This window comes from Duganella sp. Dugasp78 (assembly GCF_059491455.1).
The window spans coordinates 6,823,351-6,881,021 of the sequence record NZ_CP168506.1 but is presented as its reverse complement, the minus strand read 5'-3'; the positions used below and the strand labels follow the sequence as shown (position 1 = coordinate 6,881,021).

Below are 57,671 nucleotides of genomic sequence, written 5' to 3'. Positions count from 1 at the left end.
GCCCATGCCGGCAATGGCGATGCGCTTGCCGCGCAGCACCGCTTGTTCTGCCTGGGTAAGCCAGCCGATGTTGCGGGCAAACGCCTGTTGGTATGAAAAGGTGTGTGACATGTGTCTCCCGAGAATGGCCGACAAGGCGGCTCAGCGGAGTTAGACACAGGCGCGAGGCGGGAAGTTCCCGCAAAAAAGAAAAAAGCCTGCCTGTCCGGACAGAACGCGCTCAAGATCGCGTGCTGTCCGGACCGGCAGGCTTGGGGGCTCAGCAGCAGCCGCCGCGCTTGCCGGCGCCGCCGTAGCGGGCTTCCTGGCGTTCGCGGAAGAACTCCTCGTAGCTCATCATCGGCTCGCCGGGATGGGTGGCTTCCCGGTGCGAGACGTAGGTATCGTATTCAGGCAGGCCCATCATCAGACGCATGCTTTGTCCGAGATAGCGGCCGGCCTTGGCGATTTCTCCCAGCATCACTGCACCTGCGGCGCCAGCACCAGCGGGCTTTCCTTGGCGGTCGGCTGGGCCGAGGCGCGCGCCGCCAGCACCGTGCGGATGCCGAACACCAGCACGCTAAGCACGACCAGCATGAAGAAGCCGGCCAGCGACGCGTCCAGGTAATCGTTGAAGATCACCTGCTGCATCTGCGCCACCGACTTGGCCGGCGCCAGCAGCTTGCCCTCGTCGAAGGCGGCCTGGTACTTGGCGGCGTGCGCCAGGAAGCCGATCTTCGGATTGGCGTCGAAGATCTTCTGGAAGCCTGCCGTCAGCGTGCACAGCAGCAGCCACACGGTCGGCAGCACGGTGACCCAGGCGAAGCGGGCGCGCTTCATCTTGAACAGCACGCAGGTGCCGAGGATCAGCGCGATCGCCGCCAGCATCTGGTTGGCGATGCCGAACAGCGGCCACAGGGTGTTGATGCCGCCCAGCGGATCGACCACGCCCTGATACAGGAAGTAGCCCCAGGCCGCCACACACAGGCCGGTCGCGGTCAGGTTGGCAAACACGTTCTCGGTCTGCTTCATGGCCGGCACGAAGGCGCCCAGCAAGTCCTGCAGCATGAAGCGGCCGGCGCGGGTGCCGGCGTCGACCGCCGTCAGGATGAACAGCGCCTCGAACAGGATGGCGAAGTGGTACCAGAAGGCCATCATCAGCTTGCCGCCGATGACGCCCGACAGGATCTGGGCCATGCCCACCGCCAGGGTCGGGGCGCCGCCGGCGCGCGAGATGATGGAATGCTCGCCGACATCCCTGGCGGTCTGGGTCAGCATGTCCGGCGTGATGTAAAAGCCCATCTGCGAGACCGCGTGCGCGGCGGACTCGGCCGTGGTGCCCAGCAGCGCGGCCGGGCTGTTCATGGCGAAGTAGACGCCCGGCTCGATGGTCGAGGCGGCCACCAGCGCCATGATGGCGACGAACGATTCCATCAGCATCGCGCCGTAGCCGATGAAGCGGGCGTGGGTCTCGTTCTCGATCATCTTGGGCGTGGTGCCCGACGAGATCAGCGCGTGGAAGCCGGACACGGCGCCGCAGGCGATGGTGATGAACAGGAACGGGAACAGCGAACCGGCCCAGACCGGACCGGTGCCGTCGATGAACTTGGTCATGGCCGGCATTTTCAGGTAGGGCGCGACCACCACGATGCCCAGCGCCAGGCCGACGATGGTGCCGATCTTGAGGAAGGTCGACAGGTAGTCGCGCGGCGCCAGCAGCAGCCACACCGGCAGCACCGAGGCGATGAAGCCGTAGCCGATCAGCATCCAGGTCAGCTCGGTGCCGGTGAAGGTGAACATCGGCGCCAGGGCCGGGTTCTCCTGCACGTATTGGCCGCCGAAGATGGCCGCCATCAGCAGGATGAAGCCGATGATGGACACCTCGCCGATGCGGCCGACGCGGATGTAGCGGGTGTAGACGCCCATGAACAGCGCGATCGGGATGGTGGCCATCACGGTGAAGCTGCCCCACGGCGAGCCGGTCAGCGCCTTCACCACGATCAGCGCCAGCACCGCCAGGATGATGACCATGATCATGAATGTGCCCAGCAGCGCGATCATGCCGGGGATCTGGCCCAGCTCCGACTTGATCAGGTCGCCCAGCGAGCGGCCGTCGCGGCGCATCGAGATAAACAGCACGATGAAGTCCTGCACGGCGCCGGCAAACACCACGCCGGCCAGGATCCACAGCATGCCGGGCAGATAGCCCATCTGCGCGGCCAGCACCGGGCCGACCAGCGGGCCGGCGCCGGCGATGGCGGCGAAGTGGTGGCCGAACAGCACGTACTTATTGGTCGGCACGTGGTCGAGGCCATCGTTGAGCTTGTGGGCCGGGGTCATGCGGCGGGCGTCCAGGCCCAGCACCTTGTCGGCGATGAACAGGCTGTAGAAGCGGTAGGCGATCAGGTAGACGCAGACGGCGGCGATGACGATCCAGATGGCGCTGACGGCCTCGCCGCGCTTGAGCGCGATGACGCCGAGCGCGGCGGCGCCGCACAGGGCGAGCGCGGCCCAGCCGAGCCGGCTGGCCAGCGTGGGTGGCGCGGTGTGGTGCAATGTTTTCATGCTTCCTCCAAGGTTTTGGGCGCTGCTTTAAGGCGGGGGTCAAGTCTGACATTCGGACACGGCCTCTGCCGTAGCTGAGCGTACGGCAGAGGCCGTGTCCGAATGTCAGACTTGACCCCCGCGCAGCTTATGACCAGTATTCAGGAAGCTGATATCCGCCGCAAGCGCACCATTACGCACTATGGCTCGGTACAACTACGTAGTAGCCGCAGGCGGCGGGAGCGTAGAATCGCGCTACAGAACAAATCGGGGCGAACCTCATGAAGTTGCGGCAAAAAGTCATATTCCTGGCCATCACGCCGCTGATCCTGGCGCTGATCGCCATCGCGCTGGCGGTGCGCCACCAGTCGGTGCTGCTGGCCCAGCAGCAGCGCGAGACCATCCAGCAAGCCTACCTGAGCAGCAAGGAGGCCGAGCTGAAGCACTATGTGGCGCTGGCCTCGCACGCCATTGCCCATCTGTACGAGTCCGGCCGCGACGACCAGGCCACCCGCGACGAGGCCAAGCGCATCCTGTCCTCGCTCAGCTACGGCGACGACGGCTATTTCTTCGTCTACGATATGCAGGGCAACACGCTGATGCATCCGCGCCAGCCGGAGCTGGTGGGCCGCAACCTGTACCAGCTGCGCGACGAGCAGGGCCAGCCGACCATCCAGAACCTGCTGCGGCGCGCGCGCGCCGGCGGCGGACTGGAGCGCTACAGGTGGGTCAAGCCGTCCACCCACAAATCCGGCGCCAAGCTCGGCTACGTGATCCCGATGCCGAAATGGGGCTGGATGCTGGGCACTGGTATCTATCTGGACGACGTCGACCAGGCGCTGGCCAAGGTCGATGTCCAGCAGTCCGGCAACATCCACAACACCATGCTGTGGATCGCGGCGATCGCCATCGCGGCCTCGGTGGCGGTGGCCAGTTCCGGGCTGGCGCTCAACATCAGCGAGCTGCGCGTGGCCGACGCCAAGCTCAAGGTGCTGGCCCAGCGCGTGGTGGAATCGCAGGAGGAGGAGCGGGCGCGGCTCTCGCGCGACCTGCACGACGGCATCAGCCAGTGGCTGGTGTCGATCAAGCTGCAGATCGAGGCCGGCATCATCCGCCTGACCTCCGGGCTGGCGTCCGGCAAGGTGGAGCAGCAGCAGGCGGCGCAGGCCGCGTTCGAGCACGCCGCGGACCAGCTCAACAACGTGATGGGCGAGGTGCGCCGCATCTCGCACAATCTGCGCCCGGCCATCCTCGACGACCTGGGCCTGGCGGCGGCGCTGCACCACCTGGCCCAGGAGTACACGCTCAGCAGCGCAACCCCGGTACACTTCGAGGCGGAGGGGTGCACCGACGACTTGCCGGACGTCGCCAACACCGTGCTGTTCCGTGTGGCGCAGGAAGCCTTGACCAATATCGAGCGCCACGCCGGCGCCAGCCGCATCGAGATCCGCCTGACCGGCGAGCACGGCGGTGTCACGCTGCGCATCCGCGACGACGGCGCCGGCTTCGACGCCGAGGGCATCGCGCTGCATCCCAAGCACGGCATCGGCCTGCGCAATATGATGGAGCGCATGGACGCCATCGGCGGCCGCTTCGACATCGCTTCCTCCGGCGAGGGCACGGTGGTGACCGCCTTTGCCGGCAATGGCTAACAAAGATACAGCACAGTTTATAAAGATAAAGACATGACAGCCACAATCAAAATCCTGCTGGTCGACGACCATCCCCTGGTGCGCGACGGCCTGCGCGCGCGGCTGGAGGCGATGCCGCAATTCCAGGTGGTGGCCGAGGCCGGCGGCGCGGCCGAGGCGCTCGAGCAGGCCGCCCAGTGCGACGTCGACCTGGTGCTCATGGACATCAACATGCGCGGCACCAACGGCATCGAAGCCACGGCCCAGTTCAAGCAGGCGTTTCCGCGCATCGCGGTGCTGATCCTGTCGATGCACGACAAGCTGGAATACGTGTCGCAGGCGATCCAGGCCGGCGCGCGCGGCTATGTGCTCAAGGACGCGCCCGGCAAGGACATCGTGGTGGCGATCGAGACCGTCATGTCCGGCGGCATCTACTACAGCGCCGCGCTGGCGCGCCAGCTGGCCCAGCCGCACACCCAGGACAACCAGCTGACCTCGCGCGAGCACGAGGTGCTGCGCCACATCGCCAACGGCGAATCGAACAAGCAGATCGCCCGCGCGCTCGACCTCAGCGTGCGCACCGTGGAAACCCACCGCCTCAACATCAAGCGCAAGCTGGGCATCGAGGGGCAGGCCGAGCTGATCCGGTTTGCGGTGCAGCACGTGCAGTAGGCGGGGCGGCCAGCGCCATCCTGTTGTAAATACAGAGTATGGCTTCTAATTCCATTAAGCAATTTTTAACAGTGCGTGTTTGTGCGGCAATATCTGCTATATTCCTGCACCGCCTACGTATTTGCAATCGTATAAAAGAAAACGTTTCGCGCGCGATAATTGGTCTTATACTGGTCGTATTGATAATAACAATACTGCAGGAAGGTAATTGATTGTCTAATGTCAATACTTGATCTAAGATTGCGTGCACAACCTTCAATGAGATATTGATGTCTGCGCCTGAAACTAGCATGTTTCCACTGGTGGAATTACAAGCGGTGTCCAACGCTCACAACGAGTGGGTGGCACTGACTTTTGAATTATCCGCGGACTCGGGCGACGCCTTCCAGGCGGCGCTGACCTTGCTCAAGACGCCCGACGTGTTCGCCGCGCTGGCGCCGCTCGACTGCATCCTGCCGGTGGCCCATCCGGCGCAACTGGAACTGTCCCAACTGGCCGAGCTGCCGCCCAACCGCGTGATCCTGCGCGTGCCGGCCGAGGCCTGCGCCGAGATCCCGGTGCAAAAGAAACTGTCCTCGTATGCCGACGCCGGCTACCGCATCATGGTCGAAGGCGTGGCCGGCATGGGCGCCACCCTGTGCGGCGCCAAGTCGCTGATGGTCGACGCCGCGCTGACCATGCCGCCGGTGCTGGCGCTGGTGGCCCAGCCGGGCCCGCACCTGGCCACCGGCATGCACAGCGAACAGCGCATCGCCGAATGCGCCGAGGCCGGCTTCAGCTGGTTTGCCGGCGACTTCGCCCTGCATCCGCCGCAAGACATGAACGCCGGCGACGGCACCTCGCGCAAGCGCCTGCTGGCGCTGCTGGGCCTGCTGGCGCGCGACGCCGACTCGCGCGAGCTGGAAGTGCTGCTCAAGCAGGATCCGGCGCTGTCCTACCATTTGCTCAAGCTGGTGAACTCGGCCGCGTTCGCGCTCAGTTCGCCGATCCACAGCTTCAGCCAGGCCATCAACGTGCTGGGCCGGCGCCAGCTGCAGCGCTGGTTGCAGCTGCTGCTGTACGCGCGCCAGCAGGAGGACGGCATGTCCAACCCGCTGCTGCCGCTGGCGGCGGTGCGCGCCGCGCAGATGGAAGGCTTGAGCAAGGCGCTCGGCTGGGAGCGCGACCAGCAGGACATGGCTTTCGTGGCCGGCGTGTTCTCGCTGCTGGACGTCTTGCTGGGCATGCCGATGACGGAAATCGTCGCCGCGCTCAGCCTCGACCTGGACGTGGTGATGGCGCTGCTGGACCGCGCCGGCCCGCAGGGGGAACTGCTGGCGCTGGTGGAGCGCCACGACCGCGCCGGTCTGGAGCAGGCCGGCATCGACCACGAGACCTACTGGCAAGCGCAGCTGCAGGCTTACCACTGGGCGATCCAGGTGAGCAGGAATATCTAAGCCATGGTCGCGCACCCCCTCTCCGATTTCCTGAGCAACAGCGCGGCCTTGTGCGACGCGGTGTTGCGCTTGCGCGGAGCGGCGCTGGCCGAGGAGCTGGGGCGCATCGTGCGCAGCGTGATGAACAGTCCGCTGGGCGAATTCCTGCCGGCCGACACCCACGCCATGCTGCTCAAGCCGCCGGTGATCGAGGTGCTGGCCGCCAATGACGACGCGGTGCCCAGCCTGACCCAGGACATCCTGTTCGACGACGAATACTTCGGCCGCTTCGTGGTCTCCGGCCGCGCGCAGTACAGCTCGCTCGACCGCGAGCACCTGGCCAGCCTGGCCAACCTGGCCGGCAGCGTGCTGCAGGTGCACGCGCTGGCGCAGCGCTCCACCCACGCCTACGTGCAGGTGGAATCGCAGCTGCAGCACCAGGCGCAGATCCTCGACCACATCCATGAGTCGGTGCTGACGATGGACATGAACGGCTTCATCATCAGCTGGAACAAGGGCGCGGAGCGCCTGTTCGGCTACAGCTCGGTGGAAGCGGTGGGGCGCAACATCCTGTTCCTGTACCACGACGAGGACGAAAGCTTCGACGACACCTTCCTGGAGCAGGGCGGGCGGCTGATGGAAGTGCGGCGCAAGAAAAAGTCGGGCGAAGTATTCTGGGCCAGCCTGTCGCTCTCGCCGCTGCGCGACATCAACGACCGCGCCATCGGCCTGATCGCCTACCTGACCGACATCACCGAACGCAAGATGGCGGAAGAGCGCATCCACCACCTGGCCTACTACGACGCGCTGACCAACCTGCCCAACCGCTCGCTGCTGACCAAGCTGGTCGACCAGGCCCTGACGGTAGCCCAGCGCAGCAAGCTGCACGGCTGCGTGCTGTTCATCGACCTCAACCGCTTCAAGCTGATCAACGACACGCTGGGCCGCAAGATCGGCGACGAGCTGCTGTGCGAAGTGGCGCGCCGCTTCCGCGCCGTGCTGCGCGACCAGGACCTGGTAGCACGGCTGGGCGGCGACGAATTCGCGGTCGGCCTGTTCGACATCGGCCAGCATTTCGAGGCCAGCATGGTGGCGCAAAAGCTGCTGGGCACCTTGAACACGCCGATCCTGATTGACGGCCACGACCTGCGCGTGGGCGGCAGCATCGGCATCAGCGTCTACCCGCAGGACGGCGGCGACGCCGAGACCCTGCTGCGGCTGGCCGACATCGCCATGTACCGTGCCAAGCAGGAGGGTGGTGCGGAAGGCGACCACGTCGCCTTCTACAGCCAGGACATGAACCAGGGCATGCAGGAGCGCATGCGGATCGAATCGGGCCTGCGCCACGCGCTGGGTCACGGCGAGCTGCTGTTGCACTACCAGCCCAAGTTCAGCATCGACAGCGGCAAGATCATCGGCGCCGAAGCGCTGGTGCGCTGGCGCCATCCGGAGCGCGGCCTGGTGCCGCCGGCGGAGTTCATCCCATTGGCCGAGGCCACCGGGCTGGTGGTGCAGGTCGGCGAATGGGTGCTGGAAGCGGCTTGCGCGCAGGCCAAGGTGTGGAAGGACGCGGGGCTGCCGCCGATACGGCTGGCGGTCAATGTGTCGGCGCGCGAATTCACGTCGGCGTTGCCGGGGCGGGTGCAGGAGACGCTGGTGCGTTATGGCCTGGAGCCGACCTGGCTGGAATTGGAGATCACCGAGAGCACGCTGATGCACAATATCGACCGGGTGATCGGCATCATGGACCGCATCACGGCGCTGGGTGTGACCTTGTCGCTGGACGATTTCGGGACCGGGTATTCGAGCTTGTCATACCTGAAGCGCTTCCCGATCGACACCTTGAAGATCGATCGCTCGTTCACCATCGGCATACCGGCGGATGCCAATGATTGTGCGATTGCGAACACCATCATCAGTATCGCGCAGCAGCTCAAGCACAAGGTGATTGCCGAGGGCGTTGAGACGGTGGAGCAGCTGGCGTTCTTGAAGAATTCGGGTTGTGACGAGGTGCAGGGGTATCTGTTCTCGCGGCCGCTGGAGGCGGAAGCGTTCGAGCAGGCGCTGCGCGAGAACTGGACGCCGGGGCAGGCCAGCCGGGCTGCTTGAGGGGGCATCGACGGTTTTGGCACCCAAGCAGGGGTGAAATCTGTATAATGCTGCACACTTAGGAAGCGTGGCCGAGTGGTTGAAGGCACTAGTCTTGAAAACTAGCGACGGGTTAAACTGTTCGTGAGTTCGAATCTCACCGCTTCCGCCAAGAAACAAAGAAACCGCCCTCGTGGCGGTTTTTTGTTTCTTGGCGGAAGCGAGCAGAGCGCCTGCGCGCTCTGCGTGTGAGATTCGAAGGGCATGGCCCTGCAGGGCCATCCCGCTCCGAATCGTCCGATTGCTGCCGCGCCGCGGCAGCCTCGCGCGCCGAGGGCGCGCGTGCGTCGCCATTAACTTCCCAGCATAGTGGCCAGCGGCCCTCAAACCCTCCCAGTAGTAATTCTGCAACGCAACAAATGTCCGATTGCCGGAACTGACACCGTGCACTTCTGCGCTTCAATTCTTCCTTTCAATTTTGCTTTGATGGCCGCTTTGCCGAGCGCTTGGGGCCCTTCTGGGGAGCCGCTTACCTCGGGTATTGCGCACCCCGACTACTGGCTATTTGCTCAGGTTTCATAAGGAGGGACGGTGGGATTTCGTCAGTACGCTTTATGGTGTATTGTTGATACCAGGCATTCTAATTCCAACTTGGAAATTGTTAAATTAGATTTTTTCGCGATATTGAGTTTTATATTTTTATAGGAATAATATGTCTGATTTATTGCAGCGACATTTACAGCTTCAAGCGGAAAAGCAAAATAATTTAAAGCTACTTGAAAGTCAATGGAGTTTTGATAAGCAATTAATACCAAAGGTGTTGCAACAAGTAGCCCAACTTTTCCCCCATTATAGCCGTCACGATCAATCTCATAGTGAGCAAATACTTGTCAATATAGAGCGATTGCTTGGCGAACAACGTATTGGCATGCTAAGCGCGACAGATACGTGGTTATTATTGGAATCTGCATATTGGCATGATATAGGAATGGTAGTTCCTAACAAATCGCTTAAAGAAGCACTGGATAGCTCTGAATTTAGAGCTTACATAGAAAATATTGCTGGCGATATTTCTCATGAATTGCATAAATTCGCAAAGTATTTTGATGGGGATGATTTAACGAAGGTTTTTTCCGGAGCCGATAATCCATTGGATGCGGTAAGGAAATTCCGATTGCTTATGGCTGAATGGTTTCGCAGGCAACATCCGGATCGCTCGGAAAAATCAGTCAATGACCCATGGAACGAATTGGGTTTGAGCTCGCCGCGAACTGAATTGATACCTAAGCGGCTTTATCGGATACTTGGTCGAGTATGCGCACTACACGGCGCCTCATTTGAGGACGTTTTGGCACAACTCCCCCATAAAGAAGTGGGCATGTCGAACGACGATTGTCACCCTCGTTTCGTCGCCTGCTTACTTCGATTGGGTGACTTACTGGATATGGATGACAATAGATTTTGTCCTGTTATGCAGCAGATAGCTGGTGACCGCCCAGCATTAAGTAAAGCACACGAAGATAAGCACAGCAGCATTCGCCACTTTCGCCTAGACTCAGACCGCATAGAAATCTCCGCTATATGTGAATCTGTTGATGGATATTTGGAGCAGTGGCGTTGGCTAAATTATTTGAGAGACGAGATGCAGTCTCAAATGGGGCGGTGGCAGGATATTGCACCATCTGCGGCGTTAGGGCTTTTACCGACGCTAGGTGAGATAAAAGTTGATATTTCTGGAAGGCAACTTATTGCAAAACCCGGTGAGCGACCTGAATTCACTTTGAACTCTGAGCGAATAATGAAATTGCTTCAAGGTGAAAATTTATATCGAAAAACTGATTCCGTTCGTGAGTTATTGCAGAACTCAGTCGATGCCACATTGCTGCGTGTATGGCTGGAAAGTCAAAGGGAAGGTGATGCTATACCAAGTATTCCTCATGAGGCGGCGGAAAAATATTTCAAGAGATATCCTATTTCCATAATGATAGAAAAGCAAGAAGTAACAAATGAGGATCTTCTGGCAGATCAAATTAGATGGAAATTTGTTCTGCGTGACAAAGGAATTGGAATAAGTCAGGAAGATTTAAATTGCATCATGAATGTTGGTAGTTCTTCAAAAAACAATAAAAAGAAAGCTGATATGCGCGGAATGCCAGAATGGTTTAAACCTTCTGGTACATTTGGAATTGGCTTGCAAAGCGTGTTTATGTGGGCTGACGTTGTCTTGATAGAGACAAAAAATCTGCATACTCAAGAAAGCCTAAATATTTCTCTCCACAGTCCTTCTGGTGAAAAAAGAGGTTTGGTCACAATCGAATTGGCAGATAACTCTTTCTATCGCGACGTTGGAACAAAGATTAGCTTTATATGGACTGCCGAGCGGCATCCAAAGAGGTTTTCGATTTCATCAGATCAAGAACTGACCAGTGCTGCCTACCGTACTTATGACGATTTATTGGATGGGGAATTGCCTTTAGACGCTCTCAATATGTGTGATGCTGTTAAGAGTTTTTCTTCTGGCTCATTTATTGACATAGCCTGCGAGCTCAGGGTCCCAGGAAAAGCTCCATTTTCTTTTTCTTCTGAAAATGGGATAAAAGACTTCTCGGAACATTTTTATACTGAAACCAATAGTAAGTTCTGTGTTTTTGAAAAGGATAGACGTATAAATAGCTTGTATTTTAGAGGGCAAAGCGTTGAAGACGCAAAGATCGCTTCTTATTACCTATTTGATTATTCTATGGACTTGTATTCCGGGCAGGCGAGCGAGTATTTGACGTTCAGTAGAAATGGCGTTGCTAATGATGGTAGGAATGAAATTGAAAAATTAATCAGAAAAAATATTTTCCTATGGGCGAATAAAAATTCTGATAATATAAAATTTAAAGGCCTAATATCCTTATTGGCGGAATTTTGGAAAAATATTAATGATGAGGAACTGCCAGAAAACCAAGAACTTTGGAGCAAATTATCTCTAGCATTGGGGGATTTTTGGAAGAACTTATCGTGTTCGGCTTGGGCCGGTAGAGGTTTGTCAAAAGAATCGACATTTAAAAAGGAGTTGATTGATGGAAGTTATATTTATCTAGAGCGCGATTCAAAAGATATAAAATTCCACTTGAGCAGGACTGAAAGAGTGGTTTATGGATACTATCAGCACTTGGAAATTTATGAGTATTGTGCAAAAAGTTGGTGTGAAAATAAGTTGCACGGCATTCGGTATGTTGTGACTAATTTAGGAAGGAAATCTTCGCGAGAAAAATGTGTTCTAATGCAGTTGGTTACGATAACTGAAAATCAGTCCAGATTGCAAATTGACCGAGACGCGTTAATCCTAAGAATGGAAAATGTCGTAAAAAACGTGCAGAGACGAACTCGGTTGCTAATTCCCTTGTCCATATTTCCTAATTCGTTAGAATTGGAGGGGTTGATTTTACGTCCCTCCATAACCTCAACAAGGTTTTCTTACGTTCTCCCTTGGGTTCCCGATGTTCCTGTTCGGCATATATTATTGCCATTTGAGGTGAAGGCCAATAAAAGATTCGTTGTTAGTGTCGAATTGGAAAGGCTGGATGAGTTCTTACAGTTTGCTCATTCCAACCTGGAAAGAAAAACGGAGTTAGTCAGAGTGAGAGAGCTGTATGCAAGGTTAGTTAGTTACATAGATAATGAGCTGATGAAGGATTCTGATGTCTGGAAGGAGGCTCGAAAAACGACGAACCCAGCAATTATTCGTTGAAAGTGCTCATAGGCGGCTGATGGATCATCTGGAGTACTCCGAGAAATCCAGGCAACCATGCGAGAGCCATCAAGCGTGTGTGGACAACTGCACAAGGCGGAAGAGTGAAGCTGCGGGGGCTGGTCTGCGCGGCGATGCTGTCAAGGAGTAGGAAATGGAATTTACCTTTAAGCGCAACTATCAACTGTCCGGCGCGGATGGAAATCAGGATGAATTAATCGAGCGCTTGGGTGAGGGCGGGTGTGAGACGCACTGATTGGCATAGGCGTACCGGGCCGGATAGCGCTTGAATTTACGAGGGAAGCAAACTCCGCCTTTGACGCGCTGACCAGTGCACTGACCGACGTAAGGCAGACCATGCCATCTGCCAAACTCATCGAGGCAGCCCAGACCTGGTCGGTCTGACCGACATCAGGGACGCGGTTGGCGTGACGCGTCAAAACATGCGCAAACTAGCGGTGACTAATCTCTCGACTTTTCCCACGCCTGTTCATGCGGGGAACTTGTCCTTGTGGCATTTGGTCGATGTGCTCCATTGGCTGAGAAGAAAAGCGGCCTACAACATCGCTCCTGGCGCTCTTGAAGTAGCGGAGGTGGCGAAGCAAATTAATTTGGCTAAAGGCGCCAGGCAAATCGAGCCTGCGGTTGCGGACTCGATGCAGGCTTGGTTCTCCTAGCCAAGAAGTCTTGATCGAACGCTCGGACTTGCCCCAGCCATTCCGCTGCCAACCAAGACGCGCGAAAGCGCGCCGATAAGTTCAGGGGGCACTATGCCAGAAATAACAAAATCTCGGTATTTATATATAAGTGCCGCGTTTTTGTGTAATTTTCCGATGTGAGTCCAGATCATGCCAACCTGATTCTGATGCTTGCCCAGTCGAATGGCCTGCTGCCCACGCGCGATGTAGATGTGTGCCTGCGGGGCAGCGTCGCTACCGCAAAGATTGACCATGAACGTGTAACACCGCAGCCGCGCGATCACATCGTGACAAACTGCGCATTTCCCCGTCAAGCCAGATGATATTCTAGCCAAATGGCTACAAACATAACATTACCCCCGGCTCGCCTCACACCTCGCCTGCTCGTTATCAGCCGAGGCAGCGCTTGAAACTCGCGCCAGGAAGTCCTGATCGCGCGAAAGCGCGCCGATAAATTCAAACATTGAGCTCGCGACCAACCATGGATCGACTATTTACCACCATTGGCAGAATCAACAGCATCCTGCTGCTCGTCGTCCTTCTCGGCGCTGGCGCCTGCATCGGCTGGATGGCGTTGGCCAGCAATCGCTGGGAGCATCGCGGTGCCGTTGAAGTTCCTGAAGCCGACTCTGCTTCGAAGCAATCGGTGATGTTGAACTTTGACCGGATTGAAAGCATCACCGGTGCAAACGCACAGATGCTGCGGCTGACCACCCACGAAAAATCTCCGAAATTCTCGTCCGGCTATGGCGGAAGTGAAATTCGAAATGTCTTGTTCCTGACTGGGACCGCAAAGACCGCGCGATGGCTGTTCAAGGACCACAAGAACATCATTCTGAACGTATCACAACTTCAACCCAAGCCAGCCGACCCCGTGGAGAGAACCGAGCAGCCGACCAAAGCACTGTACTTCGAATACGTCACGGACGACACCAATGGAGACGGCAAACTTTCCTCGGACGATCACTCAAACGTGGCCCTGACCATGCAGGACGGTACTGGCTTTACCGAGGTTTTGCATAACGTGGATCGCGTCTTCTCGTTTGAAGTGCTCGACCCCATGCATCTCTCGGTCATATATCAAAAGGGCGCAACGGTACGGCACGCCAAGTACTTGCTGACGACACTAAAGCTGGAAGTTGATCAGGAAATCATAACGATACCGAGCAAACTTTAACGCTCCAGCCAAGGGGAAAATGCATGGGCGCTGACGACTTCAGTGCAATGCGGCGCGCACCAGCATGCCGCTGCGTGTTTCATGGTGCGCGTCCGCATGCCGATCAATCTTGCTGAGAACGACGCGCGGTAGGCTGATGTTGATGCGTTTTGGCTTGCTATCGAGTTCTTCAAGGTCGACTTGAACGGCTTCTCGCACGTTTTTCAGAGCGTTTTCTCCCCGCCCTGCTTCCGTTGGTCGTCGCGCGCGCGGGAGGCCTTGGTTTTTGTCGGCGGCGCTGGTGTCGCTATGGGGGCTTCGTCGATGACCGCGACGAAGCCGGTGCCCTGGGCTTGCAGCACCTGCTTCAGCTCGATCTCCGGCTTGTCGTCGGCCACCCGGTTCAATTCCTGCTCCAGCGCGGCCAGCGTCGCGCCGACGATGAATCTGTACCTGGACATTTTTGCTCTCCCTCATTCGGTTGGTCAGCAATGCGCGCAAGGGTCCCTTTGCGTCTTGCAGCAAGTGTCGATGACCTCGTAGTGACACAGGACGAACGCCCGCACGATCTGGTGGTCCAGGTCTTCGAAGGTCAGCGTCGCCGTGTGGTGGTGGTGCCCGTGGCCGATCGGCCCGATCTCCACCTGGCCGACGCCGTGGTACAGGTCAGGCCAGTCCGCGCTGTGGACGCAGTTCAGCTCCACTTCATCGCAGCCCTCTTGCTCCCGGTCGCCGTGCCGTAAGGTGATCTCCACCAGGCGGCCGTCGGCGATGTCGTCGTGCGCACAGGGACAAGCGCCGATGGGCGGACAGCCATGGGCCTGCTCATCGGTCTCGAACAGCAGCGCCAGCTTGGTCACCCGCAGCGCGGGATTGCCCGGCAGGTAGGGGAACAGCTTGCGGTCGAGCCGCAGCGACATGCTGCGCTCGCCGTGACGGTCCTGCTGCGCGTGACGGAACCTTTCCCACACATCGGGGAAGTCGCGCCGCAGATCCAGATAGATCCAGCCATTGCCGGGCAGTTTTTCGCGGGCGCTGGCGCGGGCGGCGTTGCGCAAGGCATCGCCGCCTTCGCGGGCGGTGTAGTTCATGTGCATGACCACATCGCTCAGGCTGTCCATGTCGAAGAAGTTATTCTCCGGCGGCATCTCGATGCGCCAGCAACTGGTGGCGCCATAGAATTCGAACGGCAGCAGGCGCTCGTCGCGGAAGTTCAGTTCGAACAGGCCGGCGTCGCTGCGCCCGGAAGAGGTGGCGATCGCCTCCCGCGCGCCGAAGTGCCGCGCGATGCGCCGGTCGTTGCCGTGCGCCTCGTAGTGCTCATGCGCTTCGTGGCAGCAGCCACAAGGCCCGACCGGATGGTCGCCGCAGCAGCCGGTCACGGGGCAGGGCAGGCTGGGGTTGACGCGGGTGCGGCTGCCCAGCAGCGTGAGGCGGCAATGAATGCCGGTGTATGGCCCGGTCACGCACGGTATCGTCAGGCTGACACTCTTGATGCGCCGCATGTAGTGGCCCGCGTAGTCCATATCGAACATCCATTCCGGCAGCTCGATTTCGCAGCAGCCGGTGATTTTCAGCCGCAGGAATTGCAGGGGGAAATGCATCGCCAGCGAAATATGCTTGGTCAGCTCGTACTCGCGGCGGTGGCAATCGAGGTAGTCCGCCTCCATGCGCTGCAACGCCAGCTGCAGGCGCTCTCCGGACAGCAAGCCCTCATGCAGGTTGTCCCACTGTTCGCCGTCGAGGAAATTGCGGTTGGCGTAGCCCAGCTCGAAGTTGAGCGCGCGCTGGCTTTCCAGCACCAGATGCCGCGCCAGCTCGTACATCTGCCAGTGCAGCGCCGCCGTTTCTTTTTGCAGGTGCAGATACAGTTCGTGGCTGGTGAACTTGTCGCGCAGCAGGTCCTGCATCTCGCGCGATTGTTCGAGCTGGCGCTGCTGGATGTCGAGCTCCTGCAACGCCAGGCTCCTGCGCCGCTCGGCACCAAGTATCTGGATTTCCATCTGCTCGATCTCGATGTCCAGTATCTCGACCTGGTGCACCCATTCGTCGAGGCGGCGCTGCCATCCGGCTTGCGTCAGGTCGAGCGAGCCGTTGATGCCGGCGATGCCGGCAAATTCATTGGTGATGCGCGCTATCGTCTGGAACATTTCGCCCAGCTTGCTGCCCAGCGGCAGCCAGGTTTCCTCGCACGGGAAGCCGACGAACAGGTCCGGGATCAGGCGCATCGCCTCGCCGACGGCCTCGATCGGTATCGCCGCCGAGTTCAGGTCGATGGCGGTGTTGCTGTTGCTCTGATAGCCCAGCTCGCCGAAGTTGAGGCCGAGGTCGATCAAGCGCTTGTAGTAGCGCCGGTTGGTCTGGCTCACTTCCTTGGTCTTGCCCAAGGCCTTGATCTGCCAGTCGGCATCGCGCCACTGGTCCTGGCGCGCCTTGATGTTCATGTCGGCCAGTTGCAGCTCGTGCCGGGCGCGCACGGCGGCGAGGTATTCGGCGTCGCCACGGTCGAACGCGGACAGCAGCGCGGTGCCCAGCTCGCGCACGCGCGCCACCGCTTCCTGGGCCTTTTGCGCCAGCACCTGGAAGCGGTAAGGGCTGTGCGGCGCGCAGCATAGCTCGTCGTCGCAGCAGGACGGCGGCGCGGCCGCGCAAGCGCCCTGGTCGGCGCCGGGGCCGCAGTCGCAGGCGTTCGCGCCCCAGTATGGCGGACGGCAGGTCGCCGCGCTGTTGCGCAGACGGGCATCGGTCAGGCAACGATGCACCAGGTCGAGGCCGTCCTGCACGCGGCCGTACAAATCCATCAGGCGCGGATTCAGAGGCGGGTTCAGCGGCACAAAGCTCGACACCGTTTGCTGCGGCGCTTGCGCATGGCTGACCACCGTGCGTGGACAGGGGCCGAGTATTGCCGCGGCGGTGTCGAGGACCAGCCGCGCCTGTTGTGCCGATTCGGCCGAATTCCTGCGCATCAGCGCTTGCGACCAGGCCACCAGCGTGTCGAGATAGTGCAGCAGGATGGCGCGATTGCGGGCCTCGTCGGCGGTGATGTCGGTGCTGTCGCAGCACATCGCGGGCGCGATGGCGTGTCGCCGGCCTGGCGCGCGGTCTGATGTGTCGGGCAACGGCTGCCCCGGTGGCGCTTCGCTGGTTTCGCAATGCACCCAGCTGTTGTCGGAGGTCAGGGGATTCCATACCAGCTGGTACCACTTCAGCGCCGGCTCGAAGCGGCAATGGCAGCGCAGCACGTTCGCCACCGCCAAGGCCGGGCTGAATGGCGAGTCCGGGAACAAGCGGTCGCCGGGTTCGACGTAGGCGAAGTAGGGATAGGCCGGCAAGCCTGCGGGATACGGGCTGGGCGATGCGGGCGGATCTTCCACCAGCGGCAGGGGGACGCTGTCGTCGCTGGCCAGGTCGTAGCGGAAGCCCGGCTGGTCGGCGCCGTTGTAGCCGGTGGGGACGACGCCGTTCGATACCGCGAACGTCAGCGAATCGCCCACGCGGCCGAGCAGGTCGAGGTCGGACGTGGTGCCGGGTGTGACCTGCACGGCGGCGTGGGAACGGCGCGGCTGCTTGAACTCGCCGTTGTGGACTCTGGTCCAGGCCAGCCGCACGGCCGGCGCAGATTTCCAGGCCAGCAGCGTGGGCAGGCTTTGCTCGTCGTGCCAGCGCGTCGAGGCTTGCGTGCCGGTGTCGTAGTATTCGTCCTGGTCGAGCGCGTTGTAGACGTCGGACGGCAGCAGCCAGAAATAATATTCGTCGACCAGCGGCGGATGCTCGCAGCCGCATTCGCTGCAACAGCCCGGCTGCGGGTGGAAATCGCTTGGCGCAAAAGCCATCTGCGCGGGCGGCACGCCACCGGCCGCCACGCGGACGAAACGCGTGCCGAGGCGGATCGCGGCCTGTATCCAGAGCGGTAGCTGGTCGTAATCCGCTGGCGCGCCGTTGCCGTTGCTGGTGGCGCGGCTAATGCCGGGCACGCCGTCGCCGCCACCGTTGTCACCATTGCCGCCATCGCCATCGCCACCGCCATCACGCCCGTTGGATAACCCGCCCACGGGCGCCAGCCATGACGGGCGGGCGTCGCGTTCCGGTGTGCCGAGCACGCCGAGCCCTTCGCGCTCCGGCGCCAGCCGGCGCAAGGCCGAGGCGTCGCGCTGCTGCAGCAGCTTGACGGCCGGATGCACCGGCGGCAGGTTCTCCGGCCAGTATTCCAGCCCGCCCGGCGCGGCGATGGTCAGTGTCGATCGGCGCAGCTCGGCTTCCAGCAGGCGATAGGCTTCGATCTTGCGCGCCTTGCGCAGCTCGTCCCATTCGATCCAGTTTTCCTGGTAAAGCATCCTGCAGCGGCATTTTTCCCAGACGCTGTAACGCTCGAATTCGCGCTCCCACAGCCGCGCGAAGGCGGCGCTCACGGGCCAGGCCGGCTCCAGGCCCAGTCGGGCGCGCTGGATGAAGTTCTGCGCCGCCGTGACTGCCTCTTCGATGCGGCTCATGTGGATGCAGCGGCCCGCTTCGATGTCGAGCAGCAGCAGCGCGCCCAGATCCTTGGGCGTCTGCGCGGTGCCGCCCCACGGCAGGGCGACCCGGTCCATGCCGCACAGGTAGGCGAGCAGCGCGGCGCGCGCGCGGTCGCGCAAGCCGTCGTTGACGCATTTGACGTCCAGGTAGCGGCGCGGCTCGCCGTTTTCGAAGCAGCCGTCGCACAGGAAGGCCGACAGATTGGCGTTGCCGCTCGCCAGCTCGCCTGCGACGTTGTCTTCCGGCGCGTCTGAGGCCCACAGGTCGGGGCGGGCGGCGCGGATGTCGCGCGACGCGAAGTGGCGCTCCAGCGCGCGCGCCCAGCGGTCGGCGTGCCAGGCGCGGATGGTCCAGCGGTCATCCTCCAGGTCGCTGAAGCCGACCTGGAACACCGGCGTCGCCATGTCCTGGAAGTAGCGCAGCGCGAGGTCGGCGTGGCGCAGGTCGATGTCCAGGTGGCGCAGCAGCTGGGCCGGCGCGTCCGGTTGTTTTTCCAGCGCCTCCTCGAACACCAGCCACGCCGGTCGCTCGGCGGCGCGCTGGCGGTCGCGGCGCATGCGGGTGTAGTCGAACATGCGCTCCCACCAGTCGAACAGCGCCTGCCGACGCTTGATGCTGGGCTGGGCGCGCTGGTCCTGCGCCGGGGCGGGCGGATAGTAGACGTCGAGCAGCGGCAGGAAATTGAAGTTGAAATCGGCGTCGTGGCGGACGAAGCCCGGTGCCCGGTAGTAGCTGACGCCAGCAAACAGCGCGGACTGGTCGAGCATGTAGCCGAGCTCGGATTGCCGGAACGGTTGCAGCGGCTGGCCGGATAGTTCGAAGCGCTGCGCAAACAGCAGCGCCTTGAAGGCGCGCTGGTAGGTGCGGCGCATATCGCGCAGGCTGCTGGTGTAGTGCAGCTTGAGCGCCGTGGCGGCCAGGCTGCCCTCGGGCAGCTGGACGCCGTCGCGCAGCGTGTCGTCCTGGCGCTCGCGGTACAGGCGCCGCAAGGGCAGGGTTTCGTGCCGTCCGCCGGTGTCCGGCCCGGCGTATTTGACTTGGAAGCCGGTGTGCTGCGGGAACAGATCGTCGACGCCGCGGAAGTCCGGCGGCGGCTGCATGAACTCCACCGTGATGCCGTAGGCGCCGCGCCGCAGCGGCAGCTGCGTCTCGGCCTGGCCATGCTCGTCCGGCCAGCGATGGCTGAGCAATATCCAGGTTTTCTGTCCGCGCTTGAGCGTCACGCGCCAGTGGCCGTGCTTGCAGCGCTCGTGGTCGGCATGCTCGCCTTCCGGCGTCGGCGCGCCGGCGCTGAATTCATAGCGGCCCTCGTCTTCCACCAGCAGCACGCCGGACCAGCTGGCGGAGAAGCTTTCGGCGCCGTGCAATTGCTTGCCATGCTGGTCCTGCAACGCGAAGCCGTTGCGCAGTTCGACGTAGCGCAGCTGGGTGGCCGGCAGCGTCAGGTCCATCGCCGGCAGCACGGTCGGCACGGGCGCGTTGAGCCGGTCGCGCTCGTGGCCGAAGGCGCGCATCGGGCCGCGCACCTCGCGCCACGCGAGATCGCCGTTGGCGCGCCGCAGCTCGCCGCTCAGGCCGGTGCCGGCCAGGCCGAGCAGGGCGGCGAAGGCGCCGCCGGACGGCAAGGGCTGCCAGGTCAGGCCGGGCTGGGCGCCGCCATCGTCTTCCCAGGTCGAGGTGGCGCGGTTTTCGTCGGCAAACAGGCGCTTGAGTATCAGCCAGGCGGTCGGCTGGGCGTGCTCCCATTCGCAGCCGGTGGCGGCGGCGACGTGCCGCGCCAGATGCCCGGCGATCACGTGGCTGCGCCGCACCGCCAGCACGACATGCCGGCGGAACCAGTGCCAGCGCCGGCTTTCCTCCGGCTCTTCGATGAGGTGCTGCTCGGCGGCGGCGAGGCTGGGGAACAAACAGGCGAAAGGCGCGAGGTCGATGCGCGGCAACTGGTACAGATTGTGCACCGCCAGCTGCTCGGCGGCGTTCAGCGCGCGCAGGTGCGCCAGCTTGTCGGCCACCGCCGCGTCGCGCAGCGGCAGGTGGGTCCACAGCATCTTGTCGGCGGCGTCGTAGCGGAAGGGACCGTCGGGCGGCAGGTTCCACATGTCCGGCGTGGGCGTGGCCAGCGGCACGCGGTATTGCCGCTGCGTCGCCGTCACCGGCGTGCCCGCGTGCTCCAGCACATCGGGGAAGCAATGCTGGCCCAGCGACAGCAGGTAATCGGGGGCGCCGGCCGGGACCTCGTAGCCGAAGTCGTGGCGCAGCGTCAGCACGATGCGGTGCCAGGTCCATTCATGCAGCTGCTCGTCCGTCACCTCGACCGCGAGCAGTTCGCTGCGCAGCGACCACAGGTCGTACTGCGCTTCGTACTCCGGCAGGCCGAGCGGATCGTCGGCGGCCTCGTTGTTCGATTGCAGCGGGAACGGATCGTCGCCGTCCAGATGGTCGTCGGCGCTGAACAGGTACAGGATCTCGCCGATGCCGAACGGCGACGCGTATATCTTCGCCAGCACTTCGACCAAGCGCAGCGTGTGGGTGGGCCGCTCGAACCAGGTGTCGGTCGCCACGGCGGGATTGAAGCCGGCCAGCAGCGAGAGCGGATCGAGGTTGGCCGCCAGCAGCTTGATGAAGTGCGGTGCGCGCTGGTCGCAGCCGTGGCGCGCGCGGGCGTAATGCTGGAGCCGGTCGAGCAGGTGTTCTACCGCCCAATGCCACTTGGCTGCGGCCGGGCCAACCCACAGTGCCAGCAGGTGGCTGCGGTCGGCGCCGTGGGCGCCCGGAGCGCTGCTGCCGTCGCTCAGCTTGAGCCGCAACTGGTCGCGCAGGATCTGGAAGGCCACCAGCTGGCGGATGAAGTCGGGGTTGATGTTGGTTCCGATAAACAGCTGCAGCACTTCGCAGATGTCGCACAGCTGGGTGAAGGTGTAGCGCGCACCGCAGACCGCCTGGAGCTTGCGCCACAGCCGCAGGAAGACCGCCAGCTGGCGCAGCGCCGTGGCCTGGTCCGACGGCGCGATGAAGCGCAGGCGATAGTCCTCCATGCAGCAGGGCGGACAATCGGGGAGGGCCGTGGTTGGCGGGACCGTGGCGCGATCGGTGACGGGCACGCGGCCTTCGCCTTCGCCGTCATCATTTCCGTCGCCGTTGCCGTCGTCACCGGCCGGGACGACGACGAACTCGAAGCAGGCGGACTGCTGCAGCGCCACCAGCTCGCAATACGACAACCCTGTACGCTTGAGAAATTCCGGCAGCAGCAGCGCGATGTCCAGCCAGTTATTGCCGCCGGGGGAAGGGCTGTCGAAGCCGTAGAGTTCGTACAGCACCAGCTGGCCCGCAGTCGGCACGTTGGCGATGTCCTTGGTGAACAGCAGCGCGTATTCTTCGGGGCTGAGTCCGAGATACTCGATGGCGGTGTCGATGCGCACCGGGTAGCGCCACAGATGGCTCTGGAAGGTCGGCGCCGGCAGCGATGGATCGAGCGCGAACTCGGTGATCTCCTTGCGGAAGGTGCGCATGACCTCGAAGCGGCAGGTCTTGAAGTGTTCAAGCCAGGTGCGGTTGAGGTCGAGCGGCTGGGAATACGGCAGCATCGGCGCCGAGAAGTCGGCCTTGAGCCGGTCGTAGGCCAGTGGCTGCGCCACCGGCACCGCCGGCGAGGAATGTTCGGGCAAGGCGTCGAACAGCGTTGCCGGCTGGTGGCAGTCCGGCGCAGGGCCGCCGTCCACCGCGCACAGCAGATGGCCGGCCAGCTGGCCCGACGCGGTATCGTAGACCACGCCGGCCGGCGCCGCCGGCAGCGTCGCCGCCAGCTGCTCCAGGTTTTCGTTGACCAGGTCGATCAGCGGCAGCGGCGTGTCGGCGTTGGCCGCCGTCACGGCCAGCGTGCCCAGCGGACCGCGCCGCGCGGCCAGTACCTCGCCCAGCGTGGCGCCACCGGCCGGCGGCGGCGCATGCGGGTTGTCGCAGGTCGCCGCCGGCGACAGTTGCAGCAGCTCGTGCAGGTATTGCACGGGCCCCAGCGGCGACAGATAGCAGGGCGGGATGCAATTGAGCAGCGAACCCGGATTGACCGGCGTGTACGGACCCGGCGGCGGCGCGGCGGGCGAGCCGGTTGCCGCCGCCCTGGCATAGATGGCCGCCGCCTGCGTGTAGGCCACGGTGCCGCGCAGGGCGTCGCTGAAGTCGGCCAGGCTGAGCGGCTGGATATCGCTGGCGCTGGTGAAACCGCGCGCATACAGCGCCTCGGCCATCGAGAATGCCGGCGACAGCGTCGGCGGCAGCGCGGTGCTCGACACCACGCCGGCCAGCAGGCACAGCTCGTTGATCAGGTGGATGCGCTGCGCCAGCCATGCCTGCGCCGGCGCGTCGCCGGGGAACACGGCCTGCGCGGCGGCGGCGACGTCGGCCTCGATCAGCGGCCCGCCGCCGAAGCTGAACGGCGACCCGCTCAAGGCGGCGTACTGCGCGACAAAGGCGGCGATGGGATCGGCGGCCGGCAGGTCCAGCGCCGGCGGCGCCCCGGCCGCGGCCGGCGGCATGGCGGCGATGCCGGACGATACGTCGAAGAATTTCTGCACGTGGCGGATAAAGGCCTCGACCCGCGCCGACGGCGTGCCCGGCGCCGTGAACGGCGGCAGCAAGACCGGGTTCGGCGGCGTGCCGAACACGCCGCGCCATTGCTCGGCGCTCATCGCCGCCAGCGCCGCGACGGTGGCGATCGGGATCGCCTGGATGGCGGCGATCAGCGGCGTGTGGCTGGCGGTCAGCGCGCGCAGCACCAGCGCCAGGTAGGGCTGCGGCTGCGCCGCGAGCTCGGGCTGCCAGAACGCGCCCCCGTCCTGGCCGGGCACGTAGGCGCGCCATGCCGGATGCGCCGCCGGCAGGTTGGACGGGAAGGCCAGCCAGTCGGCGATCAGCGGCAGCACTTGCGCGTCCAGCTGGCACGGCGGCGCCAGCGTACTCGACGCCGGCCGCAAGGCCGTCAGGCGCTGCACCGCCTGCGCCGGATTGATCGCCGGCACCGGGCTGATGGTGCCGTCGTCGTAGGCCGTGGTCAGCAGCGGAAACAGCCGTTCCTGGTTGTCGCGTACCACTTGCAGGAAGCGCTGCTGGGCGCTCATCTGCCGGGGCAGTTGCGCGCCCAGCGCGTAGAAATATTCGGCTGGCACGGTGAAGGCGGGCACCAGCGGCGCGCCGCCGTTGTTGAGCAGCACGGCGGCGGACAGCACCGTGGCCTGCAGGCCGGCGGCGCCCGGATTGACCGGGAACTCCAGCAGCGCCGCTGCGGCCTGGTTGCTCATCTCTTCGCAGGCGATGGCCGCGCTCAAGGCGTAGATGAAGCGCCCCAGGCGGTCGACCTTGGCGTTGTGGACGGCGTAGTAACTGTTGAGGTTGCCCTCGAATTGCTGGCGGTTCTGCTCGATGGCGTTGCCGATGGTGCCGTCGTTGGGCGGGTTGCTGTAGAGCGCGCCGAGGTCGTCGACGCCGAAGGTGGACGAGGCCGGCGGCGCCGGCAGCGGGTCCTGCGCGCCCCAGACGATTTCGTAGGCGATGTGCAGCGACTGTTCCGGCGTCAGCCGGTCGAGCGCGGCCGGCGGCACCGGCTGCTGGTCCGCCGCCAGCACCGCCTGCACCGCGTCCTTGAGGGCCTGGAAGTTCGGCGGCGAGCCGTCGTCGTTCAATTCGATCGAGGCCAGCCCCGCCGGCACCGGACGCGGCAGCGCGAAGTACAGCGCGACGTCGGCGGCCGGATAGGCCGGGAAGGTGTCCGCCGCCGGCAGCGGGCCGGGCACGGTCTGCACATCGTAGTAGACATTCTTTTCCGACACCGGCGGGCCGCCCCGGCTGATCTCGATGCGCAGGTCGGGGGCGACGTAGTCCAGGTAGCCGGCCGGCAGCAGGCTGGCCTCGATGACCGCCGTGGCCACCGCTTCCGGCTGCGGCAGCGTCGGCGGGAACGGCGGCGGCACGGTGTAGTGCTGGACGATGCCGCTGGCTGGATCGGGCAGCCAGGGCTGGCCGGGATCGGGCGGCGGCAGGTAGACCGCCTCGCCGAGCTTGACGCCGACCTTGGGATCGCCGCACGAGAGGTCGTAGGCCGTGATGGTGAGCCCGGCGAGGTAGTCGGTGAAGTTGCCGCCCGCGGTAGGCTGGTCGGGGTGCAGGCGAATGACGATCAGGTTGGCCATGATGCGATTTCCTTTCTTGTTCCTGCTTCCATATTCTTCATACGCCCAGCGGGGAGCCCAAGATCATCAAGCCGATGATGAGCACCGTGCCGACCGTCACCGTGGACGCCGCCGCCTGCTGCTGCTGTTCCCGTGTCATCGGCGCCAGGTGCGGCAGGTGCGGTCTCCAGCCGCGCTCGTACTCGGGCTCTTCTATGCGTACCCGGCGCCGCTCCTCGACTTCCACTTCCTTGGGCTGCGGCACCGGTACCGGGATCGGCCGCACGCCCAGGTGATACTCGATGATGCCGGGCGCCGTCAGCTGCAGGCCGATGTACACCCTGCCCATGGTGCCGGGCACCTCGATCGGCTCCAGGATGTCCGGATGCTGGGCCGCGATGTCGTACAGCGCCGTGCCGATCTGCGGCGTGACGCCGATGCCGATGCCGCTCTGGTCGAAATGCTGGACGTAGTTGGTCACCTGCTCGCTGTGCGAGGTGCCGGACGACGAGCCGCCCGGCTTGAGGTCATACACATGCGCCTCCAGCATCGAGACCGGCCCCACGCCCTGGGGCGGCACGAACACCGCCAGGTCGATGAAGCCGACGCTGCGGCCCGATTTCGAGCCGCCCACCTGGGTCGGCATTTCAATCGCGTTGGGGACGCCGTGCGCGAACAGGCGCGCCGACAGGATAGGCAGGACGATCAGGTGCACCGGCGTGCCGATGTTGGCGGTGTTGTCCGGCATGAAGAAGACGCCGGCCGCCTCCAGTTGCGTCTTGTCGGCCTCGGTCACGGTGCCCTCGACCGGGATTTCGGTCGAGGCGTCGGCGGACGATTGCGCGGCCGGATGGCTGTCCTGCCACAGCTGCGCCAGGTAGTCGATGGAATACGGCGACGGCGCCGCCGAGCTGAACTGCTCGAAGGTTTCGTATTGGCGCGGGTCCGGCGGATCGGTGCCGAGCGGATCGGTGAGCACCACCGGGCAGTTGCGCGAGTAGCGGTACAGGTTGGGGCCGTCGACCATCCCGGCCGGGTCCGGCGACGTCCAGCGCCCCAGCCACGGCGCGTAGTAGCGCGCTCCCAGGTAGTACAAGCCGCTTTCCTCGTCGCGCTCCTTGCCGGTGTAGCGGTAGCGTTTCGGCGCATCGGTCTGGCTGCGCACGGCCTGGTAAGTCGAGCTGCCGTAGGGCGAATATTCTTCGTACGAAATGATCTGCGCGCTGTCGTCCAGTTCCAGGCAGGCGCAGCGCAAATGATTGCCGAACTGGTAGCGGATCAGCTGCCGTGGCGCCTGGTCGTTGCCGGCCGTGTCGAGCGTGCGCGTCTCCACCATGGCCACGCGCTGTTTGTCGTCCATCACGTGCAGCGTCTCGCGCTCCAGCGTGGCGTCGCCCTTGTGCCGGCGGAAGATCTCGACATCGTTGAGGTAGATGCGCTCCTCGCGCAGGCCGGGCGCTTTGTCCCACACCTTGCGCACGCGCTGGCCCGATGCGTCGTAGGCATAGAAGGCGCTGCCGCCGCCGGGGTCGGCCTCGCGCAGCTGGTCCTTGTAGTCCCAGTGCAGGTTCGGCCCGGCCTGACCCTGGCCCAGGTGGGGCATGCTCAGCATGTTGCCGTGCAGGTCGTAACGATAGGCTTCCGGCTGTGCGGCGCCTGGGGACGGGCGCAGCGTGGTGGCGCTGAGGCGGTTGCTGCTGCGGCGCGGCGCGCCATCGCCGCTGTCGATCAAACTCGCTTCGAGGTAGTCGTAGCCGCGCGTCCAGCCCGGATGCGCAGGATCGCCGCCCCGGTGCTGCATCTGCAGGATGTTGCCGGCGGCATCGTAGACGTAGCGCTCGATATACCTGCCCATGGCGTTGCCGTCGCCGGGATGCGGCAGGCCGACGCGGCCCGCGTCGTCGTGGCCGTGGGGGATGGCTGCGCCGCCCTGGCCCAGGTGCTCGCGGCCGCTGGCCTGCACCAGCTGGTACAGCGCGTCGTAGACGTAGTCGTTGTCCGGCTCGACCCGCCGGTTCCTGAAGTAGATGGTCTGCTGCGCCGCGTCCTGCAGGTGGGTGATGTTGCCGACCGGGTCGTAGGTGTAGCGCAGATTCTGTACCTGTCGGCCCGGCCAGCCGGCAAGCGGCGGCTGCGGATCGTCGCCGGGGAAGGCTTGCGCGTTGCGCCGGGTCTGCAGCCGGGTCAGCCGGAGGGTCAGCGGGTCGTAGCTGTAGCGGGTGCTGGCGCCGTTCTTGTAGACGATGCGCTGGCGCTGGCCCTTGGCGTCGTAATCGATGTTGGCGACGCCGACCGGCGACGGCGCCACCTCGCCGGGGTCCAGCAGCGCGGCGGGCTCGGCGGCGTATTCCAGCCAGACGTCGACCCGCTCCAGCAGACTGGCCGCGTTGTAGACCGGCTGGATCACATGCAGACGGCGCGGCTGCCCGGCGCGCTCCAGGCTGCTGTGCGGCGCGATCGATTGCACCGGACGATTGAGGGCGTCGTAGCGCGAGCTTCCCTCGAACGACTCGGCGTCCAGTTGCGGCTCGGCCGGCTGCCGCCAGTCCGGTATGGCCTGGTAGTCGCGGGCCAGGCGGCGCGTGCTGCACAGCAGATTGCCCTTGAAATCGTAGGCCTGGTCGGGCTTGCCGTCGCTGTCGAGGCGGGCATTGATGGCCACGCCGGCGGCATCGAAATGCCGGTAGACGCGGGTGCGCAGGTTGAGCGCTTCGGCGTCGGCCAGCGTTTCGCCGTACTCGATCCGTTCGACCACCAGCTCGTGCTGCAGGGTGCGCGGGTCGGCATCCGTGGCGGTGCCGTGCGCGGTCTGCTCCACCGGACGGCGCAGCGCGTCGTAGCGCACGGTGAAGTCATGGCCGCGGCTGTCCCAGGCGCGGATAGGCTTGCCGGTGACGTCGTTCAACATCCAGCGCGCGCCGGCCTCCATGCTGCGCTGGCGGATGCGGTTGCGCAGCATGTCGTAGTCGTAGCGCATGACGACGCGCTGTTCGGCCGCGCCGGTTGGCAGGTGCTGGACCGGCAGCCGGCGCTCGTCGAGCGCGGCGCGCTGGTTGCCTTCGATGTCCAGTTCGACTCGGACGATGAAGCGCTCCTCGGTGCCGTCGAGCTCGTGGCCGGCGCAGACCACGCGGTTGCGCGCCAGCGTCAGGAAGGGCCGGCCCAGGACGTCGAAGCAGGCGCTGGTCGGCGTGTCGGCGTGGGCGGCCGCGCGCCGGGCGGCGTCGCGCTCGTGCCGGCCGAGGTCGCCATCGGCGCGCTGCGCGTACCAGGTCGCCCAGCTGGCCGGCTGGGTGGCGAAGTAGTCGGCGACATAACCGCCGATGTCCGGGTCGGTACGCGGGTCGCCGGTCTGCGCGTTGCGCGCCGCGCAGGTGTCGTTAACATCGTAGGTGGTTTGCTGCCACGAATCGAAGACCGCCTTTTCGTACGAGTGGTTCGGGTGCAGCGTCGCCACCACCCGTCCGGCTGGATCGTAGAACAGCACCGGGCTGACGCCGCGCTGCACGCCGAATTCGAAGGCGTCCGTGGCGCTGAAGAAGGGCTCGTACTGGCGTACCGGCTTGCCCTTGTTGTTGAAGATGGTCCAGCCGCTGCCGACCCAGCGCGGATCGGCCACCGGACCGCCGTCGGCCAGCGGGCCGGGCTCGGCCTGGATCTTCTTCTGGATCTCGCGGCCGAAGCCGTCGGAATAGGAGAGGGCGAGCTGGATCCTGAGCCCGTGCCTGGGCTGCGGTGCGTGCACATGCGTCTCGCGCACCAGCGTTGCGGCGCAGACCGGCCGCCATTGCGCCACGTCGTCGGGATGCGCGCGCCGGGTGCGGCGGAAACGGTCGAGGTCGTAGATAACGCGACTGGAGGCGCCGCGCAGCAGGGCCGCTGCCTGCGCATGCGGGTCGGTGGCGTCGAAGAAGGCGTCGAGCTGGGCCTGCGTCAACTCGGTGGCAAAGCCTTCGAGCGTATCGCCTTCGGCCTGCGCCGGCGCGGGCTTGCCCATGAGGGCGGTGCCGGCCACCAGGCCCAGGATGTCGAAGGCGACGGCGGTCCGATTGCGGTTGGGATCGCTTACCAGGCGCGGTTGCAGGACCCGGTAGTCGTTGATGTCCGCGCTGGTGCGGTTGCCGAGCGCGTCTCGGACTTCGGCCGTCAGCAGGTCGTTGGCGTCAAACATGACCACGCTGTCGTTGCCGAACGGGTCGCGGTAGCGGCGCGGCAGATAGAAGTGGCGGCGCGCCTGGGCCGCTTCGGCGGCCGGGTTGTCGTCGGCGGCCGCGCTGAAGAAGGCGCGGCCGGACGGCAGCCACCAATGATCGTCGGCATCGCCAGGCGGGAAGCGGCCGTCGGCTTTCAGCGCCTGGCTGGGCAGGTAGCCGCCGGCGTCGCCCAGCACGGCGGGCGGATCGGGCAGCAGCACGTCGGGCGGCTGGTCTGCGCGCGGCCGCTGGAATACCTGCGCCAGCAGGCCGGGGGTGAACGCGAGCTGGTAGCTTTCCCCTGCCAGCGCCAGCGGTGCCATATGGCCGAGCGGCAGCAGGCCGTCCAGATCGTCGCGGCGGTAAAGCGTGCGATGCCACTCGACCGGCCGGCGGCGCCGCGCGCCTTCGGCGGTGGCCTCGTAGGGAACGTCGGGCGCATTAAACTTATGCCGCAATTGCCCGGCGGCGCCGGGTGCCGGTTCGACGAAATCCGCCGCCTGGTAGCGATGCACCTGATTGCCGGGGCCGGTGGCCGGGCCGCTGGGTGTATAGCCAGTCAGCTCGTAGGTGACGGTCTCGCACGGCAGCGGGTTGCGATGCGTGTCGGCCGATTCGATCGCGTTGGTGACGCGGTTTTCGGTGTAGGTGAGCAGGGCGGTGGTTTGCCTTGCGCGGTCGTGCTCCGACAACTGCGCAAGGCCGGGATTGTTCTCCAGTCCGGCCCGGCCGCAGCCATCGGCGGTGCGGATGCGGGAACGGCGCCCGTAGCTGACGTTGGCCTGCTTGAGCACGTTGCCGTAGATGTCGGCCTCCAGGGTCAGCGTGTGCTGGATGCGGGGATCGGCCGGGTTGCGTTCGTAATACAACTGGATCGCCTCGCGCGCATGCGTGCAGAAAACCGCATGGCGGTTGCCTCCCTTGCGCTGCAAGATGCGCACGGTGAAGTTTTGTTCGGTGACGGAATAGGGCGTGCGGGCGCGCCGGCGCTGTTCCGGCGTGGCGTCCGGGCCGGCGTCGTCGGCGTAGATCTCCTGGCGCAGCATGGTGCCCTTGAGCGCGCGGCAGGCTTCGCGCTCTTCCTCCAGGCTCAGGCCCTCGGGCAGCACGGTGTCGGGCAGCAGCAGGCCGCCGGCCTCAAGGTCGTCGAGCCCCGGTTCGCGGAAATATTCGCCGTGGTCGCTGCCGTTAAGCAAGCCGGCGAAGTAGCGGGCGATATGGCCGCGACCCAGGCAGGCACCGGTGTGGAACCAGGTCTTGCTGTGCACCGGCGGCACCTGCGGGGTGGCGTCGTGCTGCGCTGCCGGCGCGGCGCCGCCGCTTAGAGCCGCGATCTGTTCCGTGTCCCACTGCTCCACCATGGCGAAACCGCGGAACTCGCGTTCTTCGCCGTCGAAATAGCCGTGGTGATAGGCAAAGCGCGTGCTGAGGCGGTTCCTGCCGATATGGTCGTAGCTGTCGACGCGCTCGACCACATGCACCGGGAAGGGCAGGCGGGTGATCCAGGGCTTGCCGTCGCGTTTGTCCTGGAGATAGAAGCGGGTCGACGGCGCGTAGCTGATGCGGGTTTCGGCGCCGAGGTTGTTGCTGACCTTGACCAGCAGATGCGGCTTGACGCCGCCCATCAGGTTGACGTAACGCATCGCCCGCGTGCCGTCGGCCGCCAGCGGCGACGACCACACCAGGCAGACGGTGCCGTTGCCGAGCAGGTCGAGCGGGACGATGTTGGCGACATCGTCAACGCGCGGGAACACCTTCAACTGATGGGCCTGGCTCCAGCTGTTGCCGGACTGGTTGAAGTACAGCCGCACCCCTTCGCGGTGCAGGTAGATGAGGTCGCTGGTGCCGCTGCCATCGATGTCGGCCAGGCGCAGCCGCGCCAGGTCGAAATGGTCCGGGTGGTCGAACCGGGGCGCGTGGTCCATGCTCACCTTGGCGCCGAAGCGGCCGTAGCCGAGGTTGGGCCAGTAGCACAGCTCGCCGTTGCGGATGCGGACGATATCGCTCAGGCCGTCGCCGGACAGGTCGGCCAGGAAGATGGACTGGCTGCCGTCGGCGAACACCACGCGCGGCCCGCTCTCCTCGTCGATGGCCTTGCCGATGCGCCGGGCCGGGCCGAAGCCGTCCTCGGCCAGCGAGGGATGCCAGGCCAGCGCCTCGTCCTCGGTGATCAGCAGGTCGGCGTGGCCGTCGCCATCCAGGTCGACCAGCCGGCTGTTCGGATCATGCGTGTCGCGGTTCAGGCGCGACCTGAACGGACGGAAGGGATGCCAGCCTTCGTGCTGGTCGTGCTCGTACAGACCGGGGCAGGGGCCGTCCATCACCACCAGGTCGGGCTGGCCATCGCCGGCCAGGTCCATCAGCTCGGCGCCGCTGTCGAGCGCGGCGTTGGGCGTGAGGGCCACGGTTTCCAGCGGCGCGAACCTGGCCGCCACGCCCGCGCCGTGCTCGGCAATTGGGCTCAGGTTGCGCTTGTAGAACCAGGCCCCCGCCTGTTCGGTGAGTATGCCGGGGATGCCTTCGCCATGCAGGTCGGTCCAGCGGTAGGCGCTGCCGTCCAGGCCGGAGGGAAGATTTTCCAGGCTGTCGGCAGGCACGTCCTCGACCACGTCCTGCACCTGCGGCACGGTGTATTCGAACTCCACCGGCGGCAGGCTGCGCTTGTCGTAGCCGTCGCCGTTGCGGCGATAGCCGGTCTGCGCCGCCGCCTGCAGAAAGCTCAGGACCTTGTTGCCGTTGCCGCCGGCGTGCGCGTCCCGGTAGTCGAGGTCGGTCGAGCGCACCAGGCAGTCGCGCCCCACCTCGGCCTCGCCTGGGAAGTGGTGGAACATCAGCACGCGCCGGCACAGGCGCAGCGTGCGCACCTCGAAGCCCGCCCGGTAGGAACTGAAGGGATCGGTGCGCAGCGGCCAGGGATGGACCGGGCGCCCGTCCGCATCGGCGGCCTGGTCGTCGCGCGGCGCCGGCGCGCCGCGGTCGTGGTCGCCGTAGTCGAAGACCACTTCGAACATCCAGCCGGGATCGGTGTTGTCGAGGAAGCGCGGCCGGCGTCCCGCGTGGTCGAGCAGTGGCGTGCGGTTGCCGTAATAAATGTGCTTGAGATAGCGGTTGGCGCCGCGCCGCGGGTCGTCGCGCGCGCCACGGTTGCGCTCATGGGCCAGGCTGAGATCCAGCGACTGGCCGTCTTCCGCCTTGTAGCGGTAGAGCATGGCGTTGCCCTTGTCGTCGCGGCTTTCGCAGATCAGCCAGGTGAAGATGCGGCGCGGATCGAGCGGATCGGCGATGCGCGCATTGCTGTCGAGGCCATACACCGTCAGGACGTTGTCCTTGGAGATGGAGCGCCAGTGCACGTCCTCCGGCGCGCCGCACCTGGTCCAGCGCTCGATGCGGGCATACAGGCCTTCGATGCGCGGCCGGTAGCGGCGCACGCGGTAGCCATCGATTTCATCCTCCAGCGGCGGGCCGGCGGCATCGTGGTTGCGCACCGGCACCAGGTCTTCCGCGCCGGAAAGGATGAAGACATCGGACTCGATGGCGTCCAGGTATTGGGGCAAGCCCTTGTCGGTCTTGCGGGTAATCGACGGCAGCGCCAGATTCCAGCCGAGGCCGAACGGGCCGTTGCCGGCGCCCGAGTCATACGACAGCGCCAGCTGCGGCCCGAACCCCGACCGGCCCGGACTGGTGGCGATGGGCACCGTCATCGAACCGGTGCCGGAGACCGGGTTGGTGCCGAACTTCTCGCCGATGCCATGAATGGCGCCGCCGCCCTTGGGCAACTGGATCGCCGGAGTGCGATCCGCGGAAGGCTTTTGTGCGTCCTGGGACTCCATCGCGCATCACCTTGCTGGTCCCCACGCAACCATTGTAGATATACGGAAATTCATCGCGCACTCTCCTTTGGATGGGTAGGCACTGCGGACATATTAGCTGCTATCTCAGCCAATATTCTCTCCAATATTCACTGGATGATTTGTGGCGTATCAGTGGTCGGATGTTGACGCGGCATGCAAAAAGCAATTAACCTGTATAAAGGGTATTTGACAGATACTTGCCACACGGGTAGTCTTTTGATCATGAAACAAATCCTATCGCTCGCCAGGCAACTGGGACCCGTGCTGCAATCGGCCCGCAAGGCCGCCGGCCTGTCGCAGACGGAACTTGCGCAACGCATCGGCATGAGCCAGAGCCGCGTCTCGGCGATGGAACTGGATCCGGGCTCCATCCAGGTCGAGCAGCTGCTGATGCTGCTCGCGGCGCTGGGGCACGAGGTGATCGTGCAGCCGAAGCAGGCCATGGTCGCGGAGGCTGCCCCAGCCTCGCCGGACTGGTAAGCCGTGGGGCGCACATCTCATACGCGGTCCTTGTCGGTGTGGAGCAACGGCGAGCGGGTCGGCACCTGGACCATGCCGACGCGCGGCGCGACGCAATTTCTTTACGATCGGGCCTGGATGGCGTCGGCGCTTGGACGGCCGTTGTCGCTGTCGCTGCCCTACACCGGCGACCAGCCTTTGCGTGGCGACGCCGTCCGCAACTTCTTCGACCATCTCCTTCCCGATAGCGCGTCCATCCGCAAACGGCTGGCGTCGCGCTACCAGCTGCCGTCCGTTGACGCCTTCGATTTATTGCGGCAGATCGGCCGGGACTGTGCCGGCGCCGTGCAGTTGCTGGGGGAGGACGAGGCGCCCACCGGCGTCAAGCGCATCGACGGCAGTCCGATGTCGGAGCACGATGTCGAGCGGCATCTCATCGGGTTGACGGAGCGCGGCGGCCGGGACGATCTGCGCATCGCGCTTGCCGGCGCGCAGGAAAAAACCGCGCTGCTGTGGCATGACGGCGGCTGGCTCCGGCCGCACGGCTCGACGCCCACCACCCACCTGCTGAAGTTGCCGTTGGGGCAGGGCGGCCGCCCCCAAACGGACCTGACGGCATCGGTCGAGAACGAATGGCTGTGCATGAACCTGTTGGCGGAATTCGGCCTGCCGGTCGCGCGGACCGCCATCCTGAATTTCGGCAGCCAGAAGGTGCTCGGCGTCGAGCGCTTCGACCGCAAAATGCACCCGTCCGGAAAATGGATCATGCGCTTGCCGCAGGAAGACCTCGGCCAGGCGCTGGGCGTGCCTGCGCACTTGAAGTATGAACGCGATGGCGGTCCGGGCCTGCCGGACCTCGCCGCGGTGCTGCGCGGCTCCGAGCGCGCGGAGGAAGACCTGACGACGCTGCTGACCAGCCAGGTGCTGTTCCGGCTGCTGGCCGCGCCGGACGGCCACGCCAAGCGCTTCAGCATCCGCCTGTTGCCGGGAGGGCGCTACGCGCTGGCGCCGCTTTACGGCGTCAGGTCGACCTGGCCCGCCAGGAGCCGGCACCATCGCTTCCCGGACCCGTGGCCGCGACACTTCATCAGTACTGCCGCCCCGGGTTTTCCTCGGGCCGATGCGGAACAGCTTGTCGAGCGCGTGCTGGCGCGCACCGGTGCCGCGCTTGAGGCGGTCGCTGCGCGGCTGCCGTCGGGGTTCCCGGCGCGGGTCGCCGAGCCGGTCTTTGCAGGCGTCGCGCGCAGCGCCAGACAATTTAGCGCCGGGTTGTAACAATCTGTAATCCCTTTTTACGTTCGCCGGGCAGCTTCTGCCTGCTCAAGCCCCACGGCAAAATAATTACATATTTAGTATGTGAAATTTTCCATATTCATCGCAAAAATTCTGTCACTTCCCGAAGTAATCATATATTTTTGCAATGCTTAAGAAACAATTAAGTTTTCAGTTTTTTTACATCAAAGTTTGCATTTGTTGCTTTTAATGCAAAAAGCGCTTTGATCGTTGACACCCCCTTTTCCCCTATGTTTTTATGTGGGCCGATCCTGCCTGTCTATACATTGCAGAGTCGACACCGAGTTCGCCGCTGGGCGAGAAACGAGATTGGCGTCAGGCCAGCCATTTCAAACGCCGCCGTCACAGGGCGTGAAGCGTTCTATTTTTAAAATTGGGATCAAACATGACAACAGAAAAAATTCTCTCGCGCTCGCTGCGCCTGATGTTCTCCGGCACGGTGATGCTGGGACTGGGCACCGCCGCCGTAGCCCAGGCACAGACCGCCGCCGACGCGCCGTCGATGCAGCGTGTTGAAATCACCGGCTCGTCGATCAAGCGCGCCCAGGCCGAAGGCGCGTTGCCGGTGCAAACCGTGACCCGTGAAGATATCCAGAAAATGGGTGTCACCTCGACCGAACAGCTGCTCGCCTCGATCAGCTCGAACACCCAGGTAGGCGCGGTCAACGCGGCCCAGGGCGTGGGCACCTCCACCTACGGCCTGTCCTCGGCCAGTCTGCGCGGCATTGGCGCCAGCAAGACCCTGGTCCTGGTCAACGGCCGCCGCCTGGCCAACTACGCCACCGACGGCACCACGGTCGACATCAACGCCATTCCGCTGGCCTCGGTCGACCACGTCGAAGTGCTGAAGGACGGCGCCTCCGGCGTGTACGGCTCCGACGCGATCGGCGGCGTGATCAACTTCATCCTGCGCAACAACTTCAACGGCGTCGAAGTGAGCGGCTACGGCAGCGGCACCAAGGACGGCGGCGGCGGCAACACCAAGGCCTCGATCATCGCCGGCTGGGGTGACTTCGATTCGGACCGCTACAACATCACCGTGTCGGCCGACGTCGGCAAGGACAAGCAGATCCTCGGCAGCCAGCGCGGCTATGCCAACAAGGCGTGGAACGACAACGGCCTGCGTGAAGCCAGCGCCACCAACAGCGGCAACATCAACACCTTCGATCCCTACACCGACCCGAACGCGGGCGGCGTGATTCCGCACCGCCTGAAATCGATCGGCGACCCGCTGGGCAATCCGCTGAGCGACAACAACGGCGCCAATTGCGCCCAGAACGGCAGCACCTTCGACGCCAACACCGGCAGCTGCCGCTACAATCCGGCGCCGCTGGTCGCGCTGATGCCCGAGGTCAAGCGCGTCAACGTCGCGGCCAGCCTGCGCTTCAAGCTCAACGAGAACAATGAGGCGTTCGTCGAAGGCTTCCACTCGCAGCAGAAGACCATCACCCTGGCCCAGCCGTCGCCGTACAACACCAACTTCCTGAAGGATGACCTGGCGTTCCAGAAGGCCGACGTCTATCCGGCCATCATCATGCAGCCGAGCAGCCCGTACTACCCGACCAGCTTCCTGGCCGGCACCGACGCGGAAGGCAAGCCGGTCACCGTCAGCTATCGCGCCTTCGACGGCGGCAATCGCCTGCACGAGGATCTGGCCAAGCTGTCGCACCTGGTGATCGGCATGCGCGGCACCATCAAGGGCTACGACTACGATGTGGCCTACGTCCACAATGTCAGCGACGTCAGCGAGAGCACCCAGGACGGCTACCAGTCGCAACTGGCGGTCGCCAAGCTGCTGAGCAACAACAACGCGTTCAATCCGTACGCGGCGACCCAGACCCCGGCGCTGGCCGCGCAAATCCGCGCGACCAACTACAACGGTCCGATGATCAACTCGCAGCTGAGCAATGACGCGCTGCAGGGCCGCATCTCCGGCGACCTGTACCAGCTGCCGGCCGGCATGGCCAAGTTCGCGGTGGGTGGTTCGATCAGCAACGAGAACCTGAACCTCAATCCGAGCGCGGCGTACCAGTCGGGCGACATCGCCGGCTACGGCGCCCAAGTCTTGCCGTTGTCGGCATCGCGCCACTCGTCGGCGCTGTTTGGCGAATTGAACGTGCCGATCCTGAAGGAGCTGGAAGGCGATCTGGCGGTGCGCACCGACAAATTCCCGACCGCGACCTCGACCAATCCGAAGATCAGCTTCCGCTATCAGCCGCTGTCGCAGCTGCTGGTGCGCGCGTCGTATGGCCGCGGCTTCCGCGAGGCGGCCTTGCCTGAGCTGTTCAATCCGCAGACCTTCGCCACCAGCGCGACCTTCACCGATCCGGCCACGAAGACCTCCGGCCAGTACACCCAGGTGACGGGCGGTAACACGCAACTGAAGCCGGAGAAGTCCGAGCAATCGTCGATCGGCCTGGTCATCGATCCGGTACCGGGCCTGTCGTTCGCGGTGGACTACTGGAAGATCAACGTCAGCAACCTGGTCACCACGCTGGACCCGCAACTGATCGTGCGCCAGGCGTTTGCCGGCAATCCGCAGTACACCGGCCTGGTGCAGCGTGACGGCTCGGGCGCCATTTCGCAGATCACGGCGACCAACCTGAACGCCGGCGGCATGAAAACCGAAGGCGTCGACCTGGACGCGCGCTGGCGCATCGCCAAGACCGACAACTACGGCACCTTCAACGCGCACCTGAACGGCAGCTACACCAGCAAGTTCGACCAGACCTTGCCGGACGGTACAGTCCAGCCTAGCGTGGCGCACACCATCGACGCCCAGGGTAATCCGTTGAACGCGGTCAGCGCCGGCGGCATCATCTTCCGCTGGAAGCACCAGCTGACCCTGGACTGGAAATATAAAAACTGGGGCGCCGACCTGACCCAGAACTTCCAGTCCGGCTACTACGATGCGGCGCGCGCCGACGCGGTTCCCGACGCAGTCACCGGGGCAGTGCCGGCCGTGCATATCGGCGCCTTCTCGACCTGGGATGCGCAAGTGTCCTATGCCGGTCTGGTCAAGGGCCTGAACCTGCGCGCCGGCGTGAAGAACCTGTTCAACCGCAAGCCGCCTGAGGCGATCACCCTGGGTAACTACTTCCAGGCTGGTTACGATCCGACCTACTACGATCCGCACGGTGCGACCGCTTACGTGAGCGCCACCTACGCCTTCTAAGTTCGCCGCTGCGAGATGATCGCATCGCACCCTGTAAGCCGCCCGGCTTACAGGGTGTTTTCATTTGAGCGCCGGACGCCGAGAAAACTGATGGCGGCGCCCAGCGCGAGCGCCATGCCCGCCAGCAGCAGCGCCACATGCATGCCCGCCGGCAGCCGTGCCGCGCCGCCCGCGACCAGCGATCCGAATACGCCAACACCGATCACGCCGCCTGTCTGGCGCGCCGCGTTCAGCACGCCGGATGTGATGCCGGCACGCTGCTGCTGCGCGCTCGCGAGCACGGCCGACGTCATGGCCGGCACCGTCAACGCCACGCCGACGCCTGCCGTCAGCAGCGGACCGATGATCAGGCCGTAAGCCGTACCGCTGTCGATGCCGCTCAGCGCCAGATAGCCGCAGGCGGCCAGCGCTTGCCCCGTCACCATCGGCAGCCGCGGCCCGTGGCGCGCCGCCAGCCGGCCGGAAATCAAATTGGCGACGGTGACCAGCGCCGTCATTGGCAGGAAGGCCAATCCGGTCTGCAACGGCGAGTAGCCCTTGGCCGACTGGAAGAACAAGCTCAGCACGAACATCAGTCCGTAGTAGGCGAAGTTGGTCAGCAGTCCGACCAGGCAGGCGGCGCTCACCGCCGGCGAACGGAACAAGGAAAGCGGCAGCATGGGATCGGCGCCCCTGGCCTCGACCAGCAGGAACAGCGTCCCGGCCGCCAGCATGCAGGCAAATCCCGACAGCACCAGCGGATGCGTCCAGCCCAGCGCGCCGCTCTCGACGAAACCGAGGGTCAGGCCGCCCAGCGCCAGCACCGCCAGCGCTTGCCCGGCGAGATCCAGCCCCCGCTCCGGCGTTTGCGTGCCTGCGGGCGCGTGGGCCAGGATCAGCCAGATAGCCGCCAGCCCCAGCGGCAGGTTGAGCAGGAAGATGCCGGGCCAGCCGAAGCGGTCCACCATGACGCCGCCCACTACCGGCCCGGCGGCCAGCGCCAGGCCGCCCACGCCGGCCCAGATGCTGACGGCGCGCGCGCGGGCGCCGGCATCCGGGAAGCTGGCGGTGAGCAGCGCCAGCGAGGTCGGCACGCACAGCGCGGCGCCCAGCCCCTGCGCCACGCGGCCGGCGATCAGCGTGCCCAGGCCGCCCGCCATGCCGCAGGCCAGCGACGCCGCCGTGAACAGCGCGCAGCCCGTGACGAAGATGGCTTTGGCGCCGTATCGGTCGCCCAGCGCGCCGGCCGTCAGCAGCAGGCTGGCGAACACCAGGGTGTAGGCATTGACGATCCATTGCAAACCGGTGACGCTGGTGCCGAGCACCGCCTGGATACTTTCCAGTGCGACGTTGACCACGGTGACATCGAGGATGACGAGGGCGAAGCCCAGGCTGGCGGCAAGCAGGGTCAGGTTGGCCGAGACGGCGCTGGGCGGCTGTAAAGAGGAGGGCATCGGCACGGGTCCATGAGATGGGTTACGGTCATCTCATTGTATTGGCTATAAAAATTATATAAACTGCCATTTTGTTTGTTGACTACCTGGGAAATATTGGTAATGGATATCGTCAAGGCAATGAGCATCTTTGTCCGTGTGGTCGATACGGGTAGTCTCACGGCGGCGGCGGCCGAATGCGGGCTGTCGCCCACGATGGTGGGCAACCATTTGCAGGCGCTGGAAGACCGGCTCGGCACGCGCCTCATCAACCGCACCACGCGGCGGCAAAATCTGACCGAGTTCGGCAAGGCTTATTACGACCGGTGCATGGAGATCCTGGGCCTGGTCGAGGATGCCGACGCGCTGGCCCTCGATACCCAGACCAGTCCGCGCGGGCGGCTGCGCATCACCGCTGCGGCGACGTTCGGCACCGAATGCCTGGTGCCGGCGCTGGCCGACTATACGGCGCGTTATCCGCAAGTGAATCTCGACCTGGTCATCACCGACGCCGTGGTCGATCTGGCGGAGGATGGTTTCGAGGCGGCCGTCCGCCTGGGGACGCCGCACGGCCCCGACCTGGTCGCCCGTCCGCTGGCGCCGTACCGGTTGATGATGTGCGCGTCGCCGGCCTATCTGGCGGCGCGTGGCGCGCCGCGGCGGCCGCAGGATCTGGCCGCACACGACTGCCTGGCCTACAGTTATCCGGCGCGCTCCGAGTGGCGCTCGGCGCAGGCGGCCTGGCGCATGAACGGACCCGAAGGGGAGGTCAGCGTGCCGGTCGCGGGCCGGGTGCGGATCGACAGCGCGCAAGCCTTGCGGCAGGCGGCGCTGGCCGGCATGGGCATCGTCATGCTGCCCGAAATCATGGTGTCGGCAGCGATGGCGGGCGGCCAGCTGGTCCGCGTGCTGCCGGCGTACGCGGCGCCGGTGCGCCCGCTGAACCTGGTCTATTTGCGCGATCGCCGCATGTCGCTCAAGCTGCGCAGCTTCGTCGATTTCGTGGTGGAGCGCTTTGCGTGATGAGCGCGCGTGAGTTGTGGTACTTTCATTACTTTATTCCGGGAGGGGCTATGCACAGGTGTCGTTGGTGGATAACGTTGTTGCTCGCGGTCTGCGGTGGCGCCTGGGCCGAGGGCCAGACCTTCCGCATACCCACCCGTCCCGGCGTCGAGGCCAGCGTCTACTGGGAAGCGCAGGAGGGCGCCCAGGCCACGGTGTTCCTGCTCACCGGCGGCAACGGCGGCTACGGCTCCGTGGTCGACGGCAAGCCGACCAGCCATAACTTCCTTGCCCGCAGCGTGGCGCTGTTCCTGGCCGACGGTTTCAACGTCGCCATCTTCGGCCTGCCCAGCGACACCCCCGCGCTCGACTACAGCGACCGCGTCAACCCCAAGCACCTGGCCGACGTGCGCGCCGCGCTGGACTTCGTGCGTAGCAAGAGCCCGGCGCCGGTGTGGCTGGTCGGCACCAGCCGCGGCACGGTGTCGGCCACCTACGTCGCCATCAACAGCGTGGACGATCCCGGCATCGCCGGCCTGGTGCTGACCTCCAGCGTGACCGCCTTCAAGAAGCAGGGCGCGGTGCCGTCGCAAAACCTGGCCGCGCTGAAACTGCCGGTGCTGGTGGTGCACCACGCCAGCGATGCCTGCCCGGTCTGCCGCCCCTACGAGGTGGACCTGATCATGAAGGGCCTGAAAAACGCGCCGCTCAAAAAACAACTGATGATCACCGGCGGCGCCAACCCGACCGGCGACCCGTGCGAGAGCTACCACTACCACGGCTACGTCGGCCAGGAGAAGGAAGTGGTCGACCAGATGGCGTCCTGGATGCACCATCCTGCCAATTGATGATTTGACATCAACACTGGCGCGCCCGATAATCGACGCTCCGCCATATGCCGAGACGAGCCCATGGGTACCGCGATAGACAATACCGAAGTGCTGAAAGACTGGTTCCTGCGCAGCGGCGTGCACACGCCGCTGCACACCTGCATCGGTCCCTTGCCCAGCTCCAAAGCCTCGATCGTGCGCTGGACCAGCAACCAGCCGGACGCGATGATCCAGACCATCAGCTCGCACCCCAACGATTACCGCATCGCCATCATGCTGGAGCCGGTCGACGCCCGCATCTGGCTGCACGGCCAGCCGGTGTGGGGCGGGGTGATCGCGGCCGAGCGCTTCCGCATCTGTCCGCCCAGCGGCTCCAGCCAGTGGAGCCGCCTGAGCAGCTGCGACATCGTCAACCTGTTCGTTCCGGCCGCGCTGGTCGACAACCTGAACGCGCAGCGCGAAACCCCGCTGAGCCTGGGCGCCCAGCAATTCACCTCGGACCGCCATGTGATGGAACTGGTGCGCCGCATGCTCAACGGCGAGGCCATGGCCGGGCCGCTGCAATCGCAGTACTGCGACGGCCTGATGGTGGCGCTGCTGAGCTATCTGCTGGAGCACTACAGCCGGCCGGCCACGGCGCCGCAATCGAGCACCCTGGGCGGCGGCCGCCTGCGGCGCGTGCTGACCCACATGGGCGCCAACCTGGCCACCGGCGTCAGCAACCGCGACCTGGCGGCGCTGTGCGGCATGAGCGAGGCGCATTTCTCGCGCGAGTTCCACCTGGCGCTGGGCCTGCCGCCGCACCGCTACCTGATGAAGATGCGGCTGGAGCAGGCCCGCACCATGCTGCTGGCCGGCGGCCGGGCGATGGCCGACATCGCCGAGGCCTGCGGCTTCCACGACGCCAGCCATCTGTCGCGCACCTTCAGCCGCCATTTCGGCACGCCGCCCGCCAAGTTTCGCCAGCAGCGCGGCAATTAATCCTTCAGCAGCCGGCGCGAAAAACTCACCGCCGCCCCCAGCGCGGCGAAGCCGGCCGCCACCCACAGCGCGTACACGGTGCCGCGCGCGTCGGACAGCGTGAAGCAATACGCCACCAGCGCCGCGCCCGTGGCCTGGCCGCTCAGGCGGGCGGTGGCGACGATGCCGCTGGCGCTGCCGGAACGCGCACGCGGCGCGCTGCCCATGATGGCCTTCATGTTCGGCGCCTGGAAGAAGCCGAAGCCGACCCCGCACAAGGCCATGCGCCAGCCGATGTCGAGCACCGGGGCGCCGGCCGCCAGCCCGCTTAGCAGCAGCGCGCCGGCACACAGCAGCGCCAGGCCGATGCCGCCCAGCGTGCCGGCGTTGTAGCGGTCGCTCAGCCTGCCGGCCACCGGCCCCATCACGGCGACCAGCGCCGGCCACGGCGTCATCAGGAAGCCGGTGTCGATCGGCGAGCGGCCCAGCGTGCGCTCGAAGAAAAACGGCAGCGACACGAAGGCCAGCCCCTGCACCGCGAAGGTACAGAACGCCGTCAGCGCGGACAGCGCGAACATCGGATTGCGGAACAGGTCCACTGGCAGCAGCGGCGCCGCATGGCCGCGCTGGCGGCGCAGCAGCAGTACCCAGCACAGCGCCGCGCCGGCGACCTCGGCCGGCAGCCGCTGCGGCGCGTTGCCGTGTGCGGCGTCGCCCAGCGCCAGGACCAGCAGGCCGAAGGCGCCGACGTTGTACAGCGCCGCCGGCAGGTCGATCTGGTGCGTGGCGCGCGGCGTGTGCGGCAGCGCCTGCCAGGCGGCGCTCAGCGCCAGCAGGCCCAGCGGCACGTTGATGGCGAACAGCCACGGCCATGACGACAGCGACAGGATCAGCGAGGCCGCCGTCGGCCCCACGGCGAACGCCACCGCCACCACCAGCGCGTTGGTGCCGAAGCCCCGGCCCTGGCGGTCGGGCGGGTAGATGGCGCGTATCAGCGCGGTGCTGACCGCCATCATGGCGCTGGCGCCCAGGCCCTGCAGCAGCCGCGCCGCCACCAGCGACGGCAGCGACCACGCCAGCGCGCAGCCCAGCGAGGCGGTGGTGAATACCACCAGCCCGCCGAGGGCGACGCGGCGGTAGCCGGCGATCTCGCCCAGCGCGGCAAACGGCAGCAGCGTCGCCACCATCGCCAGCTGGTAGGCGTTGACGATCCACACCGACGCCGCCGGCGTCGCGTGCAGCTGCTGCGCCATGGCCGGCAGCGCGGTGTTGGCGATCGCCGTGTCCAGCGAGGCCAGCGCCACGCCGGTCATCAGCGACAGCATGGCCCACAGGCGCTCGGCCGGCGGCAGGCCGGCCTCGGCCGCGGCGTAGCCGCCCACCGCGCTCAATCCCGCACCACGCCGGATGGGCCGATGCGCTCGGCGTTGGGCACGTCGGACATGCGGATGCGGATCAGGTGGCGGCGCTCGTCCACATAGGTGGTGCGGCCGTGCAGCATGCGGTGGTTGTCGGCCCACAGCAGGGTGTCGGTGGCCAGCTGCTGCTTGAAGCGCGGCGCGCTGCGCTCGGCCACCTCGTTCATCAGGGCCAGCGCCGCCACCAGCGCCGGCGTGCTCAGGTCGGGCCGCACGGCCAGGCCTTTCTGGATCGCGTCGTAGCGCCAGCGCAGCGTGAAGCGGTCGCCGTCGCGGCGCGGCGGGCCGAACACCGGCGCCACGTGGTGCTCGATGGCGGTCTCGCCGGCGGCGTACACGGCCGGCACGCGGAATGGCACCGGCGCGCTGCGCAGCAGTTCGTAGGCCGCGCGGCCGGCCGCCGTTTGCTGCAGGGTCTGGTAGATGTCCTCGCTGTCGATCAGCAGCGAATGGCCGCCTTCGCAATTGGCCGCCTGCACCACGTACAGGATGAACTGCTCTTCCGGCATCGGGTAGAACGAGGAGTCGGTGTGCATGTCGGCGCTGCCGACGCGCTCGGAAAACGTGGTGAAGCGGGTGTCGCTGTGCGCGGCCGGCCGCGACTTGACGTCCCAGGCCACGCGGCCGGTGCACTGGTCGGTGGAGGTGGGGTAGCCCAGCATCAGCGTGATCGCATACAGGGCGGCGTTGCGGCGGTCTTCGCTCAGGCCGTGCAGGCCGAGACCGGTGATCGCCGCGCCGTTGCTGCCCAGGCCGCGCACCTGGCGCGTCAGCTGGCGCAGCGAGCTTATCTCGCCCAGTTCGGCGCGCAGGGCCACTTCTTCGGGATGGGCGTAAAATCCATTTTGATTAAAATCATCAAATCGGCAACTTAAAATCTCATAAATGATATTTAAATCATTTCCCCAGGATATATTAGCTGGCGCTATTGTGACATTCTCACTTTTTTCCATTACTTTGGACATAATCATTCCTTTTAATTAAAACAGTTGTCGCGCCGAAGTGGTGCGGATATTTTAAATCCGCATTAGAAATGGAACTGTTGTATTTGATGCGGAGTGGAAACTAAAATTAGCGACGTTGATATTGATAAATGCTTTGGAAACAATGTGTTGCGGATAGTCTACAAGACGAAAAGGCCGCGCATTTGCTGGATGTAACATGCGTTATGATTAACGCTGACCACTGGCACGCCGTTCCCAGTTACTAGCAAATTAAACGTTGAAGGACTAGCATTATGAAATGGTTTGATACGCTTCGTCTTGGACAAAAACTGGGTGCCGCATTCTCCACGGTATTGGCGTTGACGGTGCTGGTGGGGGTATTTTCTGTCTGGGAGATATCCCAGGTTAATAATACGGCCAAGCGTTTTTCGGCGCGCTGGATGCCCAGCATCCGGGTCATCGAAGACATCAAGTCGCAGATCGCGCGCATCCGCACCCGTGAGCTGCAATACATCATTTCGAACAGCCAGACGGACATGGACAAGTACGACCAGGTGATCGCCAAGGACCTGGTCGACCTGAAGAAAATGCAGGACGACTATGTGGTGTTGGCCAGCACCCCCGAGGAACAAGCCATGTACGGCAAGTTTGTCGACATGTGGGCGCGCTACATGGCGGAGGACGCCAAGATCCGCACCGCCGCCCGCGCCAACAACGACGAGCAGGCCAAGGCGCTGATCCGCGGCGAATCGAACAAGCTGATCGTGGCCCTGCGCGCCCAGGTCGACCAGCTGGTCGAGTTCTACACCGACGGCGGCAAGCAGGAGGCGGTCGACGGCGACCGCCGCTACGCGTCCTCGCGGCTGTGGATCCTGGCGCTGGTGGCCGGCAGCGTGGCGTTCGGCGCCGCCGGCGCGCTGCTGATCACGCGCTGGCTGACGCGCAGCCTGGGCGGCGAGCCCGATTATGCGACCGACATCGTCAGCCAGATCGCCGCAGGCGACCTCGGCGTGACGGTCGAGACCCGCGCCGGCGACACCACCAGCCTGCTGTTCGGCATGCGCACCATGCGCGACAACCTGGAGAAGATCGTCGGCGAGGTGCGCGGCGCCACCGGCGTGATCGCCAGCGCCTCCGGCCAGATCGCCGCCGGCAACCTGGACCTGTCCTCGCGCACCGAGCAGCAGGCCAGCTCGCTGGAGGAGACCGCCGCCTCGATGGAGGAGCTGACCTCGACCGTGCGCCACAACGCCGACAACTCGGCCCAGGCCAACCAGCTGGCCACCGTGGCCGCCAGCGTGGCGCAGAAGGGCAGCGCGGTGGTGGCGCAGGTGGTCGACACGATGGGCGCGATCAACACCTCGTCGCGCAAGATCGCCGACATCATCGCCGTCATCGACGGCATCGCCTTCCAGACCAATATCCTGGCCTTGAACGCGGCGGTGGAGGCGGCCCGCGCCGGCGAGCAGGGCCGCGGTTTCGCGGTGGTGGCGACCGAGGTGCGCAACCTGGCCCAGCGCTCGGCAGCGTCGGCCAAGGAAATCAAGGACCTGATCAGCGAATCGGTGGGCCAGGTGGACATCGGCAGCAAGCTGGTGGCCCAGGCCGGCGCGACCATGAACGAGGTGCTGGAAAGCGTGCAGAGCATGGCCGGCGTGATGGCGGAGATCACCCACGCCAGCCGCGAGCAGAGCGTCGGCATCGAGCAGGTGAACCAGGCCATTTCGCAGATGGACACGGTGACCCAGCAGAATGCCGAACTGGTGCAGCAGGCGGCGTCGGCCTCGCAGGGCCTGCAGGACCAGGCCGCCACGCTGTCGCAGCTGGTGAGCGTGTTCCGGCTCAAGGATGGCGCACGCGGCGGCCCGGTGGCGCCGGGGCGCTCAGCGCGCGCGGCAAAGTGGCCGGCGCTGAGCAGCGCGGCGCGCTAGCGCCGTGGTCAGCGCCCCACAGTTTGCACTGCGGCATGGGAATGCCAGCAGGATAGTACCAAAACAGCAGTCCTGTCCGTGACCTGAGCGCGGCGACAAAACACACTCCGTGACAGTTGCAGTATTTCATCAAACTGTCATACCACGGAGTATCTCATGTCGCCTATTCGCCCTATCGTTCGTGCCGTCGCGCTGTTGTGCGCCGGCGCGGTTCCCCTGACCGCCGCCGCCCAGGCCAGCGCTGAAAGCAGCAGCGGCGCGCCGCCGCGCGTGGAAGTGACCGGTTCGCGCATCAAGCGCGTCGACGCCGAAACCGCGTCGGCCGTGCAGGTTATCACCGCCGAGCAGATCGCCCGTTCGGGCGCCACCACCATCACCGACGTGTTGCGCGATCTGCCGGCCGGTAACACCGGCGGCTACACCACCGAGGGCACGCCCGGCCAGGCCTTCGGCTCGGCCGGCATCTCGTTGCGCGGCCTGGGCGCGGGCGCCACGCTGACCTTGATCAACGGCCGCCGCGTGGCGCCGTTCGGCTTCGGCTCGGCCTCGTTTGTCGACACCAATTCGATCCCGGTGGACGCCGTCGAGCGTGTCGAGGTGCTGCTGGACGGCGCCTCGGCGATCTACGGCGCCGACGCCATCGGCGGCGTCATCAACATCATCCTGCGCAAGAACTACGAGGGACTGGCGCTCCAGGTCTCCGGCGGCACCTCGGCCTACCACGACGGCAACACCGGCGACATCGGCCTGACCTACGGCAAGGGCAACCTGGCGCAGGACGGCTACAACTGGCTGCTGAGCCTGTCGCACCGCGACACCAGCCCGGTGCTGGTCAACGCCCGCCCGCGCACCCAGGACGCCGACTTCCGCCGCCTCGGCCTGGCCGACCGCCGCTCCTCGTTCTCCAGCAACGTCTACACCGCGTCCGGCACCACCGGCGGCAGCTTCCTCGGCATCATCGGCGACTGCCCGCCGCTGGTGGACGCCAGCTCGCCGCTCAACGGCCGCTGCATCAACGACAACACCGCCGCCGTCACGCTGCAATCGAAGAGCCAGCGCGACAACGTCTACAGCGCCTTGACCTACGACCTGGGGCAGGGCTGGGAACTGTTCGGCGACGCCGCGCTCAGCCGCAGCCGCCAAGCCTCCAGCATGTACAGCTACGCCACCAATTCCTACGGCGCCTACACCAACGACCTGCTCGACAAATACGGCCTGTACGGCAACGCGCCGGGCACCACCATCAGCTACCTGCTGCTGCCAGCCGGCCATCCGCAGAACAAATGGGGCAAGACGGTGGGCGTGCGCTATGTGTTCAACGACGTGCCGACCACCATCAGCAGCGAGAGCCGCAACATGCGCGCCACGCTGGGCGCGCGCGGCACGCTGGGCAAGTGGGACCTGGAAGGCGCGGCGATGTTCTCGCGCTCGCTGACCGACACCCGCTACCACGGCTACATCCAGGACAAGGTGCTGATCAACGAGGTGCTCGACGCGGACGGCCTGGTGCGCAACAGCTTCCTGCTGCACAACCCGGGCGGCAACGATCCGGCGCTGATGGCGCGCCTGTATCCGCAACTGGACAACCACGCCGACACCAGCACCAGCAGCGTCGACGTGCACGGCAACCGCGAACTGTTCGCGCTGCCGGGCGGCCCGCTGTCGATCGCCATCGGCGCCGAGTACCGCCACGAGCAATTCAACGCCACGCCGGATCCGCTGTTCACCGACGGCTCCATCCAGCTGATCGGCATGACCGGCTCCAGCGGCTCGCGCAGCGTGGCCGCCGCGTATGGCGAGCTGTCGGCGCCGGTGCTCAAGACGGTGGAGCTGAGCCTGGCCGCGCGCACGGACCGCTACAGCGATTTCGGCTCGGCCTTCACGCCCAAGGTCGGCGCCAAATGGAGCGCGCTGCCGCAGCTGGCCTTGCGCTCCACCTATGCCGAGGGCTTCCGCGCGCCGTCGCTGCCGGAGCTGCACGCCGGGAACTCCAACGGCTACACCAAGGTGCTCGATCCCAAGCGCTGCCCGGTGTTCAGCACCACCAACGACGATTGCGAACGCTACGTGGCCTATACCACCGGCGCCAATCCCGACATCCAGGCGGAAAAATCCAAGAGCGTGACGATCGGCTTCGTGGCCGAGCCGGTGCCGGGCTGGTCGCTGTCGGTGGATGCGTACAACATCAAGCGCCGCGACGAGCTGTCCACCATCAGCTCCACCTACCTGCTGGAGCATGAGGCGCAGTATGGCGACCGCATCGTGCGCAACCCGGTCAGCGGCAAGCTCGATCACCTGAGCCTGATCACGGCAAACCTGTCGTCCACCCAGACGCGCGGCGTCGACGTCGATGCGCGCGGCAGCTTCAGCGTGGGCGACTGGGGCCGCTTCTCGCTGAGCGCCAGCTACAACCGCATGAACAGCTACAAGAGCACCGACGTGCCCGGCAACGATCCGGTGGACTACGTCGGCTACTACGGCCTGCCGAAGAACCGCGGCCGCGCCGGCGTGGCCTGGGACCGCGGCCCATGGGACGCCAGCATCAACTGGAACTACGTGGGCGGCTATTTGCTCAAGAGTTCGCCGGACGCGGTCTGCTCGTTCGAGGCGGCCACGCCGCAGTATTGCGACGTCCACTCGTGGCTGACGGCCAGCGCCTACGTCAGCTACAAGGGCTTCCGCAACCTGGAGCTGTCGCTGTCGGTGCAGAACCTGGCCAACAAGGAAGCGCCGATGGACGCCAGCCAGATCCCTTATCTGCAAGGCTACGGCACTTCCTACCATAGCCAGCTGGGCCGCTACGTGCAGCTGACCGCCAACTACAAGTTCAAGTAATCAACCCAGGCGCCGGCCCTGTGCCGGCGCCGTCTCAAGAGTCTCGTCATGTCCTGTCACCGAATCCTTATCGCGCTGAGTGCGCTGCTGCTGTCCGCCTGCAACACCCTCGCGCCCATCGATCACAACAACGACGCCTTGCGGGTCGAATGCCATTGGGATCTGCAATATCCGGGCGTGGCGCCGGCCGACGCCACGCTGGCGCAGCTGCGCGAGGCCGCCACGCGCCGCCTGGCCGCGCTGAACCTGAACACGCAGTGGGAACTGAACAGCGAAGGCGCCAGCGCCGAAGCCTTCACCGACAGCGAGCCGGACCGCCAGCGCCTGCAACGCTTGCTGAGCGTGGTGCTGCCGGGGCTGGAGCGCTATCCGGCATCGTTCTTTGCCAACGTCCGCCTGCACAATATCGTGCTGGTCAAGGAGCTGGCGGTGGGCGGCCAGCGCCGGCTGGCGATGCCGATGGCCGAGGTCGACAGCGTGGCCTATGCCGACAACAGCGCCAAGCTGTGCCCGGCCGGCATGGAGATGCGCGTGCATCACGAGTTCTACCACTTCATCGACTACCGCGAGCACAACGACTACTACCATGCCGATCCCGCCTGGCTGGCGCTGAATCCGGCCGGTCTCACGTACGGCAAGGGCGGCGCCACCTTCTACGGCAAGAACCTGCAGGATGTCGGCCACGCCAGGCCCGGCGTGGTCAGCCTGTATTCCAGCTACGGCCAGGAGGAGGACAAGGCCGAAACCTTCGGCTGGATGATGACGCCCGACTATGCCGCGCGGCTGGACCTGTACGCGATGCAGGACGCCAACCTGGCCGCCAAGCTGCGCCACATGCGCGAGCAGTTCCGCAAATACAGCCAGCCGGAGGACACGAGAAATAATTAATTGTTGGGCTTGCAATAGGTGCAAGCAGCCACAGCTTAGGGCGGTCCATTCTTAAAAAGTGATTAAGATGAATCGTTACCCGTTGTGGAAGTACATCGTGATTGTGATCACGGTGTTGTTGGGCGCGCTCTACACCGCGCCCAATTATTTCGGCCAGTCGCCGGCGCTGCAGATCAGCAGCGGCAAGACCAGCGTGCGCGTGGGCGCCGAGCTGGTCGGCAAGGTGGAGCGCGCGCTCAAGCAGGCGCAGGTGCAGACCACCGGTGTCGCCTACGACAGCGCGCACGCCTCGGTGCGTGCGCGCTTCACCGATCCCGATACCCAGTTTCGCGCCAAGTCGGTGCTGGAGAAAAGCCTGAACGCCGACACCGCCGATCCACAATATCTGGTCGCGCTGAACCTGCTGTCCGACACGCCGAAGTGGATGCAGAGCCTGCATGCGCTGCCGATGTACCTGGGTCTGGACTTGCGCGGTGGCGTGCATTTCCTGATGCAGGTCGATACCCGGGCCGTGGTGGACAAGAAGCTGCAGGGCGTGCAGTCCTCGGTGCGCAGCGTGTTGCGCGACAAGGCCGTGTTCCACAGCGGGATAGCGCGTATCGGCGACAGCTTGGAAATCGGCTTCCGCGACGAAGCCACGCGGCAGAAGGCCAAGGACCTGATCGCCGGCCAGGGCCCCGAGCTGCTGCTGGCCGAGGCGGGCGAGGGCGCGCAGCTGAAGCTCGTCGTCACGCTCAAGCCGGAGGCGCTGAAGCAGACCATCAATGACGGCGTGACGCAGAACATCGCCACCCTGTCCAAGCGCGTGAACGAGCTGGGCGTGGCCGAGCCCATCATCCAGCAGCAGGGGGCGGACCGCATCGTGGTGCAGCTGCCCGGCGAGCAGGATGTGGCGCGGGCCCGCGCCGTGATCGGCCGCACCGCCACGCTGGAGGTGCGCATGGTCGACGAGAGCATCACGCGCGGCACCGAGCTGGGCGCGGATATACCGTTGAACTCGCAGCTGTACACGGTGGGCCGGGGCGCGCCAACCGTGCTGTACAAGGACGTGGTGCTGACCGGCGACTACATCACCAGCGCCACCGCCGGCCTGGACGAGAATCAGCAGCCGGCCGTGTTCATCGACCTCAACACGGCAGGCGGGCGCAAGATGTCGGCCGCCACCAGCGACCGCGTCGGCAAGCACATGGCCATCGTGCTGATCGAGAAGACCGGCAAGCCGGAAGTGATTTCGGTGGCCACGCTGACCAGCGAGCTGAACGCGCACTTCCGCACCACCGGCGTCGGCACCGCGCAGGACGCGGCCGACCTGGCGCTGATGCTGCGCTCGGGCGCGCTGTCGGCGCCGATGGAGATCGTCGAGGAGCGCACCATCGGCCCGCAGCTGGGCGCCGACAACATCGCCAAGGGCCTGCATTCGACCATGTACGGCTTTGCCGCGATTGCCGCGTTCATGATCGGCTATTACATGCTGTTCGGCTTCTTCAGCGTGCTGGCGCTGGCCTGCAATCTGTTGCTGCTGCTGGCCTTGCTGTCGCTGATGCAGGCCACGCTGACCTTGCCCGGCATCGCCGCGATCGCGCTGGCGCTGGGCATGGCGATCGACGCCAACGTGCTGATCAACGAGCGCATCCGCGAGGAGCTGCGCGGCGGCGCCACGCCGCAACAGGCGATCGCCACCGGCTTCGACCGCGCCTGGGCCACCATCCTCGACTCCAACGTCACCACCCTGATCGTCGGCGTGGCGCTGTGGGTGTTCGGCTCCGGCGCGATACGCGGCTTCGCCGTGGTGCACTGCCTGGGCATATTGACGTCGATGTTCTCGGCGGTGTTCGTGTCGCGCGGCGTGGTCAACCTGTGGTACGGGCGGCGCAAGAAGCTGTCGTCGCTGTCGATCGGCACAGTTTGGCGCGGCAAGTAACTTGTAGTGGATAATGGCCGCACTTACAACCTATGAGGGAGCTCGCATGAAACAAGTCTTGCTTGGCTGTGCATTGCTGGTGGCGTTTTCCGCCTACGCCGACGAAGCCGCAACGTGCTCGGCATCCGCCGGCAGCTATCGCACCGGTGTGGTGGTGCAGGGGCCGAAGTTTTCGCATGGCCAGTTCCGCAAGGGCGTGGAGCTGTCGCATACCCACCTGAAGATGAAGTCGGACCAGGACGGCAAGGTGTACGACGTGGCCATCGACAACGTCTTCGCCAGCGGCTTCGTGCCGAACCAGAAGACCGTGCCGGCTTCACTGAGCGGTATCCGTGTCAATGACAGGGTGGAGGCTTGCGGCCAGCTCTACACGGGCGGCGATGTCGGCATCCACTGGGTGCACACCAACTGCGGCAAGAAGCCGACGCCGGCCAAGCCGGACGGTTGGCTGAAGGTGATCTCGGCCGCCGGCCAGCCGGGCCAGAATATCGAAGACAACACGCAGTACTGCTCGGTGTTCAAGTAAGCCTGTTGTTGCCATGCTTGCTATACTGTTGCCTGTGAGGGAAATTTTCAGGGGAATAGTTTGCAGGCATTGAACAAACGATGGAAGCGATGGGGCGTGGGCGTGGCTGGCGCGGTGGGTGTGTATGCGTTGGCGGGCGGCTGGTTGTTGCCGCAAGTGATCAAGAGCCAGCTTCCAAAGTTTGTCGAGACCGAGCTGGAACGCAAGGCCAGTATCGGCGAAGTCAGTTTCAATCCCTTCACGCTGCGGCTGGTGGTGCAGCAGTTCCAGCTGACCGAAGCAGATGGCGCGCCCTTGTTCGGCGTCGGCGGGCTGGAGGTGGAGATGCAGTGGCGCTCGCTGCTGCGCCGCGCCTGGAGCTTCGCCGATATCCGCATCGTGGCGCCGACGGTGCAGCTGGCCATTGCGCCGGACGGCAAGTTCAATATCGCCGAGTTCGTGGCGACGCTCAACAAACGCAAGCACGATGACAGCGACAGCGGCATGCCGCGCCTGGTCGTCGAGCATTTCGCGCTGGAGCAGGGCAAGGTCGATATGCGTGACCGTCACGCCGGCTACAACGATACTTATGCGCCTATCGCGTTCACGCTGAACAACCTGAGCACGCTGCCGGACGAGAACGGCGACTACGCGCTGAGCGCGGATGCGGGCCTGGGCGGCAAGCTGCGCTGGAAGGGTACGAACGCGCTCAATCCAATCGGCGGCAGCGGCGTGCTGACGCTGGAGAATGTGGCCTTGCCGGGCGTGTCGACGTATCTGAAGTCGTTCGCGCGGGTGGCGGTGGTGGATGGCCGTTTGTCGGCCAAGCTGCCGTACAAATTCGCTTACAAGGATGGGCAGCTGGATGCCAACGTGGCCGGGGCCGGTCTGGCGCTGAATGACCTGGTGGTCAAGCGCGATGGCGCGGCCGAGGCTTTCGTCAAGTTGAAGCTGTTCGATGTCAGCGATGTTGGCGTCGATCTGCTCAAGCGCACCGTGACGGTGGGTGGCTTGCATGTCAACGGCGGTGCGCTGGCGGTGCGTCGCGACGCCAAGGGCGAGCTCGATGTGGCGAGCTTGATGGTGCCTGCTGCGCCGGCGCCTGCGAAGGCTGTGACGCCTGCAGCGGTCAAGGCTGCGCCGGCGGGCAACTGGAAAATCCAGCTCAAGCAACTCGCATTCGACGATATCGCCGTGGCGGCGGTGGACGAAACCGTCAGTCCGGCGCTGAAGTTCAACGCGGACAAACTCAAGCTGCATCTGCAACTGCTAGCTGAACCCGCCACCGACGGCCTCAAGCTGAACATCGCCGACGCCGCCTTCTCGGTGGACAATCTGGCGCTGAAAAGCGGCACGATGACGCCGCTCAAGCTGGCGCAGCTGGGCTTTGACGGCGGCGAGATCGACCTGGCCGCGCACCGCGCCAGCGTTGGCCGCCTGTACTTCGACGGCGGCCAGCTGGACCTGTCGCGCGACGGCAAAGGCAAGTTCCTGTTCCTGAACGCTTTCCCTAAACCGGGCAATGGCGCGCAGCCGGCTGCGAAGAATGCCCCTGCGCCGGCGCCTTGGACGGCCAACATCAAGACCGTCGAGTTCAATAAATTCGGCGCCCGCTATGATGATGCGAGCAGCGGCATCAAAGCCCATCTGCAGGACTTCAACCTCAAGCTGGCCGACGTCGGCACCGACCTGAAGAAGCCGCTGGCCTTCGATGGTGCGGTCGGCCTGCGCGAGGGCGGCCAGCTGACCGCCAAAGGCAAGGTCGTGCCCGCCACCGGCGCCGTCGATACCGATCTCAAGTTGACCAAGCTGGCGATCGCGCCGGTGCAACCTTTGCTGTCCAAGTACGTCAAGCTGAAGGTCGCGGCCGGCAGCATCTCCGGCCAGGGGCGCTTGCACACCGGTGCCGGCGGCAAGGCCGATCCCGGCCTGCGCTACGATGGCTCGCTGGAGGTGGCTGAACTCGCGCTCAACGAAGAGGATAACGACCGCTTCGCCCACTGGAAGTCGGTACGCGCCGACAAGCTGGCCTTCGGCCTGTCGCCGGATTTACTGGATATCGCCGAGCTGCGCGTCATCGAACCGGACGCCACCCTCATCATCGAGAACGACCGCAGCTTCAACGCCCAGCGTCTGCTGGTGGCACAGCCTGCGTCGTCCACGGTCGCCAAGCCAGCCGCCGCGCCGGCGACCGCCGCCGAGCCATTCCCGGTCAAGGTGCGCCGCGTGCGGTTCGAGAACGCCAGGCTGGCCTTCACCGACCTGAGCTTGCGGCCGCAATTCTCTGCCAAGATTTATGAGCTGGGCGGCGTGATCACCGGCCTGTCCTCCAGGCGCGACGCCAGCAGCCAGATCGAGCTGGACGGCCGTGTCGACGACTACGGCCTGGCGCGCATCCGTGGCAAGCTCAATCCCTTCGTCCCGGCCGACAATACCGACGTCAACGTCGTGTTCAAGAACGTGGACATGGTGTCGGCCTCGCCGTACAGCATGAAGTTCGCCGGCTACAAGATCGCCCAGGGCAAGATCTCGCTGGACCTGGAATACAAGGTCGCCAAGGGCCAGCTGGAAGGCAACAACCACATCGTGCTCGACAACCTGACCCTGGGCGAGCGCATCGACAGCCCGGACGCGCTCAAGCTGCCGCTGGAACTGGCCCTGGCCATCCTGAAGGACAGCGACGGCCGCATCGACCTTGGCGTGCCGGTCTCCGGCAATATGAACGATCCGCAGTTCAGCTATGGCTCGGTGGTGTGGAAGGCGATCGGCAACATCATGAGCAAGATCGTGACCTCGCCGTTCCGCGCGCTGGGCAATCTGTTCGGCGTCAGCGGCGACAAGCTGGAGTCCATCGACTTCGACGCGGGCAGCGACACGGTGTTGCCGCCGGAGCGGGAGAAACTCAAGCAGGTGGCGCAGATCCTGGCGAAGAAGGTGCAGCTGAAGCTGTCCGTGCCGGGCCAGTACAGCGAGCAGGTGGACGGCGCGGCCTTGCGCGCGCAGGCCTTGCGCCGTGTAGTGCTGGCGCGCGCCGACATCAAGCTGGCGGCCGGCGAGCAGCCGGGGCCGCTCGATATGGGCCAGCGCAAAGTGCGCGGCGCCATGCGCGACCTGTATGCCGAGCGCTTCGGCGCTGCCGAACTGGACCAGCAGAAGAAGGCTGCGGAAGCCGCCGCCCCGGCCGCCGGTGCCAATGCCGCAGGCGCCGCGGCAGCCGGCCCGGCGCCAGGGAAGCTGCCCATGCTGCAGCGTTTGGGCAAGCTGGTGCAGGGCGAACCGCAAGTGGCGGACGCCACAGCCTTCTACGCCAAGTTGCAGGAGCGCCTGGAGCAGAAGCAGCCGCTGCCGGCCGACGCCTTGACGCAGCTGGGCGCCAGGCGTTCCGCCGCGATCATGGCCGCGTTGAAGGGAGAGGGCGTCGACCCCGCCGCCGCGCGCACCGGCGCGCCGGAGCCAGTGGACGCCAGCGCAGGCAAGCCGATCGCCTTGAAACTTGGCCTGTCGGTCAAATAAGATGAGCGACGAAAAAAAACACGCTGGCGGCAGCGCGGTGCTGGCCGGGTTTGCGCTGCTGACCAGCCAGCTGTCGTTGAATTTCGGCGCGGCGATCGCCAAGCATCTGTTCCCGCTGGTTGGCGTCGAAGGCGTGACGGCTTACCGGGTCGGCCTCGCGGCGGTGCTGATGCTGCTGATCTTCCGTCCGTGGCGCACGCCGCTGACGTGGGCGCAAGGCGTCAACGTGGCAATCTACGGCAGCGTGATCGGCCTGATGAACCTGCTGATCTACCGCGCCTTCGACCATATTCCGTTGGGGATCGCGGTGGCGATTGAAGTGGCCGGGCCGCTGACGGTGGCGGTGCTGTCGTCGCGCCGGCCGCGTGATTTCGCCGCAGTGTGCCTGGCGGTGCTGGGCTTGTATTTTCTGCTGCCCATCCACGGCCGGGTCGACCAGCTCGATCCGGTGGGCGTGATGTACGCGGCCGGCGCGGCGGTGTGCTGGGCCTTGTACATCGTGTTCGGCAAGCGGGTGTCGGTGATGCATGGCGGGCAGTCGGTGGCGTGGGCCATGCTGGCGGCCTCGCTGTTTATTGTGCCGATAGGCGCGTGGTACACGGGCCCGGTACTGCTGACGCCGACGTATCTGCTGATCGGCCTGTCGATCGCGGTGATGTCGAGCGCCTTGCCGTACACGTTGGAGATGCTGTCGATGCGCACGCTGTCATCGCGCACCTTCAGCATGTTCAGCAGCGGCGCGCCGGCGCTCAGCGCGCTGGCCGGCATGGTGGTGCTGGGCGAGAATCTGACGCTGACGCAATGGCTGGCCATCGCCAGCATTGTGCTGGCTTCGGCACTGACTTCGCTGCGCTGAACCGTGTTGCATTTGTGACTAGTTCGTGGCAGCATAGCCGCTTATCTCAGGAGCCACCTATGCAAATCGCCCGCGCACAACAACCGATCGCCGCCGCCACTGTCTCGCTGATCGCGTGGGTGCTGTGCGTGGCCGCCTTCCTGCCGCCGTTGAACCAGCACACCTTGAAATCGGTGCCGCTGATGATATTGGCCGGCATCGGCATCGCGGTCAGCTTCATCGTGCACCTGGTGTTCATCGGCATGTCGGCCAAGCGCCTGGGCCGCTCGCCGGTGCTGTGGGTGGTGATCAGCGTGTGCCTGTTTCCGGTGGCGTCCATCGTCGGCCTGATTCTGTTCGAGTGGTTCAGCGATCAGGAAAAACAGGCCAATGCATAAAAAGGGTCTTGCAAAAAGCTGAATCCTTCGGCTAGTATGGATGCCGATGCAACATTGCATCGACGTCGCTCGGACGGTTCCGGGCGCTTACGTGAGACATCCATGACTGACACCCAAACTCCGCGCAGCTTTTCGCGCATCGATCGCCTGCCTCCCTACGTTTTCAATGTCACCGCCGAGCTCAAGCTCGCGGCGCGCCGTCGCGGCGAAGACATCATCGACATGTCGATGGGGAATCCCGATGGCGCCACGCCGTCGCACATCGTCGAAAAACTGGTCGACACCGTTCAACGTCCCGACACGCATGGCTATTCGGCCTCCAAGGGCATACCGCGGCTGCGGCGCGCGATCACCAAGTGGTACAAGAACCGCTACGACGTCGAGTTCGATCCCGACTCGGAAGCCATCGTGACCATCGGCTCCAAGGAAGGCCTGGCGCACCTGATGCTGGCGACGCTGGACCAGGGCGACACCGTGCTGGTGCCCAATCCCAGCTACCCGATCCACATCTGGGGCGCGGTGATCGCCGGCGCGAATATCCGTTCGGTGCGCATGACGCCCGGCGTCGATTTCTTCGACGAGCTGGAGCGCGCAGTGCGCGAGAGCTATCCGAAACCGAAGATGATGATACTCGGCTTCCCATCCAACCCGACCGCGCAATGCGTGGAGCTGGAGTTCTTCGAACGCGTGGTGGCGCTGGCCAAACAGCA

31 protein-coding genes, 1 tRNA gene and 1 pseudogene (2 of these 33 only partly in view) are annotated in these 57,671 nt (G+C 64.8%); 23 read left to right on the top strand and 10 right to left on the bottom strand.

The genetic code is table 11. The features are described from left to right. The 3 genes from ACEN9O_RS30530 to ACEN9O_RS30520 all read right to left on the bottom strand — a co-directional run. Window positions 1–111 carry the 5' end (the start) of a ThiF family adenylyltransferase gene (locus tag ACEN9O_RS30530; RefSeq protein WP_495615518.1) on the bottom strand. 756 nt of this gene lie to the left of the window's left edge, so the window shows 111 of its 867 coding nt (coding positions 1–111); it begins with the start codon at window positions 109–111; the stop codon falls past the left edge of the window. A 148-nt stretch (window positions 112–259) separates the two neighbouring features. Then, window positions 260–460 carry a YbdD/YjiX family protein gene (locus ACEN9O_RS30525; RefSeq protein WP_117015217.1) on the bottom strand — a complete coding sequence of 67 codons (201 nt, stop codon included), beginning with the start codon at window positions 458–460 and terminating at the stop codon, window positions 260–262. Further along, entirely contained in the window at window positions 460–2,544 is a 2,085-nt protein-coding gene (locus ACEN9O_RS30520; protein ID WP_495615517.1) for a carbon starvation CstA family protein, read from the bottom strand. The genes ACEN9O_RS30525 and ACEN9O_RS30520 overlap by 1 nt, the downstream gene beginning before the upstream one ends. 260 nt (window positions 2,545–2,804) lie before the next feature. Here ACEN9O_RS30520 and ACEN9O_RS30515 point away from each other — a divergent pair, with 260 nt between their 5' ends. The 8 genes and pseudogenes from ACEN9O_RS30515 (at window position 2,805) to ACEN9O_RS30480 (ending at window position 13,943) form a co-directional block, all read left to right on the top strand. Then, entirely contained in the window at window positions 2,805–4,175 is a 1,371-nt protein-coding gene (locus tag ACEN9O_RS30515) for a cache domain-containing protein (protein ID WP_495615516.1), read from the top strand. A 33-nt stretch (window positions 4,176–4,208) separates the two neighbouring features. Further along, window positions 4,209–4,826 carry a response regulator gene (locus tag ACEN9O_RS30510; RefSeq protein WP_495615515.1) on the top strand — a complete coding sequence of 206 codons (618 nt, stop codon included), beginning with the start codon at window positions 4,209–4,211 and terminating at the stop codon, window positions 4,824–4,826. Window positions 4,827–5,116: 290 nt separating this feature from the next. Next, the gene (locus ACEN9O_RS30505; protein ID WP_495615514.1) at window positions 5,117–6,262 is read left to right on the top strand and encodes an EAL and HDOD domain-containing protein; all 1,146 of its coding nucleotides are present in this window, start codon (window positions 5,117–5,119) and stop codon (window positions 6,260–6,262) included. Between the two features lie 3 nt (window positions 6,263–6,265). After that, window positions 6,266–8,350: a putative bifunctional diguanylate cyclase/phosphodiesterase gene (locus tag ACEN9O_RS30500; RefSeq protein WP_495615513.1), complete on the top strand. Its 2,085-nt coding sequence runs from the start codon at window positions 6,266–6,268 to the stop codon at window positions 8,348–8,350. A 61-nt stretch (window positions 8,351–8,411) separates the two neighbouring features. Then, window positions 8,412–8,501: transfer RNA gene (locus ACEN9O_RS30495), tRNA-Ser, on the top strand. A gap of 540 nt (window positions 8,502–9,041) precedes the next feature. After that, the gene (locus ACEN9O_RS30490) at window positions 9,042–12,068 is read left to right on the top strand and encodes an HD domain-containing protein (protein WP_495615512.1); all 3,027 of its coding nucleotides are present in this window, start codon (window positions 9,042–9,044) and stop codon (window positions 12,066–12,068) included. 154 nt (window positions 12,069–12,222) lie between these two features. After that, window positions 12,223–12,745, top strand: a pseudogene (locus ACEN9O_RS30485) (helix-turn-helix transcriptional regulator). A 502-nt stretch (window positions 12,746–13,247) separates the two neighbouring features. After that, window positions 13,248–13,943 carry a hypothetical protein gene (locus ACEN9O_RS30480; protein ID WP_495615511.1) on the top strand — a complete coding sequence of 232 codons (696 nt, stop codon included), beginning with the start codon at window positions 13,248–13,250 and terminating at the stop codon, window positions 13,941–13,943. Window positions 13,944–13,982: 39 nt separating this feature from the next. On the opposite strand, the gene ACEN9O_RS30475 is transcribed toward ACEN9O_RS30480, so the two are convergent. The 4 genes from ACEN9O_RS30475 to ACEN9O_RS30460 are packed head-to-tail and all read right to left on the bottom strand — an operon-like array spanning window position 13,983 to window position 32,567. Beyond that, the gene (locus ACEN9O_RS30475) at window positions 13,983–14,141 is read right to left on the bottom strand and encodes a type II toxin-antitoxin system HicB family antitoxin (RefSeq protein ID WP_495615510.1); all 159 of its coding nucleotides are present in this window, start codon (window positions 14,139–14,141) and stop codon (window positions 13,983–13,985) included. A gap of 5 nt (window positions 14,142–14,146) precedes the next feature. After that, window positions 14,147–14,383: a hypothetical protein gene (locus ACEN9O_RS30470; protein ID WP_495615509.1), complete on the bottom strand. Its 237-nt coding sequence runs from the start codon at window positions 14,381–14,383 to the stop codon at window positions 14,147–14,149. Window positions 14,384–14,407: 24 nt separating this feature from the next. Further along, the gene (locus tag ACEN9O_RS30465; protein ID WP_495615508.1) at window positions 14,408–24,619 is read right to left on the bottom strand and encodes a Tc toxin subunit A-related protein; all 10,212 of its coding nucleotides are present in this window, start codon (window positions 24,617–24,619) and stop codon (window positions 14,408–14,410) included. 37 nt (window positions 24,620–24,656) lie between these two features. Continuing rightward, window positions 24,657–32,567 carry a SpvB/TcaC N-terminal domain-containing protein gene (locus ACEN9O_RS30460; protein WP_495615507.1) on the bottom strand — a complete coding sequence of 2,637 codons (7,911 nt, stop codon included), beginning with the start codon at window positions 32,565–32,567 and terminating at the stop codon, window positions 24,657–24,659. Window positions 32,568–32,864: 297 nt separating this feature from the next. Between ACEN9O_RS30460 and ACEN9O_RS30455 the strand changes: the two genes are divergently transcribed. The 3 genes from ACEN9O_RS30455 (at window position 32,865) to ACEN9O_RS30445 (ending at window position 37,569) form a co-directional block, all read left to right on the top strand. Beyond that, window positions 32,865–33,122, top strand: a complete 258-nt coding sequence (locus ACEN9O_RS30455; protein WP_495615506.1) for a helix-turn-helix domain-containing protein — start codon at window positions 32,865–32,867, stop codon at window positions 33,120–33,122. 3 nt (window positions 33,123–33,125) lie between these two features. Next, window positions 33,126–34,376 carry a HipA domain-containing protein gene (locus tag ACEN9O_RS30450; RefSeq protein WP_495615505.1) on the top strand — a complete coding sequence of 417 codons (1,251 nt, stop codon included), beginning with the start codon at window positions 33,126–33,128 and terminating at the stop codon, window positions 34,374–34,376. Between the two features lie 403 nt (window positions 34,377–34,779). Then, window positions 34,780–37,569, top strand: coding sequence for a TonB-dependent receptor (locus ACEN9O_RS30445; protein WP_495615504.1), 2,790 nt, complete (start codon window positions 34,780–34,782; stop codon window positions 37,567–37,569). A gap of 47 nt (window positions 37,570–37,616) precedes the next feature. On the opposite strand, the gene ACEN9O_RS30440 is transcribed toward ACEN9O_RS30445, so the two are convergent. Further along, window positions 37,617–39,002: an MFS transporter gene (locus ACEN9O_RS30440; RefSeq protein WP_495615503.1), complete on the bottom strand. Its 1,386-nt coding sequence runs from the start codon at window positions 39,000–39,002 to the stop codon at window positions 37,617–37,619. Window positions 39,003–39,104: 102 nt separating this feature from the next. Here ACEN9O_RS30440 and ACEN9O_RS30435 point away from each other — a divergent pair, with 102 nt between their 5' ends. The 3 genes from ACEN9O_RS30435 to ACEN9O_RS30425 all read left to right on the top strand — a co-directional run bounded on the left by ACEN9O_RS30435 (window position 39,105) and on the right by ACEN9O_RS30425 (window position 41,794). Continuing rightward, window positions 39,105–40,004, top strand: a complete 900-nt coding sequence (locus ACEN9O_RS30435; RefSeq protein ID WP_495615502.1) for a LysR family transcriptional regulator — start codon at window positions 39,105–39,107, stop codon at window positions 40,002–40,004. A gap of 80 nt (window positions 40,005–40,084) precedes the next feature. Beyond that, on the top strand, window positions 40,085–40,831 hold the full coding sequence (locus ACEN9O_RS30430; protein ID WP_495615501.1) for an alpha/beta hydrolase: 747 nt from the start codon (window positions 40,085–40,087) through the stop codon (window positions 40,829–40,831). Window positions 40,832–40,894: 63 nt separating this feature from the next. Beyond that, window positions 40,895–41,794, top strand: a complete 900-nt coding sequence (locus tag ACEN9O_RS30425; protein WP_495615500.1) for a helix-turn-helix domain-containing protein — start codon at window positions 40,895–40,897, stop codon at window positions 41,792–41,794. On the opposite strand, the gene ACEN9O_RS30420 is transcribed toward ACEN9O_RS30425, so the two are convergent. Beyond that, on the bottom strand, window positions 41,791–43,098 hold the full coding sequence (locus ACEN9O_RS30420; protein ID WP_495618559.1) for an MFS transporter: 1,308 nt from the start codon (window positions 43,096–43,098) through the stop codon (window positions 41,791–41,793). The genes ACEN9O_RS30425 and ACEN9O_RS30420 overlap by 4 nt on opposite strands. A 62-nt stretch (window positions 43,099–43,160) precedes the next feature. After that, a complete protein-coding gene (locus ACEN9O_RS30415; protein ID WP_495615499.1) occupies window positions 43,161–44,009 on the bottom strand; it encodes a TauD/TfdA family dioxygenase in 849 nt (282 codons plus the stop codon). A gap of 419 nt (window positions 44,010–44,428) precedes the next feature. On the opposite strand from ACEN9O_RS30415, the gene ACEN9O_RS30410 reads away from it, so the two are divergent. From ACEN9O_RS30410 to alaC, 9 genes are all read left to right on the top strand, one after another. Continuing rightward, complete coding sequence (locus tag ACEN9O_RS30410) at window positions 44,429–46,066, top strand: methyl-accepting chemotaxis protein (RefSeq protein WP_495615498.1); 1,638 nt, start codon at window positions 44,429–44,431, stop codon at window positions 46,064–46,066. Between the two features lie 156 nt (window positions 46,067–46,222). After that, window positions 46,223–48,901: a TonB-dependent receptor plug domain-containing protein gene (locus tag ACEN9O_RS30405; RefSeq protein WP_495615497.1), complete on the top strand. Its 2,679-nt coding sequence runs from the start codon at window positions 46,223–46,225 to the stop codon at window positions 48,899–48,901. 48 nt (window positions 48,902–48,949) lie between these two features. Further along, complete coding sequence (locus tag ACEN9O_RS30400; RefSeq protein ID WP_495615496.1) at window positions 48,950–49,789, top strand: hypothetical protein; 840 nt, start codon at window positions 48,950–48,952, stop codon at window positions 49,787–49,789. Window positions 49,790–49,856: 67 nt separating this feature from the next. After that, complete coding sequence (gene secD, locus ACEN9O_RS30395; RefSeq protein WP_495615495.1) at window positions 49,857–51,710, top strand: protein translocase subunit SecD; 1,854 nt, start codon at window positions 49,857–49,859, stop codon at window positions 51,708–51,710. Window positions 51,711–51,756: 46 nt separating this feature from the next. Further along, on the top strand, window positions 51,757–52,236 hold the full coding sequence (locus tag ACEN9O_RS30390; RefSeq protein WP_495615494.1) for a hypothetical protein: 480 nt from the start codon (window positions 51,757–51,759) through the stop codon (window positions 52,234–52,236). Window positions 52,237–52,305: 69 nt separating this feature from the next. Further along, on the top strand, window positions 52,306–55,728 hold the full coding sequence (locus ACEN9O_RS30385) for a DUF748 domain-containing protein (protein ID WP_495615493.1): 3,423 nt from the start codon (window positions 52,306–52,308) through the stop codon (window positions 55,726–55,728). A gap of 1 nt (window position 55,729) precedes the next feature. Then, window positions 55,730–56,584, top strand: a complete 855-nt coding sequence (locus tag ACEN9O_RS30380) for an EamA family transporter (protein WP_495615492.1) — start codon at window positions 55,730–55,732, stop codon at window positions 56,582–56,584. 59 nt (window positions 56,585–56,643) lie between these two features. Further along, complete coding sequence (locus ACEN9O_RS30375) at window positions 56,644–56,961, top strand: hypothetical protein (protein ID WP_495615491.1); 318 nt, start codon at window positions 56,644–56,646, stop codon at window positions 56,959–56,961. Window positions 56,962–57,063: 102 nt separating this feature from the next. Further along, window positions 57,064–57,671: the 5' portion of an alanine transaminase gene (gene alaC, locus ACEN9O_RS30370; protein ID WP_495615490.1), read on the top strand. The gene runs 589 nt beyond the window's last position; the window shows 608 of its 1,197 coding nt (coding positions 1–608); its start codon is at window positions 57,064–57,066; the stop codon falls past the right edge of the window.

Bases quoted from the DNA above. Each gene is read 5' to 3' on its own strand.
- ACEN9O_RS30390 (WP_495615494.1), top strand. From the start codon at position 51,757: ATGAAACAAGTCTTGCTTGGCTGTGCATTGCTGGTGGCGTTTTCCGCC.
- ACEN9O_RS30425 (WP_495615500.1), top strand. From the start codon at position 40,895: ATGGGTACCGCGATAGACAATACCGAAGTGCTGAAAGACTGGTTCCTG.
- ACEN9O_RS30435 (WP_495615502.1), top strand. From the start codon at position 39,105: ATGGATATCGTCAAGGCAATGAGCATCTTTGTCCGTGTGGTCGATACG.
- ACEN9O_RS30440 (WP_495615503.1), bottom strand. From the start codon at position 39,002: ATGCCCTCCTCTTTACAGCCGCCCAGCGCCGTCTCGGCCAACCTGACC.
- ACEN9O_RS30510 (WP_495615515.1), top strand. From the start codon at position 4,209: ATGACAGCCACAATCAAAATCCTGCTGGTCGACGACCATCCCCTGGTG.
- ACEN9O_RS30490 (WP_495615512.1), top strand. From the start codon at position 9,042: ATGTCTGATTTATTGCAGCGACATTTACAGCTTCAAGCGGAAAAGCAA.
- ACEN9O_RS30380 (WP_495615492.1), top strand. From the start codon at position 55,730: ATGAGCGACGAAAAAAAACACGCTGGCGGCAGCGCGGTGCTGGCCGGG.
- ACEN9O_RS30465 (WP_495615508.1), bottom strand. From the start codon at position 24,619: ATGGCCAACCTGATCGTCATTCGCCTGCACCCCGACCAGCCTACCGCG.
- ACEN9O_RS30470 (WP_495615509.1), bottom strand. From the start codon at position 14,383: ATGTCCAGGTACAGATTCATCGTCGGCGCGACGCTGGCCGCGCTGGAG.
- ACEN9O_RS30445 (WP_495615504.1), top strand. From the start codon at position 34,780: ATGACAACAGAAAAAATTCTCTCGCGCTCGCTGCGCCTGATGTTCTCC.
- ACEN9O_RS30405 (WP_495615497.1), top strand. From the start codon at position 46,223: ATGTCGCCTATTCGCCCTATCGTTCGTGCCGTCGCGCTGTTGTGCGCC.
- ACEN9O_RS30375 (WP_495615491.1), top strand. From the start codon at position 56,644: ATGCAAATCGCCCGCGCACAACAACCGATCGCCGCCGCCACTGTCTCG.
- ACEN9O_RS30455 (WP_495615506.1), top strand. From the start codon at position 32,865: ATGAAACAAATCCTATCGCTCGCCAGGCAACTGGGACCCGTGCTGCAA.
- ACEN9O_RS30480 (WP_495615511.1), top strand. From the start codon at position 13,248: ATGGATCGACTATTTACCACCATTGGCAGAATCAACAGCATCCTGCTG.
- ACEN9O_RS30525 (WP_117015217.1), bottom strand. From the start codon at position 460: ATGCTGGGAGAAATCGCCAAGGCCGGCCGCTATCTCGGACAAAGCATG.
- ACEN9O_RS30420 (WP_495618559.1), bottom strand. From the start codon at position 43,098: ATGCTGTCGCTGATGACCGGCGTGGCGCTGGCCTCGCTGGACACGGCG.
- ACEN9O_RS30500 (WP_495615513.1), top strand. From the start codon at position 6,266: ATGGTCGCGCACCCCCTCTCCGATTTCCTGAGCAACAGCGCGGCCTTG.
- ACEN9O_RS30520 (WP_495615517.1), bottom strand. From the start codon at position 2,544: ATGAAAACATTGCACCACACCGCGCCACCCACGCTGGCCAGCCGGCTC.
- ACEN9O_RS30410 (WP_495615498.1), top strand. From the start codon at position 44,429: ATGAAATGGTTTGATACGCTTCGTCTTGGACAAAAACTGGGTGCCGCA.
- ACEN9O_RS30400 (WP_495615496.1), top strand. From the start codon at position 48,950: ATGTCCTGTCACCGAATCCTTATCGCGCTGAGTGCGCTGCTGCTGTCC.
- secD (WP_495615495.1), top strand. From the start codon at position 49,857: ATGAATCGTTACCCGTTGTGGAAGTACATCGTGATTGTGATCACGGTG.
- ACEN9O_RS30515 (WP_495615516.1), top strand. From the start codon at position 2,805: ATGAAGTTGCGGCAAAAAGTCATATTCCTGGCCATCACGCCGCTGATC.
- ACEN9O_RS30505 (WP_495615514.1), top strand. From the start codon at position 5,117: ATGTTTCCACTGGTGGAATTACAAGCGGTGTCCAACGCTCACAACGAG.